The sequence below is a fragment of the Pustulibacterium marinum genome (assembly GCF_900116665.1).
In the GTDB taxonomy this organism is placed as follows: Bacteria; Bacteroidota; Bacteroidia; order Flavobacteriales; family Flavobacteriaceae; genus Pustulibacterium; species Pustulibacterium marinum.
Window position 1 is genome coordinate 1 of the sequence record NZ_FPBK01000001.1, and the last position, 57,671, is coordinate 57,671.

Consider the following 57,671-nt stretch of genomic DNA (forward strand, 5'->3'; position numbering starts at 1 on the left):
CAACCTACAGTCCAACAAAGATTGCCAGAACAATTAAAAGTATCACTGCCCGTGAAATTTTCTCTCAAGCTCCAGGTGTAAAAAGAGCATTATGGGGTGGAGCTTTTTGGGGAAGTGGCTTTTATATTAATACTGTGGGACGGCATAGCAATGAGCAAGTAATAGCTGCATATGTGAAAAACCAAGGTTCTGAAAAGGATTATCAAGTTTTGCATAGAAATAATGACATACAATTAAATCTATTCTAAACTAATGCCTCGGGGCTTGCCCCGAGGATTATTTACTTATAATAATGATTTTAATTTAGGATTCATTCTTTTGATTAATGCCAATTTCCAACCCAACTTCCATCGTTTTAATTCCTTTTCGCGCTTCATAGCGTGTTTTAAATTCCGAAAGGTTTCAAAATATATGAGATGTTTAAACTTACGTTTTGAAGCCAAATCTAAAGCTTTACAATCATCGGTTATTCCTGTTAAGAACTTAGTCCTTAAATCATCCGAAACTATATAAACATAACACATCTTCATTTATAAACAATATCTTTATTAAATATATAAAATTATTGTTTAAATTTTAATGAATTGAAATTATTTTAACTTACTACCTTTTGCAGCCCAAAAAGGATGCGTTTCAATTGTAAGTCTACCAGCCTTTACCATTGGGTCTGCATTTGCTAAACTATCGGCTTCTTCAAAGGTTGCCGTATGGTAAATGGCAATTCCGGAAATAGGACTTTCATCTTCAAACGGACCGGCAATAGAAATTTTCCCTGCTAAGTGTAAGGCTTCTAAATGTGCTAAATGGGCAGTTTGTAATTTTGCCAAGGTTACAGAATCTTGGTCGCGGTTGGGACCTTTCATCAGATGAACCATAAAATATTTTTGCATCACATAGGTAGTATCGCCTTCTTGATATGAAAATGTTTCCGGCTGAACACTTTCTACACTTCCATTGATATCTAAAGTAGATTCCTTTATTTCTTCCTTTCCCGGTTCTGAACAACTTACCAAAAATAACACACTAAATATCCAAACTAGCTGTTTCATGTTACCACTTTTTATAAGGATGACTACTTAATCTAGAATTATAATATTTGACATTTCCCGTTACTTCTGCTCCCAACCAATCTGGTTTTGGGAATTCTTGAGATGCATGTGCTAACTCTACTTCTGCAACGGTCAATCCTTCATTATCACCAAAAAATTCATCTACCTCAAAAACAACATCTTCTATAGGAATTTCATATCTAAATTTATCAATCACTCCTGGCAAACATAACTTTAATAATGCTTCGGCTTCATTGGCGGGAATTTCCTTTTCCCATTCAAAACGAGACGTTCCCTCGGAATTTGATTTCCCTTTTACGGTAATAAAACCTTGTTCTCCCTTTAACCGAATGCGTACAGTACGTTCTGCATCGGTTGATAAAAACCCCTGTACAATTCTGGTTTTTGAAGATGCGACATCTTTGTATGCTTCTGAAATCACCAGAAACTTACGCTCTATTTCTTCCATACTAATTGAATTCAATGTATAAATTACTTCTTTTTTCGAAGGTTGTCAATAGTGGCTAATGTTTTTCCTTTATCGATACCAAAAAGAAAGTGCTTTGGACTTCCTACAATTTGAGAAGAGTAAATTCCTGAATGTCCACTAAACATATACGCTACAACGCAAGCAATACCAAAATACACGGCTCCTTTGGCCCCGAACAATTCAATAGCCATTAAAGTACATGCGATGGGAGTATTGGTTGCTGCCGCAAATACAGCTACAAACCCCATACCCGCTAATAACTCCGTAGGCAATGGTAAAAACCAAACCAAGGCATTTCCCAATGTAGCTCCAATATAAAACAACGGAGTTACCTCGCCACCTTTATAACCAGCACCCAAGGTGAACGATGTAAAGAGTAATTTCAAAGCAAAATCATACCAATTTAAAGGCATATTAAAAGCATCTACAATAGTTGGAACTCCCAATCCTATGTATTTTGTTGTTCCAATAGCGTATACAGCTAATGCAATGACAACACCTCCAATTACAGGGCGTAGTGGTGGATACTTCACTTTTGTTTTAAAAAGTGTTGTAAAAAAATGGGTGGCTTTTGAAAAGAACATGCCACCGAGTCCAAATAATATTCCGGCAATAATTGCATACAGAAAAGTAAGCGGTGTAATATCTGGTACCAAATCTACTCCATAATGTGTGTGGTGAATTGGCCAAAGTTTACAAACATAATCGGCTACCACAGCACCAAGTACACTTGCCAATAATGCATCATAGCGCATTCTTCCAAGAACCATTACTTCTAGAGCGAAAACAGCACCTGCCAACGGTGTTCCAAAAACCGAAGCAAAACCAGCACTTACCCCAATAATGATAATTATTTTTCTATCATCTTTATTCAGTTTGAACCATTTTGTAAACTGGTCTGCAATAGCTCCACCCATTTGTACAGCACTCCCTTCTCTACCTGCCGAACCTCCAAATAAATGTGTCATTACCGTACCAAAAAGTACCAAAGGCGCCATTCTAAATGGAATAATATGTTCGGGAGAATGAAATTCTTCTAACAGCTGATTGTTTCCCTTAACAACGCTACTGCCATAATAGTGATATACCAGACCAACAATAAAACCACCAATCGGTAATAGTGCTATAATCCATTTGTGGGCTTCACGATAGTCTGTAGCCCAATGCAAACTATATAATAATGCGGCCGATGCAGAACCGGCTAAAGCTCCAATCAACAAACAAATGACTAGCCATTTGCATAAATAAATAAAAGAAGGAATTTGTGGAATGGAATTGAATTTCTTGTCTTCTGATGTCATAATTTAAACTATATACGTTACCTGTGGCAATATTGCCAAAAAGTAGACGTCATCAGCATTTTAGCGGTTCAAGGCAGACATCATTGCCATACAGATATAGCAAAAGTACACAAAAAAATTAATCGGAACCTAATTTTTGTAGTGTATCACTTTCTACAATCGTTTTGGAAAAATTGTTATTGGCCAACCATATCATTGATTTTGCAATACGCTCTGGATGAATAGATTTATATTTCTCTAGCGGCCCAACCATTACCAAGTCTAAAACCTTAAAAAACTGCTTTGCAATATATTCTCCTAGTCGAAACTCTTCTCGATTTCCACTGATTAATGCTGGACGCACAATATGAATTTTTGGAATTGAAAATTCCTGAACCTTTGCTTCCATTTCCCCTTTCAAACGGTTATAAAACACGTTACTCTTTGTATTAGCGCCCATTGCCGAAATTACTATAAAAGCCTTCGCATTACATTTCGCTGCCAATTCAGCCGCAGATACCGGTATTCCATAATCTACTTTCTGGTATACTTCTTTATTTGGAGTTTTCTTTTGGGTAGTACCTATGCAACAAAACACGTCATCGCCTTTAAACAATTGCTTATACTTTTCCAGTTCAGTAACATCAATGATATGTTCCACCAGTTTAGGATGTGTTATTCCTTTAGTCCTTCGGGAAAACAGGATGATCTTTTCATACCTTCCATCAGAAAGTAATTCGCTCAATACATATCCGCCAGTTAAACCGGTTACTCCTAGAATGATTGCTGTTTTTTTCATACGGTTACCTCTTCAAAATACTGATTTTGCACAACAATTTACATTAAATTTGTGGTATGGCGAGTGTAGATGAGATTCCTTTACGAAAAATAATTCATGTGGATATGGATGCCTTTTATGCATCTGTAGAACAAATGGATCATCCTGAATTGAAAGGAAAACCATTAGCCGTTGGTGGAAGCGAAAAACGAGGTGTTGTCTCTGCTGCGAGTTATGAAGCCAGAAAATTTGGAGTGCGAAGTGCCATGAGTGGGTTTGCTGCCAAACGCAATTGTCCAGATCTTATTTTTGTAAAACCACGATTTGAACGTTACAGAGAGATCTCTCAACAAATCAGAAAAATATTTTTTGATTATACCGATTTGGTGGAACCGCTTTCTCTAGACGAAGCTTATCTAGACGTTACTGTAAACAAAAAAGGTAATCCTTCTGCTAGTTTATTGGCCAAAGAGATCAGACAGCGAATTTTAGACGAAGTTGGCTTAACGGCTTCCGCAGGAATCTCTATCAATAAATTCATAGCCAAAGTTGCCAGCGATTATAACAAACCCAACGGACAAAAAACTGTAAATCCGCAAGATGTTTTAGAGTTTTTGGAGAATTTAGACATCAAAAAATTCTACGGAATAGGAAAAGTTACTGCCGAAAAAATGTATCAACACGGCATTTTTACCGGAAAAGAATTAAGAGAACGCTCATTAGAATACTTACAGCAGCATTTTGGAAAAAGTGGTACTCATTACTATAATATTGTTCGAGGTATCCATTTAAGCGAAGTAAAACCACATAGAACTCCAAAATCGGTTGGAGCGGAGCGTACGTTTAGCGAAAATCTTACTTCTGAGGTGTTTATGCTAGAACGATTAGAAAATATAGCTTCGGAACTAGACAAGCGGCTTAAAAAGCATAAAATAGCGGGAAAAACCATTACCCTGAAAATAAAATATAGCGACTTTGTACAACAAACACGTAGCAAAACCATTTCCTATTTTATTTCTGATAAAGATTTGATTTTGGAAACAGCCAAGGAATTGCTGTATCAAGAAAAACTAGAAAATTCCGTGCGTCTGTTGGGCATTTCACTTTCGAATTTAAATACTGAAAAGAAGGCTAAGCCCGTGGAAGAAAAATCGATTTCAGTTCAGCTTAAGTTTGATTTTTAAGCAAAAAAAACCGCCAAGAAAACTTAGCGGTTTTAAGTATTTATATTGAAAATTTCTTATCCGAAATTACAAGTTTCAATTTCTTTGATACGAATAGTATTTACCATTCCTTTATCTTTGATAGGCATTGCAGCTAAACTGATCAACATATCTCCTGGCTCCAAGAATCCTTTTTCACAAGCAATTCTGTTTACGTCTTCAATGGTTTCATCGGTAGTTACATATCTATCATAATAGAATGCTTCTACACCCCAAAGTAAACTTAACTGAGTTAAAATATGCTTGTTGCTAGTAAATACTAAAATGAAAGATTTTGGTCTCCAGGCAGAAATCTGGAAAGCAGTATAACCACTATTTGTTAAGGTAGAAATAGCCTTTGCATTGATTTCGTTTGCCATAACTGCAGCATGGTAACAAACAGATTTTGTGATATATCTTTTTGTTCTAATGAAAGGTGGTTCTTGAGGAACTTTGATAAGCGAAGAGTTTTCAACACTCTTAATAATGCTTGTCATTTTTTCAATTACCTGAACAGGATACTGCCCTACTGAAGTTTCTCCAGAAAGCATTACCGCATCTGCACCGTCCATTACAGAGTTTGCAACGTCATTTACTTCTGCTCTTGTAGGCGTTAAGCTATCAATCATACTTTCCATCATCTGTGTAGCGATGATTACAGGAATTCTAGCTTTTTTAGCTCTTAACACCAATTTCTTTTGAATTAATGGAACTTCGTGTGCAGGAACTTCTACTCCTAGATCTCCACGAGCTACCATTAAACCATCACAGTAAGAAACAATTTTATCAATGTTTGCTACACCTTCTGGCTTTTCAATTTTTGCAATAATTGGAATTTTTTCTTCAGAATGCTCTTTAATAAGATTTTGAAGATCTACAATATCTTGCTCATGACGTACAAAAGAAAGTGCTATCCAGTCTACTTTTTGTTGAATGGCAAAAATTGCATCTTTGATATCTTTCTCTGTTAACGCAGGTAGAGAAAGATTTGTATTTGGAAGGTTAACTCCTTTTTTAGATTTCAACGGTCCACCTTGAATAACTTTTGTAGTTACTTCTTTTTCTTTATCGGTTCCGGTAACTTCAAAAATAAGTTTACCATCATCTAAAAGAATACGTTCTCCAGGTTTTACGTCTCTTGGAAACTCTTTGTAGTTCATGTAAACTTTTTCTGCGTTTCCAACGAATGGCTCACCTGTAACAAAAGTAATTTCGTCACCATCATTTGCCATTACGCCATCTTCCATTACACCAACACGTAGTTTAGGACCTTGTAAGTCACCTAAAATACCTGCAGCGTAACCAAATTCTTCATTGATTTCACGAATTATATTGATTCGTTCTTCAACATCTTTATAATCTGCATGAGAGAAGTTAATTCTAAAAACATTAGTCCCTGCCTCTATCATTTTTTTAATAGTCTCCTTTGTACTCGTTGCAGGGCCTAAGGTTGCAACTATCTTGGTTTTTTTAACTTTTAACATTTTCAGAAAATTAGGTTTGTCTTCGATTTAAGTTGATTTGCTGCTACTTTATAAGTAGTTATTATGTTTGGGATTTGCTGTATTTTACTCGTAATATCAGAAATATTTAAGTACATCTCTTCAGTATCTATTTTTAAGAAGTAATCTACCTTTTTCATTTCTGGAATTAAGTAACCTTTTACAGGTTGTTCTTCTGCCTCAAAAAGTGAAAAGACGGCTTTTCTTCTTTTCTTTTGAATATAGGTAGTATTTGCTACCAAATTCCACATGACATCTTCTTGTTCATTAAGCCATTCAAAATTTTCAAATACCTTTTGAGCAGCTATCTCAATTGTTTCTGCTTTAGACAGTCTAATGTTTAAGGCTTTGTTTAACCAATAGGCCAACCTGTAGTCTTCTAAATGACTGTGGAGCGCTATTAATGTGAACTCAGTTTCCTCAAAATCATCTAATAACCTGTGTATTGCCATTTTTGTCTAAAACGGTTGTAAAGATATGATTTCTTTAAAAAACAATATAATAATAGTTCAATTCTTTAATGAAACATACGATCGAAAACGAGATAGTTAACAATTTAATAATCTTTATTAGCTATCAACGAGTCTATTTCCCTTCAATTTTATGTTGTAGTGCAAAAAATGCTCTTTTGGCCGCAGCCTCTTCTGCTTTCTTTTTTGAAGTGGCTCTTGCTTTGGCAATTACCCGATTGTCAATACTTAGTTTCACACCAAAATGCTTTAGGGTATCATTACCGGTATCTTCATAGGTATGAAAATTGAAGGTCTTTTTTTCCTTTTGACACCACTCTATCAACAAGCTCTTGTAGCTGATTATTTTACCTTCTAGTCGTTCAATATCAACATGCGGCTCTATAATTCTTTTATTGATAAAGTACTCACAGTATTTATAACCTCTGTCAAGATATATGGCACCTACCAAAGCTTCAAAAAGATTACCATGAATGTTATCTCCAAAACTATCTTTGGGTATACTACTTTCCAAATAATCTATCAATTGTAATTCTTTACCAAGTTCATTTAAATGCTCTCGACTCACTACTTTTGAACGCATTTTGGTAAGGTAGCCTTCATCTCCAGAAGGTACTTCCTCGTACAGAAATTTTGAGATTACCGCACCCAACATAGAATCTCCAAGAAATTCCAAACGCTCATAATTAACGGGATTTCCTGCATCATCTTTAAGATTTGTAGACCTATGGGTAAAGGCTTTTCTGTAGACCTGAAGATTTTTCGGTTTGAATCTTAATATTCTGTGCAAATAAATAAAAAAATTCCCGTCATCATCAGAGCGGGAATTCCATATTTTGCGAATAAGATTCATATACTATTCTTCAATTTTTTTGAATAACACACAAGCATTATGACCACCAAAACCAAACGTGTTACTCATAGCTATTCTAACATCGCGATTTTGTGCTTTGTTAAGTGTTAAGTTCAATTTGGAATCAATTTTCTCATCTCTTGTTTGGTTGTTGATCGTTGGAGGAATAATCCCTTCAACAAGCGGAAGAATAGATGCGATAGCTTCTATAGCTCCTGCGGCACCTAACAAGTGACCTGTCATAGATTTTGTAGAATTGATGTTCAGCTTATAAGCATGTTCACCAAAAACATCTACAATTGCTTTAGATTCTGCGACATCACCAAGAGGTGTTGACGTTCCGTGCATGTTAATAGCATCTACTTCATCAATACTAACACCAGAATCTCTAAGGCAGTTTATCATCACATTTTTAGCACCTAATCCTTCAGGATGTGGAGCTGTCATGTGGTGAGCATCTGCAGAAAGTCCACCTCCTGCAAGTTCTGCATATATTTTTGCACCTCGCGCTTTTGCATGTTCATATTCTTCAAGAATTAAAGCACCAGCTCCTTCACCCAATACAAAACCATCACGGTCTGCATCGAAAGGTCTTGAAGCTGTTTCTGGGCTGTCATTTCTTGTTGATAATGCATGCATAGCGTTGAAACCTCCTATTCCTGCTCCAGTAACGGCAGCTTCAGATCCACCCGAAACTATTACGTCTGCATATCCTAACCTTATATAATTCAAAGCGTCAATCATTGCATTGGCCGATGAAGCACATGCAGACACTGTTGTAAAGTTAGGTCCTCTGAAACCATACTTAATAGAAATAAGTCCGGGAGCAATATCCGCAATCATTTTTGGAATAAAGAACGGATTGAATTTTGGAGTTCCATCTCCATTTGCAAAATTGGTAACTTCTTGTTGGAAAGTTTCTAGACCGCCAATACCGGCACCCCAAATAACTCCAACTCTGTCTTTATCTAAAGATTCAATATCCAGTTTAGAATCTACCAAAGCTTCATCTGAAGCAACCATGGCATATTGTGAAAATTTATCTAAACGTCTTGCCTCTTTTCTATCTATAAAATCGTTTACATTGAAGTTTTTCACCTCACAGGCAAACTGTGTTTTGAATTTTGAGGCGTCAAAATGTGTTATTGGTGCAGCACCACTAACGCCTTTTTTTAACCCTTCCCAATAATCTTGAAGATTATTCCCGATTGGGGTCAAAGCTCCTAAACCTGTAACAACAACTCGCCTTTGTTTCATGTGAACAATTTTATTAACAATTTAAAAACCATCAAACATGAGTAGAATGTCCAACTAAATTAAGCTGAACATTCTAAACATGAGTACTTTTTCTATAAATCTTTCTTACTTTGCTGATTCAATATATTGAATTGCTTGACCTACTGTTGCAATGTTTTCTGCTTGGTCATCTGGAATTTGGATATCAAATTCTTTTTCGAATTCCATAATTAATTCCACAGTGTCTAATGAGTCTGCTCCTAAGTCGTTTGTGAAACTAGCTTCTGCTACAACTTCGTTTTCATCAACACCTAATTTGTCTACGATGATCGCCTTTACTCTTGATGCAATGTCTGACATAATTTTTAGTTTTAAAATTTAATTTGTTGGCAAAAATAAAAAACTTTACTTGAAAACAACATTTTAGTTAAAAAATGTGTTCACTAATTTAATGAAATTTACTGCAAGTAATCTCTATTTCACTTCTAATTGTAGATTATTATTAGTTTTTTTGCGATTTAATAACTCATTTTCCTTGCACTATGAAAAATGTGATCATTTTCGCTTCGGGCTCTGGTTCTAACGCAGAGAACATTATTCATTATTTTAATGACAATAATGATGTTACCGTAAATTTAATTTTAAGCAACAACCCAAAAGCATATGTGCTTGAGCGTGCAAAAAATCATAAAATAAGTGCTATTACTTTTAACAGAACCGCTTTTTATGATAGTAATTTTATTTTAGATATTGTAAAAACTGCCAAACCAGATTTAATAGTACTTGCAGGATTTTTATGGAAATTCCCGGAAAATATTATCAATGCTTTTCCAAATAAAATCATCAATATTCATCCTGCTTTACTACCTAAATATGGAGGAAAAGGCATGTACGGAGCGCATGTTCATGAAGCTGTAGTTGCCAATAAAGAAACTGAAAGCGGTATCACCATTCATTATGTAAATGAGCATTATGATGACGGCGTTACTATTTTTCAGGCTTCTTGTGAAGTGCTAGCAACAGACACAGCCGACGATGTAGCTAAAAAAGTACATGAATTAGAATACGAGCATTTTCCTAAAATCATAGACCAACTTTTAAGTGAATAAAGCAGACGTACATATTTATACAGATGGATCTTCACGAGGAAATCCAGGACCTGGCGGTTATGGTATTGTCATGGAATGGGTAGGAAAACCATACAAAAAAGAATTTTCACAAGGATTTAAAAAAACTACTAATAATAGAATGGAATTATTAGCAGTGATTGTGGCTTTGCAAAAATTAAAGATTGAAGGTACCTCTGTTATTGTTTTCACCGATTCTAAATACGTAGTAGATTCCGTAGAAAAAAAATGGGTTTTTGGTTGGGAAAAGAAAAATTTTAAGGACAAAAAAAATCCAGACCTATGGATGAAATTTTTGCCAGAATACCGAAAACACCAAGTAAAATTTCAATGGATCAAAGGGCACAATAACCACCCGCAAAACGAACGTTGTGATTTTTTAGCTGTTGAAGCCTCCAAACAACCTCGGCTTTTAATCGATGAAGGGTTTGAAAACACCTAAGAAAAACAGTTTACTACCTTATTATATAGTTAATTCTTGATATCTAAAAAGTAACCTTATATTTGCAAAAAATTAAAGCCTTATGAGCAAATTATTAATTGTAGGTACTGTTGCCTTCGACGCTATTGAAACTCCATTTGGAAAAACTGATAAAATTTTAGGAGGTGCTGCCACTTATATTGGATTAGCCGCTTCTCAATTCGGAATTGATTCAGCCATAGTTTCTGTAGTAGGAGAAGATTTTCCGGATACCGACTTACAATTATTAAAAGATAATAACATCAATATTGAAGGAATTGAAGTTGTAGAAGGTGGAAAAACTTTCTTTTGGAAAGGAAAATACCATAACGACTTAAATTCTCGTGACACTTTGGTTACCGAGCTTAATGTTTTAGCAGATTTCAATCCGGTTGTTCCAGAGAACTACAAAGATGCCGATGTTGTAATGTTAGGAAATCTACATCCTTCCGTCCAATTAAGCGTTATTGAGCAAATGACCAAAAAACCAAAATTGGTAGTATTAGATACTATGAACTTTTGGATGGATAATACTTGGGATGAATTAATGAAGGTGATTGAAAAAGTAGATGTTATTACCATTAACGATGAAGAAGCTCGTCAACTTTCCGGCGAATATTCATTGGTAAAAGCTGCCCATAAAATTCATGAAATGGGACCAAAATATGTAGTGATCAAAAAAGGAGAACACGGAGCTCTTTTGTTTAACGGAGAGAATATTTTCTTTGCACCAGCATTACCTTTAGAGGAAGTTTTTGATCCTACTGGAGCTGGCGATACATTTGCAGGAGGCTTTTCTGGTTATTTAGCCAAGACAGAAGATATTTCTTTTGCAAACATGAAAAACGCAATTATTTACGGTTCCAACCTAGCATCGTTCTGCGTTGAAAAATTTGGAACAGAACGGATGGCAGGCCTCGCAAAAGACGATGTACAACAACGACTGATGCAGTTTAGAGAGCTAACACAATTTGAAATAGAATTACCATAACAAAATATGCCCTGAAATTTTTCGGGGTTTTTTATTGAAATATTGATTTTTTGCGTTAGGGATTGCAGTGAAAAGCCCACAGCGAATGTAATGAGCGAGGACTTGTAACGAAAAGCCCGACGGCGCAGCCGAAACGCCCTAAAACCCACAACAACACACAACTATGAGTGACGCTATTAAACATGAATGCGGAATTGCCCTGGTAAGGCTTTTGAAACCATTGGAATACTATAAAGAAAAATATGGAACTTCTTTTTACGGTATCCAAAAGATGTATTTGATGATGGAGAAACAGCACAACCGTGGACAAGACGGAGCCGGGTTGGCTAGCATTAAAATGGATATGCAACCAGGCGAGCGCTACATGAGTCGTGTACGTTCTAACCAGCAACAACCCATTCAAGATATTTTTAGTCAGATCAACACTAGAATTAACGATATTTTAAAGGAAAGACCAGAACTTCAAGATGACGTAGAAGCACAGAAAAAAGACTTACCATATTTGGGAGAACTTTATTTAGGGCATTTACGTTACGGAACTTTTGGAAAAAACAGTATTGAAAGTGTTCACCCATTCCTAAGACAAAACAATTGGATGCATCGTAACTTAATTGTTGCCGGTAACTTTAACATGACCAATGTAAATGAGTTATTTGACAATTTGGTTCGATTAGGGCAGCATCCAAAAGAAAAAGCCGATACCATTACAGTTATGGAAAGAATTGGGCATTTCTTAGATGATGAAGTGGCCAAACTTTATAAAAAATTAAAAAGAGAAGGGTATAGCAAAAGAGAAGCTTCTCCTCTTATCGCAGAACAATTAAACATCTCCAAAATTTTAAAAAGAGCAGCCAAAAACTGGGATGGTGGTTATGCCATGGCAGGATTAATTGGTCATGGAGATGCTTTCGTTTTAAGAGATCCTGCAGGTATTCGTCCGGCATATTATTACAAAGATGATGAAGTTGTAGTTGTAGCTTCTGAGCGTCCAGTAATTCAAACTGTTTTCAACGTAGATTTTGAAAAAGTAAAAGAACTTAGCCCTGGGCACGCCATCATTGTTAAAAAAGATGGAACCACAAAAGAGAAAGAAATTTTAAAACCGCTAGAAAGAAAAGCATGTTCATTTGAGCGTATTTATTTCTCTAGAGGATCTGATAAAGAGATTTATCACGAACGTAAAAAATTAGGTAGGTTATTATTTCCACAGATTTTACAAGAAATCGATGAGGATTTGAGTAATACGGTATTTTCATACATTCCTAATACAGCTGAAACTTCTTTCTTCGGAATGGTTAAAGAGGCTCAACGTCACTTAAACGATTTGAAAAAAGAGCAAATTCTAGCCTTAGGAGATAACATTACTCCAGAGTCCTTGAATGATATTCTTCAGTTACGACCACGTATTGAAAAAATTGCCATCAAAGATGCCAAGCTAAGAACTTTCATTGCAGACGATAACAGTAGAGATGATTTAGTAGCCCACGTGTATGACATCACTTATGGTTCGGTAAAAAAATCAGACAATTTAGTTATCATTGACGATAGTATCGTTCGAGGAACTACTTTGAAGAAAAGTATTTTACGTATTCTGGATAGATTACACCCTAAAAAGATTGTTGTAGTTTCTTCGGCACCACAAATTCGTTACCCGGATTGCTACGGTATCGATATGGCACGTTTAGAAGACCTAGTTGCTTTCCGCGCAGCGTTAGAACTTCATAAAGATGCAGGAACGTATGCAGTTGTTGAAGATATTTACCAAAGATGTTTATCTCAGGTAGATTATACAGATGTGGATGTTGTGAATGTTGTAAAAGATCTTTACGAACCATTTACAGACGAACAAATTTCTGCTAAGATTGCAGATCTTTTAGCTCCTGAAGATTTAAACGCCGAGCTAAGTATTATTTATCAAACAGTAGATAAACTCCATGATGCATGTCCTAAAAATTTAGGAGATTGGTATTTTACAGGAGATTATCCTACTCCTGGAGGTAATCGCGTGGTTAACAGAGCTTTTATCAATTTCTTTGAAGGAAATAAAGAACGAGCTTATTAAGCAAACGTTATAAAAATGCACTTCAACTGAATAATAGGTAGTTCATCTAATAAATTATACTCAACCCTAAGGAGTCACTACATTAGCGAAGCCATAACAAACATAAGTAGGTTAAGTTAATGGTAAGATTTGGGGCAAAAAAAGGCGAAATTTCATTTCGTCTTTTTTTATTTAATATATTATGGTTTTCAAAATATCAACACGTCAAAATAAGCACGCTATTTTTGGATATTTCTAAAAAACACATTACCTTAGAAATACTAAAACCTCTCGTAGATAACGATATGTTTTGTAAACTTGGGTAAAATAAAAAGGCTAGTTTTCACTAGCCTTTTTATATTCCATATGATTACAGAAATTATTTTCCTGCTTCGTACAATTCAGAAACTTTTTCCCAATTAATTACATTGAAGAATGCTTCAATGTATTTAGGACGTAAGTTTTGATAGTTTAAGTAATATGCGTGCTCCCAAACATCTAATCCTAAGATTGGAGTTCCACCACAACCAATTCCTGGCATTAATGGATTATCTTGGTTCGCTGTAGAACAAACGTCTACTTTTCCACCTTCATGAACGCAAAGCCAAGCCCATCCTGAACCAAACTGAGTAGCAGCTGCTGCAGAAAACTTTTCTTTGAAAGCTTCAAAAGATCCAAATGCTTCATTAATAGCATCGGCTAAAGCTCCTGTTGGCTCTCCACCACCGTTTGGAGACATTACTGTCCAAAACAAATTGTGGTTGTAAAAACCTCCTCCGTTATTTCTAACAGCTCCTTTAGACATATCTAAAGAAGTTAAAATCTCTTCTATAGATTTTCCTTCAAGATCTGTACCTTCAATAGCTCCGTTTAATTTTGTAGTGTAACCAGCATGGTGTTTCGTATGGTGAATTTCCATAGTTCTGGCATCAATATTTGGTTCTAATGCATCATATGCATAAGGTAATTTTGGCAATTCAAATGACATGATATTTTTGATTTTTTAGGTTAATATTTTTTCTATATCAAATTTAACAATTATGATTGAGAGTTCTACTAATATATTGTTAAGACGGATAAAGATTTCTTATTTTGCAATAAACTTTTTGAATTGAAAGAAGCTACATTTAAAATCTACAACGCCTCTGCCGGCTCTGGGAAAACCTTCACGTTAGTAAAAGAATATCTAAAAATATTACTTTCAGGAAACTATGCTGATGGTTTTAAGCAGATACTAGCTATTACCTTTACCAACAAAGCTGTTGGAGAAATGAAAGAACGCATTGTAGAAAATCTTTCTGATTTTGCCAACAATCCATTAGTTGCAGAAGAAAACGATATGTTTAAAAGTTTGATGGCCGATTTAAACATAGACGCTGTCACTTTACAAACTAGATCTCGAAAAGTACTTAAAAAGATATTACACAATTACGCTTTTTTCGATGTTTCTACCATTGATAAATTCAATCACAGACTCATTCGCACCTTTGCGCTCGATCTTAAATTACCTCAGAATTTTGAAGTAGCTCTGGAAACCGATTTACTACTAAAAGAAGCCGTAGACAATTTAATTGCCAATGCAGGAAACGATAAAAAACTTACCAAAGTTCTTATCGATTTTGTGCTAGAGAAAGTTGATGACGATAAAAGCTGGGATATTTCTAACGATATTTTTGAAGCAAGCAAGAAAATCATTAATGAAAATCACTACAAACCGCTTTCTAAATTAAAGCATAAAACCGTTGATGACTTCTTAGTGCTGAAAAAGTCTATTAAATCTAAAATAGATCTATCAGAAAAACTTATCAAATCGGAAGCTCAAAAAGTTTTAGATACCATTCAAAACGAAGGATTAGAGTTTACTGATTTTTCCAGAAAGACATTACCAAATCATTTTGAGAAACATCTTTCCGGTAGTCATTACGGAAATCCATACAAAAATAAACTAGAAGAAAATATTGCTAATGGTTCAGGAATTTATCCCGCTAAATTAGCCGAAGACAAAAAAGCAAGTATAGACAGTTTACTTCCAGCAATTGAAGAAGCTTTTCAGATTATCAAAAAGAATTATTTCCATCTATCTTTTCTGAAAAACATCTATAAAAATTTAGTTCCACTTACGGTAATCAATAGTGTTCAGAAAGAATTACAACACATAAAAGATGATGAAAATTTAGTGTTGATTTCAGAGTTTAACGCTACCATTTCAGAAACTATTAAAGATCAACCTGCACCTTTTATTTATGAGCGTTTAGGCGAAAAATACCGATTTTATTTTATTGATGAGTTTCAAGATACTTCTGAAATGCAATGGAATAATTTGGTTCCGTTGATAGATAGTGCTCTGGCTGGCGAAAGTTTAAGCGAGCAAAAAGGTTCTTTATTTTTGGTTGGCGATGCAAAGCAAGCCATTTACCGCTGGAGAGGTGGAAATCCAGAACAGTTTATCAATCTGTTTACCAAAACCAATAATCCTTTTCAAATTTCAGCTGAAAACAATAACCTCGGGACCAATTACCGAAGCTATGATGCCATCATCAACTTTAATAATGCATTTTTCAATTTTGCAAAATCATACTTAACAAGTGAAACGCATCAAGAACTTTATGAATTAAGTTTTCAAGAAAGCAATCGTAAAAAAGGTGGCTATGTGGGGATTGAATTTATTGAAAGCAACGATGAGCAACACGATAATGAAATCTATGTAGAACGTACGCTGAACACCATTCAGCAAACTATTGAAAAAGGATATACTTATAAAGACATTGCCGTTTTAACTCGAAAGAATAGCCAAGGTGTAATGGTTGCCAATGCACTGGCAGAAGCCAATATTCCCATTGTTTCTTCGGAAACTTTGTTATTAAAAAATAGCGGAAAAATTCAGTTTCTGAATAACCTGGTTCGTTACAGTATCTATCCGGAAAGCCAAGAAATTAAAGCTAAACTATTACTTTATTTGGCGTTTCAACAAAAGCAAGAAACCACGCATACTTTTATAAAAAACAGAATAGAACTTACAAGCGAAACTGCTTTTCAAGATTATTCATTTTCGTTATATGCATTTCTTCAAAAACCATTTTATGATGCCATTCAGTACGCTATTCAACAATTTGAATTGGCCGATGAATCGGATGCCTACCTTCAATATTACCTGGATATTTTATTGGAGTTCAATGAAAAATATAAAGAAGGTGCTACCGCTTTTATAAATTACTGGGATGAAAAAGGAGACCGACTAAGTTTAGTGGCTCCTGACGGAATGGATGCCGTAAGCTTGTACACTGTACATAAATCAAAAGGATTAGAATTTCCGGTAGTTATTTATCCATTTGTCCAAGACGAAATTATTGAATCTAGATCACAAACATGGGTACATGTAGATGCCGAAGAATTTTCTGGTTTTGATAATCTATTTATCAATGCAAATAAGGATTTTGCCGAAATATCTGAAGAAGCAAATACGCTTAAAGAAATAATAGACACGCGAAGTGCTTTGGATAATATGAATGTACTGTATGTTGCTTTAACACGAGCTGTAAAACAATTGCATATCATCAGTCATTCCAAAGCAAAAGAAAATAGTTATGCCAAATTACTTCAAGATTTTGTAGCAAAAGAAAAAGGTGAAGTACAAAACTATAATCCTATTTGGGGTGAAAATAGCTATCTGGCAGAAAAAACCAAAGAAGCTTCTATTATCAATGACACCATACCTTTTAGAGGTGGCAATGCCAAAAAAACATTAAATATTGTGACCAAAAATGGAATGCTTTGGGATACAAAACAGCAAAATGCCATAGAAAAAGGAAACATTATTCACCAACTATTAGCAAATATCAAGACTGAAAAGGATATAGAATTTTCTATTGAAAAAGCACTAGTTGAGGGCGTTATTGCCGAAAACGAAACAAATGACATAAAAACGACTTTACAAACGCTTATTCATCATCCAGACTTATCATCTTATTTTACAGATGAAACCTACTCTATTTTTAATGAAAGAGAAATAGTAACCAATACCGGTGCTTTATTAAGACCAGACAGGTTAATGCTTGGAAATAATGAAGCCATAATTATTGATTACAAAACCGGAAGTATGAGTTCTAGGTACCAAACGCAATTGGATTCTTATGAAAATGCTCTTAAAAATATGGGCTTTATAAATATCAAAAAAATACTGGTTTTCATCTATCCAGAAATTAGCGTGAAATATTTCTGATTAGAAATCAAATAATTATACAGCTATTTATTCGTGATTGTTTGAATAATTCGCAGGATATTCATAATAAAATTACGTTATCGAAATCTTAATGTTTTCACAATGTAGACCTTTTCGGGTTAATAAAAACGTGGAATTGATATCTTTGTTCCTGAAAATGTATTGCTATAACAGCAAATGTGACGGTAACATTTTTTAACTAAATCAAAAAAAAATTGAATATGAAACATTTAAACAAATTAGTACTGGCATGCTTCGTATGTTTTGGACTAACCAATCTTAATGCACAGGATGAAAACAATCCGTGGGCTATTAGTATCGGAGCTAATGCAGTAGATTTCTATCCTACAAATGCAAACACTATGGTAGGAAATTGGTTTTCAGAATACTTTAATGTAGAAGACCACTGGAATATTCTTCCATCTGTTTCAACGCTTTCTGTTTCTCGCTACGTAGGTGCAGGATTTGCAGTTGGTGTTAGAGGATCTATCAATAAAATTGACTCCTATGGAGATATGAGTGTTGACGATCTTAACTATTACAGTGCAGATGCAGAAGTAAAATACAGCTTAGGTCAAGCTATGAATACAAATTGGTTTGAGCCATACGTAAACGTAGGTGGTGGTTATACTTGGATCACTTCTGAAGCTGGTCTAAAAAATTATGACGGTAGTTCAGATGATATCGGAAATCCAACCTTAAATGGAGGTTTGGGTATCAACTTCTGGTTATCAGATAATATTGGTATCAATGTGCAATCTACATACAAGCACCAATTTGGAGACGATGCATTACCACATTTCCAACACGTAGCAGGATTCACCTTTAAGTTTGGTGGAAAAGATACCGATGGTGATGGTATTTATGACAAAAATGATGCTTGTCCAGAAGTTGCAGGTTTACCAGAATTCAACGGTTGTCCAGATTCTGATGGAGATGGTATTCAAGATTCTGAAGATGCTTGTCCAAACGAAGCTGGTTTAGCAGAATTTATGGGATGTCCTGATTCTGACGGTGACGGTGTTGCAGATAAAGATGACAAATGTCCAAAAACAGCAGGATTAAAAACATTACAAGGATGTCCTGATGCTGATGGTGACGGTGTTGCAGACAAAGATGATAAGTGTCCAAACCAAGCAGGTCCTGTAGCTAATGGTGGATGTCCATGGCCAGATACTGATGGTGACGGTGTTCTTGATAAAGATGATCAATGTCCAGAAGTAAAAGGTACAAAAGCTAACAAAGGTTGTCCTGAAGTAACTGAAAAAGTTCAGAAACAATTGAATGACTATGCAAAAACTATCTTATTTGACTCAGGTAAATCTTCAATCAAAGCACAATCTGAAGAAGTATTGCAAAACATTGTTGATATCTTAGAAGAGTATCCAAGTGCTAAGTTTACAGTTGAAGGTCACACAGACAGCGTAGGTAGTGATTCTTTAAATCAAAAACTTTCTGAATCTAGAGCATTATCTGTAAAAGACTATTTAACAAGTCATGGTATAGATGGTTTCAGATTATCAGCTAAAGGTTACGGTGAATCAAAACCAATTGACACCAACAAAACAAGAGCTGGTAGAGCAAACAACAGACGTGTAGAAATTAACTTGGTAAAATAATTAAGTTAGTAAACATTATAAAGAAAACGCCTCGGTTTCCGGGGCGTTTTTTATTTTTATAAAATGAAAAGTTTTCTAAAAGATGTAGTTGCTCAAGTACTACAAAATCATGACAAAATAGATGATATCAAATTCATTCTGCCTAGTAAACGGGCGGGAGTTTTTTTGAAAGATGAATTCATCAAACAATACCAAAAAACGGGTTTCGCTCCGCAATTTACCAGTATCGAAACCTTTATAGAGTCTATTTCTGGATTGCAATACGCTAATAACATTCAATTATTGTTTGAACTTTACACCGTGTATCTTTCCATCCAAAAGGAAAAACCGGAAGACTTTTATTCCTTTTCTAAATGGGGACAAATTTTACTCCAGGATTTTAATGAGATCGACAGGTATTTAGTAGAGCCGAAAACCATTTTCCCTTATTTAGCGTCTATTCAGGAGATTCATCACTGGTCACTTTCCGAAGAAAAAACGGAGTTGCAGAAGAAATATATTGAGTTCTGGAATGGGTTGGGCGACTATTATTTTGCCTATAACGAAGCGCTTCAACAAAAAGGAATTGGCTATCAGGGAATGGTTTACAAAGAAGCCATTGAAAATCTGGAGCATTACTTACATCAGAATGAAAACACCATTCATATTTTTGTAGGTTTTAATGCACTGAACAAGGCTGAAGAAAAAATCATTCAAGAATTATTAGCTACCGATAAAGCTGAAATTTATTGGGATATCGACAAGCATTTTTTAGAAGACAAAGAACACGATGCGGGCCTGTTCATTAGAAAACATTTAAACAGTTGGAAACATTTTGAAACCAATGCACCCAACTGGATTTTTGACGAGTTCACTACCGAAAAAAACATTCAACTCATTGGCATTCCTAAAAACGTTGGGCAAGCCAAATATGTGAGTAAACTACTCAACGATATTCAGCAAGCAAACGGTTTGCAACATACTGCTGTGGTTTTGGGTAACGAAGCGTTGCTTCCACCTGTATTGAATGAAATTCCAGATAGCATTCCGGAAGTGAATATTACCATGGGATTACCACTTTCGGAAACTCCTATAGCGTCTTTATTTTCGCTTTATTTTCATTTGTACATTCACGAAAAAGAGCAATGGTATTACCGCGATGTTTTGAATTTGCTTACACATTCGGTAGCGCAACAATTGTTGGGAAGCACCGCTAATGCTATCATCACCGACATTCAAACCACAAACAAAATACAAATTAGCTTTGGGCAACTCATTAAAAATAATGAAAACCAGCCCAAAGCACTTTCGCATTTCTTTCTAGATCCAAAAACGGTCAGTCCAAAAGTTTTGCTGCAACATTGTTTTGATTTGATCTATGATTTGAAACAAAAACTAGAAACCGACAAAGACGCGAATCGATTGTCGTTGGAGTATTTATACCGGTTTTACGAGCTTTTCAATCAGTTGCAACAGTATGTAGATAATTACACTTACATTGCTGATGTAAAAACACTTTTCAGTATTTATAAGGAATTAATCAGCTCTGAAACCCTCGATTTTCAAGGTGAACCTTTAGATGGTTTACAGATTATGGGAATGCTGGAAAGTAGAAATTTAGATTTTGAAACCGTGATTCTTACTTCAGTAAACGAAGGCATCCTACCGTCAGGGAAAAGCAATAATTCTTTCATTCCGTTCGATATCAAGAACATGTTGGAAATGCCAACTTACAAGGAAAAAGATGCCGTTTATACCTATCACTTTTACCGTTTGTTGCAACGTGCTAAAAATGTGTATTTGCTGTACAATACCGAAATGAGCGATGCACTGAAAGGTGGTGAAAAAAGTAGATTCATCATGCAATTAGAAGCTGAAAGATTGCCAAATCATAAGCTTACAGAAATTATTGCTTCGCCTAAAATTGATCCGAAAACAGAGGAAATTGAAATTCAAAAAGACGCTGCACTTTTAGAACGTTTGTATCAAGTAGCAGAAAGAGGTTTTTCACCTTCAAGCTTAACCAATTATGTTCGGAATCCTTTAGATTTTTATCAGCAATCGGTTTTAGGGATTCGTCAACAAGATGAAGTAGAAGAAACTATTGCAGCCAATACGTTGGGGACGATTGTTCACAACACGCTAGAGAATTTATACAAGCCTTTTGAAAACGAATTGCTTTCCGAAGCCATTATTGAAACCTTTCAGAAAACCTTCGAAACAGAACTTAAAAAACAATTTGCAGAAGTTTATAAAGGTGCCGATTATTCCAAAGGAAAAAACTTATTAATCTATCACGTAGCACAAGCCTATGTAAAACGATTTTTAGAAACTGAAAAGGAATTGGTTCAACAACACGAAGTGAAAATTGTGACCATAGAAGGCGATTACAAAACTGAAATCAACATTCCAGGAATTGACAAAAAGATCATTCTAAAAGGAAAAGTAGACCGTGTAGACGAAATTGACGGGCAACTACGTATTGTTGATTACAAAAGTGGAAAGGTAGAAAACAAACATGTTGAAATTGTGGAATGGAACGAAATCATAGATTCGTACGATTTTAGCAAAGCTTTTCAGGTATTGGCGTATGCGTATATGTATTACAATCAGGTTTCGAAATTTGAAACAGCAGAAGCCGGAATTATTTCCTTTAAAAACCTTCAAGCAGGCTTTTTACAATTCTGCACCAAAGACAAAAGAGCGGCGTATGCCAAAAAAGATTTTGCCATAACACCCGAAACTTTACAAGAGTTTGAACAGCAATTACATCAATTAATTCTGGAAATTTTAAATCCGGAAATCCCCTTCACAGAAAAAGAAGTATAAGCAATGACGAAAGAAGAATTTATCCTAGATGGAAAACATCATAGACCTATTTTAGCCGATATTACGCTAACGGAAGATAACTCCAAAAAGCCTATTATATTATTTGCACACGGCTACAAAGGTTTTAAAGATTGGGGCGCTTGGCATTTGGTGGCTTCAACCTTTGCAAAAGCCGGAATTGCCTTTTTAAAATTCAATTTTTCGCACAACGGAGGAACCGTGGAACAACCGATTGATTTCCCTGATTTAGATGCCTTCGGAAAAAATAATTACGTTAAAGAATTAGATGATATTCAAACGATTATTGATTTTGTCTCCTCAGCAGATTTTAAGTTCGCGTCGGAAATAGATCCAGAACAAATAGCAATTATGGGACATTCGCGTGGTGGCGGAATCATCACCATCAGCGCAGCAGAAGACTCCAGAATTAAACAACTGATTTCCTGGGCCGGAGTAAGCGATTTTGAAAGCAGATTCCCAACCGGATTTAAAAAATTGGTTTGGCGTATGCGTGGTGTCGGTTATGTTGTCAACAGCAGAACCAAACAAAAAATGCCGCACTATTATGAGTTTTATAAAAACTTTATGGCAAATAGAGAACGCTTGAATATTAAAAGAGCTACGCAAAAACTGAAGATTCCACACTTGTTAGTTCACGGAACAACTGACCCAACCGTACCACTTTGGGAAGCAGAAAACATGCAAAAATGGAATCCGAATGCGGAATTACTTAAAGTACCCAACGGCGATCATAATTTTGGTGCAAAACACCCTTGGGAAAGCAACACCATGCCCGAAGATTTAACAAACGTGACTGAACGAACCATTCAGTTTATCAAGAAGAACTTCTAAAAAAATAGCCGAAAGCTACTTTTTTAATTTCTTGTAGTTTTCGGCCACCAATTCTAATTCTTCATACCAAGCTTCGCCATATTTGCGAATCAAAGCATCTTTCACAAATTTATAAATGGGCACTTGCAACTCTTTTCCTAGCGAACAAGCATCATCACAAATATGCCATTTATGGTAATTTACCGCTGAAAAAGTAGAATATTCTTTAGCTCTAATTGGATACAGCTCGCAAGAAACCGGCTTTTTCCAATCGATTTCTCCGGCACGGTAAGCACCTTCAATTCCGCAAAGCGCCGTTCCTTTATCATCAAAAGTAACATACGCACAGTCGGCTCCATCAATTAACGGAGTTTCCCACTCACCATCAAAACCCTTCACATACACACCTTGAGCTTCAATAGCCTCAATGCCTTCTTTACGTAAAAACGGCTTCACTTTTGGATAAATTTTTTCTAATATTTCTAGTTCATCATCTTCAACCGGCGCACCTGCTTCGCCATCAACACAACAAGCACCTTTACAAGCACTCAAATTACACGCAAAATCATTCTCAATGATTTCCTCTGAAACTATGGTTTTTCCTATCTGAAACATCTTGCAAAGATATTAAAATTCAAAAACTTATCTATTTTATTAAGATAATCATAAATATCACTTACATAACCACTTATGTAAATGAATTTTATACATTTGCCGGCTAAATTTTTTTGGTTATGAATATAGATTTCAAACAAATTGCATCAGCAACTATGATTCTATTTGCTGTGATAGATGTTATTGGAAATGTGCCTATAATTGTAGACTTAAGAAGAAAAGTTGGGCATGTTGAAAGCGAAAAGGCTTCTATTGTTGCCGGTATTATTATGATCTCCTTTCTTTTTTTGGGAGATGAAATTTTAAAATTGATTGGTATTGATGTCAATTCATTTGCTGTGGCAGGTTCGTTTATTTTATTTTTCCTAGCTATAGAAATGATTTTGGGCATTACACTTTATAAAGACGATGCGCCGGAAACGGCCTCTATTGTTCCCATTGCGTTTCCACTTATTGCAGGAGCAGGAACCATGACTACTTTATTATCATTACGTGCAGAATTTGCCGTAGAAAACATTATCATAGCCATTGTCATCAACCTGATTTTTGTTTACATAATGTTAAAGTTATCTGGAAAGATTGAAAAACTCCTTGGAAAATCTGGTTTGGGTGTTATTCGTAAAATATTTGGTGTAATTTTGTTAGCTATAGCTGTGAAACTATTCGCTTCGAATGTTACAGGCTTGTTTTAAATTAATTACCTCATGAAAATTTTTACTGCTACTATTATTGTTCTTGCCATTTGTATGATAGGATTCAATGTGATAAAAATAGATCTTGAAGCTCCATTTCAAGGCGATAGTTCTATTGCTCTTGTTGGAATTTTTGCTTCGCTTTGCGCTATTGTTTTAATGTTGATATTACAAACATCTCGCAAGATTGCAGAAAAAATGAAAGAATAATTATGGTTTTTGATGTATTGATTATTGGTGGCGGCGCTGCCGGAATGCAATGTGCGCTGGTACTTGGTTCTGCGAGTAATAAGTCTTTTGCAAAAGATAAAAACGTAGGTATCGTCATGCATCAAAAAGCATCTCACTTACAAACAGCACTATTCAATAATGTTTTGGGATTAAACCCAGGAAAATTAGGCTCTGAAATTCTTCAGGAAGGAAAAGAACAACTGCAAAATTTGTATCCTTCGGTAACTCAAATTGATACTGAAAAGGTTTTTGAAGTTTCTGGAAATTCCGGAGATTTTACAGTTACTACCAATAAAAACAGCTACAAAGCAAAGTTAGTTGTAGTTGCTTTGGGCTATACAAACCTTTTTGACATTGAAGGGCTGAATGAATATGTGATTCCTCATAAACGGAGCATGCCGGAAAAACAACGTGTACAACTTTCTAATAAAGATCATATTGTTGCAGAAGGTATTTATGTTGCCGGAACATTAGCTGGTTGGAGCAGTCAATTTGCCATTGCAGCAGGAAGCGGGGCTCAAGTGGCTACTGATATTTTAACGCTTTGGAATGGCGGTAATTTTACCAAAGTACACGATAAAGTTGAGATAGTTTAATAATTTCTTATTCTGACTTTGCTTCGTGTAACGTAATTACCTTTTGAAGCATTGTATCCTTCTGTTTTAAGATCTTTTGATACGTATTATCACCATATAATTGTTGAGCCATCCCAGCCTTTAAATAACGCTTGGTATCTTCTTTATATAACGAAACACTAAAACCAATACCTCTGTCATACAAATATTGTTGAAAACCGTCAACAAGATCATCTGTGATTTCAAATGTTGAGACAAACTCTTTTTCTGAAATATTCTTCAATTCATTTCGGTGGTCATCTAAATAATCAAAAACATACGCCGAAACAAGTTCTGACTTTAATACCATATTAATGTGTTGCTCCTCCTGCGTGGATTGTAATGGCACAAATTCATCTGGAATAATACCGCCGCCGCCATATACAATTTTACCTTTCGCTGTTTTAAACTTTAGCGAATCGGCTACTTTGATACTGTCTGCGGATTGTAACTCTCCATTTTCATATCGCTTATAGAAATCATCAAAATAATCATCTACCCCATTGGCATACGAGCGCTGAATAGAACGTCCTGTTGGCGTATAATAGCGAGCTACAGTTAAACGAACGGCAGAACCATCTGGCATTGGCATTTCGCGCTGTACCAAACCTTTTCCAAATGAACGACGCCCAACAATGGTTCCCACATCGTTATCTTGCAACGCTCCCGCTACAATTTCACTAGCCGAAGCTGATTTTTCGTTGATCAGCACATAGACATCGCTGTCTTCAAAATCTCCTTTTGCAGTGGCGTAGGTTTTATTTTCTTCGCCTTTTTTATTTCTTGTGAAGACTATTAGCTTTCCTTTGGTTAAAAATTCATCTGCAATTTGTTCAGCAATTTCCATATACCCACCAGGATTATCACGCAAATCTAGGGCAATGGCTTTTGCTCCATTATGCTTTAAAAGTGTAACCGCTGTTCTAAATTCTTTATAGGTGCTTTCTGCAAAACGATTCACTTTTACATAGCCAATATCATCATCTAACATGAAAAATGCATCCACACTTTTGATAGGAACGGCAGCTCTTTTCAAGTTGATATTCAAATTCTCATGGGTACTTTTTCTATAAACCGTCAAGGCAATTTCCGAACCAGAAACTCCTTTAAGTTTGTCTATCACATATGTATTGGAAAGGTGTTTTCCGAAGAGTGTGTCTTTATCGGCAGTTAAAATTCGGTCACCGGCTTGTATTCCTGCATCAATAGCTGGCCCTCCTTCAATGGTTCTAATTACGGTTAACGAATCTTTCAACATTCTAAAACTAATACCTACTCCCACAAATTCACCTTTCATATTTTCGGCTACTTTCTCGGTTTGCGAATTAGGAATGTACACAGAATGAGGATCTAATTTGGAAAGAATATTGTTGACTGTAACATCTACAATACTATCGGTATTCACGTCATCTACATATTCATAATCTATGTAGTCTATGAGTCTGTTTAATTTGTCTTTATTGGAATTGGACGTAAAAAAACGTTCTGGCGTATCACTAAAACGCATTTTACCACCAATAAAAATACCGGCAGCTAGGGCAATAGCTATCAACAAAGGCAAAAAATAATATAACTTACTTTTTCTGGTAGCTCTTTCTGTTTTATCTAGTGATTCGTCCTTGTATTCTTCCATGTATCAAGACTTGGTTTTACTCTTCGCAATTAGGAATATGAACTAATTCAACGCCTGCTTTTTCTAAAAATTTTAATCCGGAATCATCTTTATACGCGTTGATATAAACCACACGTTTAATACCAGATTGATGCACTAATTTACTACATTCTTTACAGGGCGAAAGCGTAATGTAAAGTGTTGCACCTTCACAACTTTGTGTTGAAGAAGCTACTTTTAAAATAGCATTGGCCTCTGCGTGCAGCACATACCATTTGGTAAAATTATTTTCGTCTTCGCAACAATTTTCAAAACCAGTTGGGGTTCCGTTATAACCATCGGAAATAATCATTCGTCCTTTGACGATGATAGCTCCTACTTTTTTTCTATTACAATGAGAAAGTTTTCCCCACTCAGTTGCCATTCGCAAATACGCTTTATCGTAGCGCGATTGTTTTTCATCAACCATGAATTGTTTGTTTATTGGATAATCAAAAAAGATGCCTTTTTAAGCACCTGTAAACGAAGATACTTGCTTTTGTGCGCTATTACAACCTACTTGGCTTTTTTTTAACCAAAGGGATAGGTATCTGCAAGCATTGGAATTACAATTCCGATAATGATAGATGAAAGAACCAAAATCCAATCACGACGTTTTAAACGGAAAATATTTTGAAGTACTACACCCAAGAAAAGAACTATGAATACCACAATTACTTGTGCAATTTCAACACCCAAAGCAAATTCAAGTGATTTCCATAATTTGCCATCTTGTTCTGCTACAATTTGTTTGAAATAATTGGAAAAACCTAGTCCATGAATCAATCCGAAACCTAAACTGGTAAGAAATACCAGGTTTATTTTCTTCTCTTCATTTGATTTTCCTGCAGTAAAAACATTATAAAATGCCGTGATAAAAATGGTAACGGGAATTAAAAACTCTACATATGATGCCTCTACATTTACCATTCCATACACTGCAAAAAGTAAAGACGCCGTGTGACCAATAGTAAAAATAGTTACAAGCCAAAGCACACGACTCCAATCTCTAAAGAGATAAGGAACTACCAAAGCTGCAAAAAATAAAATATGATCGTAAGCATTAATGTCAAGAACATGACCAAGGCCAAGTTGGGTGTAAAACCAGAATTGATCCATAAGTTTGTGTTTGTTGGTTATAGGGTTGCTTCAAATTTACAACTTATTGCTTTTTTCAAAAAGAAAGAGGTCCTTTTTTAAAGACCTCTTTCTTTTTGAATTTGTTCATAAGCTTCCTGAACTTTTCTAAACTTCTCTTCTGCATCTTTTTTGATGAGTTCACTATCCGTTTGAATTTTATCAGGATGGTATTTTTTAACCAGTGATCTGTAAGCTTTCTTTATTTCGGTATCCGTAGCACTTTTTTCAATTCCTAAAACTTTATAGGCATCAAACGATGGCTGCCTACTGCTATAGCTTGAAGATCTGGAACTTCTATAAAACATGGCTTTGATGCTTTCAAAATCGGTTCTGTAAATTTTTAAATATCCGGCAATTTCTTCAATTTTCTCAGCTTCTGCAGGACTCACGCTTCCATCGGCCTGAGCAATTCCAAAAAGAAAATGTACTATTTGAACACGCCCTGCATACGAAGTTTTATGCAACATGTAATAGCAAATTCTATGTGCAGAAATCTCCCTGTTCTTCACTACTTCGTTGAACGTTCTAAAGGTTGCATTGGCATACTCTTTACCGTATTGTTGCACAAAATAACTTCGTACAAAGTCGAGCTCGGTTTGGTTTACATAACCATCTGCCTTGATCACCAAAGACGACAAAGAGAGTAAATTCAGTTCAAAATCAGACGGAGAAACATTGACTCTACCTGAGTTGGAATTAGATGAATTGTTGAATATAGAAAATCCGTTGAGTAATTTCGAAATTATATAAAACAACCCTAGTAAAAGGAGTAGTTTAAACATGCAATTATTAGTTTTTGAATAGGACTATAGCTACTTAATAGATTTCATATCTAAATAAACGGTAAAGAAAACAAATAGTATGCAGTTATGAAAATTTACAACTCATGAGGTGTAATGAAATTTGTATCTTTACGACCAAATTTAACGAATCTAAAAAATACGCAATATGTATCCACCAGAATTAGTAAAACCCATGAGAGAAGACCTTACTGCAGTAGGGTTTGAAGAACTACATACACCAGAAGCTGTTGAAGCAGCATTAGCAAAAGAAGGTACTACGCTTGTAGTAGTAAACTCTGTTTGTGGTTGTGCAGCAGCCAACGCAAGACCAGGAGCAAAAATGAGTTTGGAAAATGCTAAAAAACCAGACCACATTGTGACTGTTTTTGCAGGAGTTGATAAAGATGCAACAGATGTAGCAAGATCTCACATGGTTCCTTTTCCTCCATCATCGCCAAGTATGGCTTTGTTTAGAAACGGAGAATTAGTACATATGTTAGAGCGTCACCATATTGAAGGTAGACCAGCAGATATGATTGCTGATAACCTTAAAGATGCTTATGACGAATTTTGCTAAAAAATAGCAATCAGCATATTTTAAAAAGTCCTGTAGTTGTTGCAGGACTTTTTTGTTACTCCACTTTTTGAACTTTCTGATAAAAAAAAGCATCAAACGCCACAGAATCTTTTTATTTTTGGCGACAATAACATCTATTTTTCGAAAAAATGAAGAAACTATTGGCGTATCCGCTTACCGTAATATACTTGTTATGCTTTGGGTTATTACTCGTAATTTTTCATCCTATTCAATGGATTTGTTTTAATGTTTTTGGATATTCAGCTCACAAAAAATCAGTAGACATCCTCAATTTTTTTCTTTCGAAATGTCTACTTTTTCTAGCAACAACCGTTTCTTTTAAGAAAGAATATGATCTTCCAGAAGATGCGCCATTGATCATTGTTTCCAATCACCAAAGTATGTATGACATTCCACCAATTATTTGGTTTTTTAGAAAACATCATGCAAAATTCATCAGTAAAAAAGAGTTGGGAAAAGGAATTCCCAGTGTTTCGTATAATTTAACGCACGGCGGCTCTTGTTTGATAGACCGAAAAGATTCACGCCAATCCATTCCTGCCATTATGAATTTTGGAGCTTATATTGAGAAAAATAAATACGCAGCTGTTATTTTCCCTGAAGGAACTCGAAGTAGAAACGGAGAACCAAAAGCTTTTCAAAAAACAGGATTAAAATTACTTTTCAAAAAAGTACCCAATGGTTATGTAGTGCCATTAACCATTAATAACTCTTGGAAAACTTTGGAGTACGGCAAGTTTCCTATGGGAATTTTTAACCGAATTACTTTTACTTCCGGAAAGCCTTTAGCCGTTGCAGATTACGATACTGACACGCTGATTGATTTAACAGAAGAAGCTGTAAAAAGTAAGATCAAATAAACCCAAAAACTGTTCTCTTGAAAAATTCTGATATTATTGAACAAACCATTCAATTTGTAAAAGAAACTTTAGCAAATGCTGAAGGCGGACACGATTGGTTTCACATTCAACGCGTTTTTAAAAATTCACTTTTAATTGCGAAAGACGAAAACCCGAATGACTACGACTCTCTAGTGGTTGGTTTAGGCGCTTTGTTGCATGATATTGCAGATAGTAAATTTCATGATGGTGACGAAACTGTTGGCCCGGCAATAGCTCGCGAATTTTTAAACTCTTTAGCAGTTTCTGAAAGTGTTATTGATCATGTTGTAAACATTATTGAAAACATTTCTTTTAAAGGTGGCAATACAGAACGAAAATTCAGTTCCCTAGAATTAGATATTGTGCAAGACGCAGACCGACTCGATGCTATTGGAGCCATTGGTATTGCGCGTACGTTTAACTATGGCGGTTTTAAAAACAGAGCCATTTACGACCCTGAAATTCAACCTGATTTGCACATGGATAAAGAGACTTACAAAAAGTCTACAGCGCCAACCATCAATCATTTTTACGAAAAATTATTGCTACTAAAAGACCGCATGAACACTACATCCGGCAAAAAAATTGCTGAACAACGCCATGAATTTATGGAGCAATTTTTGGCACAATTCTATGACGAATGGAATGGCGTAAAATAGCTTTATCGGTTATACGGATATTCGTTTACCCAATGAAAACCACGATTCATTAAGAGAAAATCTGACTCATCTGTGCGAGTAGTTTTTAATTTGATACTATCTTTAATATCTTGTTTGTTTCTGTAAAATCCTTCAAAAGCATAATGTGTACTGTCTAACTTTTCATAGTTTAAGATCGCTCGGGGAATTGAATCTTTATATTTTAACAAAGTAATTTCATGAGCATTCGTATCTACTTCGGTTGTATAATGTTCTAAATCCAAATAACTTTTAGAATTCATATGAAAGATTTTTGCCCCATTTCCTTTTTCTAGCACCAAATATCGCCAGCGAACAGAATCTAATACAGACGGAGCCAAAGTGTCATTATTCATCACAAAATCATTCATTTCATAAATACCGTACATAGCCGGTTTTGGAGAAGCATCACCATAATTTTTTTGTCTTTCTAAATTATCTGAAATCATACTAGTAAAGACCAAAATAATGAGGATTCCTTTTAAAACCTGAATAGAAATATTGGCCCATTTCTTTTTGAATGGATGTTGATTTGGTAAAGACTCTGAAGGCTTATTCAAGATAAAAACGTTTATCAGTCTTTTGCTGTCTAACAACACAAAAAACAAGCCTAACACCATTAAATTAAATGAAAATATCTTTACGGGAATATCATATGACATGTTCATTAAAAAAACATTTAACATGACGCCAAACGCCATGATTCCCCCAAGAGTCCTTGTTTTTCTATACAGTAAAAAACAACCCGCCAAAACTTCGCATACGCCAGAAAAAATAGTGTATGTATCAGAAGCTCCCATAAAAGTCCAGGCTAATCCCATAGGCGATTTATTGCCAAGCGGTAACAACAGCATGCTAAGCATTGGATGGCTAAACTGTAGTTTGATTACTTTAACCAAACCATACACCAATAAATAATAGCATAAATAGTATCGTAAAAACGTAGCCTGCCAATAAAGAAGCGTATTATAACTTCTTCGTTTTCTGTCTAAAATTATCCAGAAAATTGCAATTCCTAGAGCAAGAATAAGTGCGATGATAAAATGATACATATCAAAAAGAGTATCTCCACTCCCGCTAACATGTTCTGCTACTTCTTCATTGTAAAAATACAGTCCTGCCCAAGCAATAAGTTTAGGCCACACCATACTAGTAACCAATGGCAAAAAGTAAATTATTGTGTAAACGAAAAAGAATTGAAAAACGAATTTTTGGAGCAAACTCCACCTACCAGAGATGCTCGTGTGATTGGTAAACATATTTTCTATTTTTTGATTGATGAATTGGAAAAATATGTAATTTCAGAATACAAATTCTTACAAAATACTTTTTTTAAGAGAATTTTATGATGCAGTCATTGCCATTCAATTAAATTTTAAGCTATCGGCAACATAGCAACAAACAATCTATTTGTACTTTTAAAAGAAAAAATGAAAAAATTTATATACAGCTTCTTATGCATTTCTGCTCTTATATCTTGTGATACTAATGTTCAAAAAACTGCGGAGCAAGCAGTGGACATGATGGATGGTCAAAAACCTACAGAAACTTTGTGTTTCCTAACTACTGGTAAAGCTATAAAAGCAGAAGATAGAACTTTGAGAGATTCAACGATTTTAAAAATCAATGTGTTTGAAAAACAAAAGGTTTCCGGGAAATTTAATTGGATACCCGCTGAAAAGGATCAAAGAAAAGGTCTATTTGAAGGTGCAAAATCTGGAAACACCATCAAAGGTGCTTACACTTATACGCAAGAAGGAGTTCCAAAAACGGCCACTATTCTTATAAAATTAAGCGGAGATAAAGCTACCGTTACTACCAACAAAGACAAGCAAGATGCTATGACGCTAGAAGTGAAAAAAGTGAATGATTGCCTTTAAAAATTAGGCGTAACATGAACTAAGTTGTGGACAATACCATACACTACTAATCCGGCTACGTTTTTTGAACTTGTTTTTTTCAACAGGCTTTTTCTGTGACCTTCTACCGTTCTAGCGCTAATGAACAATCTTTCGGCTATTTCTTGATTGGTATATTGTTCACAGATAAGCTCTAAAATTTCCAGTTCTCGTCTGGACAAATCATTATCAAAAAGATTATCTGATTCCTGTACATTTTTTGGTTTTATCTCTTCATCAAGAACTTTATGAACCCATTCATCGTAGCAAAATCCTACTTTGTGAACTTCCTTAATGGTTTCCACAACTTTTTTAGGAGAGGTATTCTTGAGTAAATAAGAAGAGGCCCCAACGGCAATCATATTATTGATAAAAGTTTTACCTCCATAACTGCTTAAAGCAATGATATGAATATCCGGATAATCTTCCTGAATTATTTTGGTGCATTCTACACCGTTCATTTCCGGCATCTTAATATCCATTAAAATGATATTCGGTTTTTCTTGAGTGTCTTCAAGTATTTCTAAAAGATCTACTCCGTTTTCAGCATCAAAAAGTACATCAAACTCAGGTACTCTGTTCAGAATAAATAAAATTCCTGCTCTAAAGAGTGCTTCATCGTCTGCTATGGCAATTTTTATTTTCTCTTGTTCCATAATTAAAGAGTAATTGTTGCTTTAAAACCATTTCCTACACTACTATTGTACGCTACATTTCCATTTAATAAATCTAATCTTGTATCTATATTTCGCAATCCAAGTCCTTTTTTAAGTGTTTCATTTTGGGTGTCAAAACCTTTACCATTATCTACATATCGTAACGTAAGGTTTTGTTCATTTGTTGTGATTGACAAAGAAATTTCGGTGGCTTTCCCGTGCTTCAAAGAGTTGTTAAGTAGCTCTTGCACAACACGAAACAAATGCAATTCTTGCTGAGAAGTTAAGAAATTTTCTTGATATTGATTTGAAAATCTTACCGAAACTTTTTTGCTATTGTCATATTCTTCGCAGATTTCATCTACTGCTGCTCCCAAACCAAACTTATCCAAAATTGGAGGTAAGAGGTTATGAGCTATTTTTCGTGATGTTTCTAAAGTGCCATTGGTGATTTGCAAAACCTGTTGTAGCATTTGGTGTTGCTCTTCCTTCGTTAAATTTTCTTCCAGTAAATATTGGGCATTTAGCGATACAACATTTAGTTTGGAACTAATATCATCATGCAAATCTTGGGCAATACGTTTTCGTTCTTCCTCTTGAGTTTCAATCCCAGAATGGATCATTTCCTTTTGATGATCTAGCGTTAACTGCTGCTTTTCTACTTCTTTCTGAATTATTTTTCGTCTGGATATAAAAAAGAACAAAACCAACGAAAGCGACATAAGCAATAGCATCATGACCGAGGATACAATAATCCACAGAAAATCAGTATCAGAATTGTTGGTTTGCAGCGAAATAAAGAATGAAATCATTAAAGAAAGCTAAAAATCTAACTCAAAGATACAAAGTTTTTAAAGCGACTCTTGAACTGGTTTTCTAAAATGTTTGTACCATTCTATGATCATTATAACCAAAAAAATAATGTACAAGACGTTATTAACACTCCATAAGGTTACAAAAGTTGACCTACCATGATACTCTATAAGATACTCTCCTACAGCAAACAGTAATGTACTACTTACCAAATACACCAGTAAACTAGGTGCAAAATAGAGATATTTTGTAGTATTAGACTCTATTCTTTTATAAAGAAAAACCACCAAATAAATAATCACCAAGCCATTACACAGTAAAGGTTCTAGCGTATTAAATTGCCAGAACATAGATGGATAAATTATAAACCGAATTACTAAAAATATGGGAATCAGAATGCATGCAATACTCATCAGTTTCTTGATTTTTTCTCCTTTGAATTGAGATTGAAAAAACAATGATAATACTACAAAAACAGAAATAAGATACGGATGTATCAAAAAAAGATTTCCTCCTAATTGATCAAAAACTGTAGATACAATCTCTGTTAATCCTACAACTAGTAGGTATCCAAAAATATATACATCTCCCTTTTTAATTAGATTTTTTCTATAGCTTTTTGTATATAAAAAACATACCAAAATAATAAGAATCCTTGGTATAATAGTGAGAATATTACTGAACGTAAATTCCAAAATACGGTGGATTTAGTAAGGTGGATTTGGTTTAGAAAAATCGAAAACTCCAGAGTCTATATCATCTTTCCCACTAATTGTACCCTCCAAAGATTTTTTCACAATATCACTTCCATCTTTGTTTACCCCTACTAACATTAAAGAGGCTATATATGGATATTCAGAAGTTTGCACGTCACTTTTGTTTACTTCTCTACCTAAATAAGCTCTTACATTGGTTAGTCCTTTCTCCTTTTCCCCGGCATACATACTTATAAAGTCATCACCAGGAATCAAAAAGGACTCTAAGTGTTTCTCTTCAAGAAAATTAGGATACTTTTGAAAAAACTCATGATCTTTTCCGCCATTTTCAAAATAGTCTCTTAATACATTTTTGAGGCTCTCCATAAGCTCATTATAGCTATCTATACGGTCTTTCGCTTCTGAAATTTCAATTTGGTTGTTATCGGTCATTTTTAGTTGTTATTTATTAGGATATAAAATTAGGCTATTTACTTTTAATTTTAAAACAAACGGAGTTGATCATTTTTGAAATTTTCATGTAAACTCGTATTCAATTTTGGAAAAGTTGTATCTGTAAAAAACTTACGCCTTGCCAATTGCATTTGCGCATGAATTTGCAAGGCAAACACACCTTCGCCTTTCATACGTACGCCAAACCGACTTTCATTGAGCGTTCCGCCATGGCAGGCTTTTATTTGATTGAGCACTTTTGAAGCTTTGTCCGGCATGGCTTTTTCTATCCAATCGGTAAACAATTCACCTACAGCACCGTTTAACCGAACCACGGTATGACCAATAGAAAGCGCTCCGGCATCGGCTACTGCTTTGGCCATGGGCAAAATTTCATGACTGTTGATTCCGGGAATAATGGGCGCCAACATTACATTCACTGGAATTCCGTTTTTGGAAAGCGTTTCAATCGTTTCTAATCTTTTTTTGATGGTTGCCGTTCTGGGTTCTAGCAATCTTCTTGTTTTCTCTGACAATGAGGTTACCGAAATACTCACGCCCACCAAATTATCTTTGGCCAATTCTTTTAAAATATCCAAATCTCTGGTGATCAATGCATTTTTGGTAATAATACCCACCGGATGTTTGTATTTTAGAAACACTTCCAAACATTTTCTGGTAAGTTGAAATTCTTTTTCGGCAGGTTGGTAACAATCTGTATTGCCCGAAAGTACAATCGTTGTTGCTTTCCAATTTTTACTTTTCAATTTTGATTGAAGTAATTCCGGAGCATTTTTCTTGACTAAAATCGTTCGTTCAAAATCAAGTCCGGCACTGTAACCCCAATATTCATGAGAGTTTCTGGCGTAGCAATACACACAACCATGCTCACAACCTTGATACGGATTTAGAGAGAATTCCATCCCTACATCTGGACTCGTCACTTTGTTAACAATAGTTTTGGGAAAAACTTCTAAAAAACGAGTTTTGTTGGTATCAGCTTCTTCGCCTTCTTTATGGCAATACTCCAGAAATTCATCAAGCATTTCGTGTTCACCTTCTAAAAACCGATTGTGAACATTTTTCTGCGCGCCTCTTCCTTTTTTCAAATCATCCTTCATCCTATCCAACTACCCCAAACAAGTTTATTTCCCCGGAAAATCTGCTTTGCGTTTTTCTAAAAAGGCCGTAGTTCCTTCTTTAAAATCTTCAGTCCCGAAGCAATAGCCAAAACCTTCAATTTCAGTTTCAAAACCATTCACGCCATCGGTATAACCGGCATTCACAACTTCAATCGCTTTTGAAATAGCTACAGGGGAATTCTTAGCAATTTTAGCAGCTAAAGTTTTACAGAAAGGTAACAATTCTTCTTGGGTTACCACATGATTCACCAAGCCCCACATCAAAGCTTGTTCTGTGCCCACCATTCCGGCAGTCATGATCATTTCCAAAGCACGCCCTTTGCCTACCAATTGCGGTAAACGTTGCGTTCCTCCATAACCCGGAATTACACCTAACGAAACTTCTGGTAAGCCCATGCGCGCATTGTCACTTGCTACTCTAATATGGCACGCCATGGCCAATTCTAGTCCGCCACCTAAGGCAAAACCATTGACTGCAGCAATGACAGGAGTTGCTAAGTTGGCCACAAAATCAAACAATAATTGATGTCCTTTTGCTGCTAATTCGGCACCTTCAGTTTCTGAGAAATTTGAAAATTCGGCAATATCGGCGCCTGCCACAAATGCTTTTTCTCCGCTTCCGGTAATTACAATTACTTGCACAGCAGCGTCAGCATCAAGACTTTCAAAGGCTTCGTGCACTTCTTGAATGGTTTCTTTGTTCAACGCATTCAGTTTTGAAGGTCTGTTGATGGTAATAAAACCAATTTGATTTTCCGTAGTGGTAATAATATTATTAAAGCTCATAACTAACTATTTTTCTTTAGGAAACGTAACAGTAAACACGGTTCCTACATTGTGTTTCGATGTAAAAGTAATAGACCCTTTATAGGTTTCTACAATATTTTTCACCATACCTAAACCTAGTCCCATTCCGCTGGTTTTGGTGGTAAACTTTGGTTCAAAAATCTTATCTTTATTCTCTTCGGCAATCCCAACTCCATTGTCGGCTACCTGAATTTTAATGTTGTCATTTTCTGAAAAAACCGACACCATGATACGCGCTTCTTTTTCTTCGGGAATGGCCTGCAACGCATTTTTCACCAAGTTAGTAATAATTCTAACCAATTGTGTCCTGTCTAACCGCGCAATTAATTCTTCTTGTTGGGGTTTGAAAATAATGCTGTCTTCTTTGAAAATATCTAACGCCAGTTTGATGACATTCACCACATTCAAGGTTTCGTTTTGCTGCGCTGGCATATTAGCAAAGTTTGAAAATGCCGAAGCAATACTGCTCATGGTATCAATTTGCTGAATCAATCCTTCTGAAAATTCTTTGATTTTTTCAGCAGCATTTGGATCGTCTGCTTTGAAACGTCTTTGGAAACTTTGCACCGTTAATCGCATTGGCGTTAACGGATTTTTAATTTCGTGCGCCACCTGTTTTGCCATTTCTCTCCAAGCCTGTTCTCGTTCACTTTTGGCCAATTTCACGGCACTTTCTTCCAGCTTATCAATCATTCCGTTGTACGCTTCAATCAAATGTCTGATTTCGTCACTTGGTTCTTCAATATATATTTTCTGATTTTCTTTTGTCAGTTGTGTTTCGTAGAGTTTATCTGAAATGGTTTTCAACGATTGTGTAATGTATGCTGACACAAAATAGGCCAACATCACCGCAATAACAATCATCAAAACATACACCATTACCAAACGATATAAAAACTCCTCTAGCTCACTATTTGTCAACGAATCGTCCTCGAAATACGGAATATTCAAAATACCAATAGGCTTGAAACGTGCATCGGTAATGTAAACATATAAAGACTGATAACTGTTTCCCGCCGCATGCTGATACATTACATAACGCTTATCGGGACTGTTATATAAATTGTTCAGCACTTCGGAATTTAAATAAGAAGAATACGGATCGTAATCTAATTGTGGACGCGAACTTTTAATGAGTTCGCCACCCAAATCGTAGATATTGAAATTTACATTCTGAATATCGGCAATCTCATAAATAGCGTCTTTGAAAATATATTGAAGATTCTCGGTAGTCACTTCATAGGTAGTTCCTTTCAACACATAATCGATGCTGAGCATAATTTGCTCTTCTTTATTTTCTAACCGAGCATTGTGGTAATCTTTTGCCTGTTCTTTGTATTGAAAAATGGTCACCAACGCAATCAACAAACATGCGATGATTACAAGAGTAATCATAGAAATGAAAATTCGGGACCGTAAAGATATTTTTTTGAACACAGGCTGATGTTTTCGAAGCTAAAGATAACAATTATTGCGCCAAACCCGCGTAAGTGATGGAGGCATTTGTTGAAGCTCTTTTGGGATTGTTTTAATGAAAAACAAACGTAAAAAGCGACTGCCGAGAGCATGACCCTTTTGCTAAAAAAGGGATACGCCCTAATAATTATGCTTCGGGATTTTTGTTTCGAATGCGTTTGTATAATTTGATTCCCAACATTAATAAAATACCTAAAACGATGATTCCAATTACACCGAAAATCCAGTTGAAGGCACTTTTGAGAATCACTAAAAAGATAACTGCAAACAAAATAAGCGTAGCACCTTCATTCCAAATGCGCATAAAGTTAGAAGTATATTTTACTTCATTTCGCTGCAATTGCTTAAACATTTGGTGTGTTTTTAAATGATAAATAATCAACAACACTACAAAAGTTAGTTTTACGTGCATCCATGGTTGTTGCAGCCAAACTGGTTGTAAAACAAGTAGAATTACAGCAAAAAGCGTTGCTAAAATGGCCGATGGCCAAGTAATAATAAACCACAAACGCTTGGTCATTAACTGCAATTGTTTGCTTAGAATACTTTTATCGGGTTCTGGTTTGTCGTTGGCTTCAATGTGGTAAATAAACAATCTTGGAATGTAGAACAAGCCTGCAAACCAGGTAATCACAAAGATTAAGTGTAACGATTTTATGTAGTTGTAATATTCCATTACGTATGTGGTAATAGTTTCTTTTGAATTTCTCTGTATAAAAAGTATGCAGTAACAATGGTAGACAAGGTATCAGCAATTGGAAACGCAGCCCAAACGCCCATTTTTCCGTAGAGATTTGGTAAAATCAATATCAATGGAAAAAAGAAAAATCCTTGTCTGGTTAAGGTTAATAACAATGCTGGAATAGCTTTTCCTACAGCTTGAAAATACGCTGCACCTATCAACTGAATAGCCACGATTGGTGTTGCCGCAAATACGATTTTTAAAGCAGTTGGCGTTTCGGTCATGATAAAATTATTGATCTCTACTTCTTGTGCGGTAAGGTGATTGCTGGTATCAATAAACAAGTGAACAAAGGCTTCAGGAAACAAGTAAATTATAGCAAAAACCACAATACCCAAGGTTACTGCAGCAATAATAGATTTTTTAATCACTTCGATCACCCGATCATATTTTTCGGCTCCATAATTATAGCCTGCAATTGGTAAAAAACCTTGTGTAACACCCAACACCGGAAACAACACAAACATGAGCAACCTCCCTACAATGGCATACACCGACACCAATGCTTCGCCTCCTAAATTGAATAAAATATTATTCAGAAAAAGATAAATAAAACTCACTACCGCTTGTCTAGAAAGGGTTACAAATCCTAGTGAAGCAATTTCTTTGACAATGTGCCATTTGAATTTTAAATGGTGAAAACTTATTTTTAATTCAGATTTTTTACTGATGAAAAACCACACATAAAATAGAAAACTCAAAAAGGTAGAAAGTGTAGTTGCCCAAGCTGCACCTGCCATTCCCCAATCTAACACATAGATAAAAACAGCATCTAACACCAAGTTACTCAACGCAGGTAAAATCATACCCACCATGGCAAATGTTGGTTTCCCTTCGGCACGTACTACATTGCTTCCCATCATGGCAAGTCCTTGAAACGGAACTCCGAACAATACAATTTGATAGTAGATTTTTGCCGGATCAAAAATACTTCCTTTTCCGCCAAAACTTTGCACTATTGTATCTGAAAACGATAATCCGACCGTAGCCAACACCACCGTTAACAAGACCGTTAACGAAATCTGATTTCCAAAAGTATCCAAAGCCTTTTCTTCTCTGTTAGAACCCAACGCTCTGGAAATCATAGAAGCGCCACCAATACCAATGGCCATGCCCAATGCGGCAATAAAAAATGAAGCCGGTAAAACAATATTGATGGCTCCAATAGCCAAAGAACCAATCCAATTTCCTACAAAAACACTATCAATCAATATATTAAGAGACATTACCAAAATACCAATCGAAGCCGGTAATGCTTGCTTTACCAACAGTTTTCCTATGGAATCGGTTCCTAATTCTGCCGAACTTACTTTTGCCATTTATGCTTCTTGTGGAGTTAGCGCCCATTGGTCTACCCAACGTGCCAATACTTTGATCCAATCCTCGCGATCATTTAAACAAGGAATGGTGTAAAACTCATTTCCTCCAGCTTCTTTAAATTCTTCGGCACCTTCCATACCTATTTCCTCCAAAGTTTCTAAACAATCCGAAACAAAAGCAGGCGTTACTACGGCTAAATTCTTAATGCCTTTGTGAGCTAAACTTTCAATAGTAGCATCGGTATACGGTTGTAACCAAGGATCTCTTCCTAATCTGGATTGGAATGAAGTACTGTACGTTCCTTCTTTCAAACCAAGAAATTCAACCACTTGTCTGGTGGTTTCGTAACATTGATGACGGTAACAAAATTGGTGCGCCGGAGATGGTGTTTTACAACATTGCCCGTCTATTTGACAATGCGATTTGGTGATATCTGATTTTTTAATGTGACGTTCCGGAACGCCGTGGTACGAGAATAATAAATAATCCCACTTTTTACCTTTCAATTCATCGGCAATGGAAGTTGACAAAACGCGTACATAATCCGGGTGATTGTAAAATGCCGGAAGCTCGGTAAAACTCATTTGTGGGAATTTCTTCAAACGTATTTTTTCGGCCAACACCAAAATAGTTTCGGTAGTTGCCATGGCAAATTGCGGATACAAAGGCACCAATAAAACTTCGGTTACGCCTTTGTTTGCTAACTCTTGCAAACCACTTTCTATAGACGGATTTCCGTAACGCATGGCCAACGCCACCGGAACAGAAACTTGCTCTTGAACCTTTTCTTGTAATCTTTCAGAAAGTACAATTAGTGGCGAACCTTCGTCCCACCAAATCTTTTTATAAGCAGCTGCAGATTTTTTTGGTCTGGTATTTAAAATGATACCTTTTACCAGAAAAGCGCGGAGTAAATAAGGAACATCAATCACCCTTTCATCCATCAAAAATTCATCTAAATACTTTTTTACATCCTTTGGATCAGTACTATCGGGAGACCCCAAATTCACAAACAATACGCCTTTCATTCCTGTATTTTTTTTCAAAATTAGTATTTAATTCTATATTTACGTACCTAACTTCTTTACAATGCGTTCTAAAATTTTCCTAATATTCTTAAGTTTCACTTCAATCATATTCAGTCAAACACCCCAAACACACAATAGTCTTCTTTGGGAAATTTCAGGAAACGGACTTCAAAAACCTTCCTATTTATATGGTACTATGCACGTAAGCAACAAAATTGCATTTCGCCTAGACGATGTTTTTTACAAAGCTCTGGACAAAGCAGATTTTGTAGCGCTAGAAAGTGATCCAAATTTATGGTTAGATTATTATATAGAAAATGAAAATACGATAGATTTTAGCAATATATACCAAAAGGGTTTTTATAATGAAACATTTGCTATTACGCAACCCAAGCAACAAGCGGTTTACGGAATGCTGGGTTTCAACGGTCAAATGCTGAACAATGTTCTTTACAGAACCAATGTTTTTTCACAAAACTTTCAAGAGGAAACCTATTTGGATATGTTTATTTATCAAGCAGGAAAAAAGTTTGATAAAGGATTTGTTCCACTAGAGGATATTGATGAATCTAACTACATGGTCCAACGTTCACAAAAAGATATGATGCGCAAAGAACCCGCGAGTTGGCTAGTAAAAAAATTGGAAAACGACACGTATTATAATCTTTTGGAGAATGCATATCGTGAGCGAAACATTGCTTTTATTGACTCGCTAAACACCGGTTTTTTCTCTGAAAATCACTTGAAATATATGCTCTACGAGCGTAACAAGATCATGGCGAATGGTATTGAAGTTTCTGCAAAGAAAGGAAGTACGTTTGCAGGAATTGGAGCTGCGCATTTGGGAGGTGAACATGGCGTTTTACAACTTTTAAAAGACAAAGGGTTTACGGTAAAACCTTTAGCGTCTAACAAAACCGATGTCTCAAAAACTATAAAACAGAAGTTTGAAGATACTTTCAATGTAAAAGATTTGGTACGTGATACTATTGGAGATGGTCTACTTTCGGTAAAACTTCCTAATAAATTGTACCACTTTGGAACCTTCCAAGGAATGAGTTTGTACGCTTCACCCGATTTAACCAACGGTGCCTTTTTCTCCATAGCGCGCATGAGTACATTTCCATATTTAAAAGGAGGCGAAAAATTTAGTTTGGAAACGCTGGAAGATATGTTTTTTGAATCGATTCCAGGAACTATCATTTCAAAAGAAGAAATTGAAAACAATGGTTTTAAAGGAATTGACATCACCAACAAACTGAAAAACGGCGACTATCAACGCTATCATATTTATAAAACACCTTTAGAAATCATTATACTGAAATTGGGCGGAAAAAAAGATTTTACCAAACAGTATAGTGACGCTATTTTTAAGTCTATTCAGTTTAGAAATACTAAGGAAAATTGGGAAACTGTAAGCAATACCGAAAAAAGTTTTGCAGTAAAAATGCCTGCTGATTATTCCTTTTACAATCCTGAAAAATCTGGTAGAAAATTGATTCAAGGGTTTGACAACGTGACAGGCTCATTTTATCTTTTCGAAAGAAATACACTGAATGATTTTGAATACATTGAAGAAGATAATTTTGAACTGAAACACATTCAAGATCGCTTTTATGAAAGTTTAGAAATTACACCAACCTACGAAGATGTAGTTTCCGGGAAAGTTCCTTATTTGATTTCTTCTGCAGAAATTGATTCAACCACACATGAAAAAATATTCCTGAAAACTGCTCTCCACAAAGGAAATTACTTTTTAATGGCGGCTTTCAAAACAGATAGAGAGCAAGCTCTTACCTATTTTAATACGCTAGAAATCAATAATCCTACCTACAAAAAACCATTTGAGCAAGTAGTAGATACATCACTTTATTTTTCTACGTTCTCCAATGTTGCTATGCCTCCTTTTAGTGGGAATTCTCAAGATCTAAGTTTGAGTTACAGTACGCCAAAAGATGATAAAAAATCATATTTACCTTTTATAAAGTCAACATCGTATACCAATGCAAATGATGAAAAAATAGCGGTAAAACTTACCAAATTACACGATTTAACTATGTATCAAAATATTGATTCTTTGTGGAGCAACGTCTACCCAAAAAATCAATTTAAGAGTTTCATTGTTCATAAAGCAACCAAAGGAAACGATGTGTTTGGAAACCAAACCTACACCATTTCGCTGGCAGATACTTTAAGCAACCGAACTATTGATATTAAAAGTATTCTCAAAAACGGGGCTATTTATGAACTTAGAACAATTGGTGATACGCTTTCAACCCAAACCAAGTTTGTAGCCGATTTTTATAATCACTTTCAACCAAAAGATACCGTCATAGGTGTAGATCCGCTACAAGATAAAACAGCATTATTTTTTGAAAAACTAAGAGCAAATGACAGTATTGTAATTACAGGTTTGGATGTGATTGATTTTGCCGAAAAAGACTTTGATTCCCTTCGAAATTTTATTGATCATTTTGAATTTCCGGAGGACAAAAAATACTTCCGAAGTGCATTTATCAAAGAAGTTGCGAAAATGAAAAACAAGCGTGTAGAACCTTATCTAAGGTATTTATACAACAATTCTTATGAAGACTCTTCTATTCAGGAGTTGTTATTGAATTCTTTGGCTACCAATGAAAATGAAAAAGCCGTTCATGATATTATAGATTGGATGGAAAAAGATTTTCCGGTTGGTGTAAACAGTTTCAGGTTTTTCTATGCTTTTGAAGATAAACCGAAATTAAGCAGCGCATTTTTTCCAGATTTGCTCAACTATACTTCTATTGAAGAGTATAAACATCCTATTTATAGTATGCTTGCAGAATTGGTTATCAATGATGACATAAAGCCAAAAATTTACCGCCGATACGTAAACCAATTATTGAACGAAGCAAAAATTGAACTCAAAAAACAGTTGAGTAGCGATACAAGTGCCAATTACGATGAAGAAGCACCGTATGGTCATAGAGTAAATAACAATTATTATCGTGGTTGGTTAAAAGAGTATGTGACGCTGCTTTATCCTTTCAAAAATCAGAAAAAAGTAGGTGAATTTTTCAACAAACTTTCGCTGGTAAAAGATGCTACTTTCAACATCAATTACTTGGTAATTCAACAAAAATTTGGAGCACATATTACTTCAGAAATGTTCCTGCCGTATGCTGAAGACTTGGATAGTAGAAGTTATTTGACAACTCATTTGAAAAATAATGATGTCATCAATCTGTTGCCAGAAGACTATGCTAATTTAGATTCTATTGCAGAAGCAGAATTGTATCGTTATAGAGATTTTAAACCAGGCGTTACTGAACATGAATTGGTTAGAAAAGAAGAAGTAACCAACAAAAAAGGAACTTTTACCGTTTATATTTTCAAATTCAATAGCAAGAATTATAACAACGAAGATGACTGGGAACTTAAAGCCATTGTGGTTCCACCATTAGAATCCAAAAAAAGTGTACCACTGTATCAAAACTCTATGAACTATAACAATTTTGAATCTATGGATAAGCAAGTAAAACAGCTCCTAGAGGAAATACAGTATGAGGGCCGAGAGCGTGTGGCTATAGACCGTTCTTATTATGGTGAAATGTATGGCGAATACGGATATTAACTACCGTAGTGCCATTACATATTGTTTTGGCGTAGTTCCATATTTCTTTTTGAAAGCGGCAATAAAATGGCTCGGCGTGCTATAACCCACTCGTGTGCTTATTTCATTTACGTTGTTTTCGCCATGTTCTAGCATTTTTCTGGCAAATTCCATTTTATAATCAAACAGAAAACTAAAAACTGAATCTCCATACAATTGCTTAAAACCTACTTTGAGCTTTTTAAGATTTAGTCCAACTTCATTTGCCAAATCTTGCAGTGTAGGAGGTTCTACCATACGACTGATCACAATATCTTTGGCTCTTCTAATTTTCAAAATATTTTCTTCATCTATCAGAAAAGGACAATGTTCCACATCGGCATCTTCTTTATTAAAATACAAACTCAGCAATTCGTACGCTTTTCCTTTTGCATATAAATGTTGAATGTATTTATTAAGATTTGTATTTAATAATTGATGTAAAACCACAGCCATAGCGGGCGTTAGTTCTGTATCGGTATAGTATTTTTTGTCTTTATTTTCATTGCTCAGAAAATCTACATAACCTGCTTCGGCCGAGAATAACGAATGGAATTTTTGAATAGATATCAAGATAGAAACTAACCATGATTTTGGTTGAATCTCCAAGTCAATGGGTAAATCTCTTTTTGGGTTGTAGAGCAGCAACGCCTTCTCTTCTTTGACTTCCAATTGATAGCGCCCATCATTAAAATTGAAAAACGAAGAGCCTTTTAAACTAAAATGAAATTGAATGAAAGAACTATCAATAGCCTTCTTGGCTATTACCTTTTCATCGGTTTCATTTTGGCATCGCAAAACGCTAAAACCTTTTTCTATTGTAATTTCATTGAAAGAACCTTGAGCGTTATTTTTGTCTTCTGAATTCATGGAATATCAATTTTCATTTATTTAGAATCATTCTAAAATAATTCGCTATAAACCGTTGCTATTACAACAAATGTAATACTTTCAGCACAGTTAACGCTGTGAATATGTCTAAATCTCTTTGAGCGATAAAAAAAGTACTCCGAGCGTTATTTTTTTCTAATTAACCAACTTACTTTTGTTCCCGATTTCCTTTTGAGCAAATGGAACGATATAATATTTCAAAGTACAAAAATTTTTACGCTGTAGGTCTCAGTTACAAAAAAGCAGACGCAAAAACGCGCGGACTGTTTAGTTTAACTGATACCGGAAAGTCAAGCTTACTATTACAAGCCAAAAATGAAGGCTTGGATGGCTTGGTGGTTACTTCTACCTGTAACAGAACAGAGTTGTACGGTTTTGCTCAACATCCATTTCAAATTATCAAACTACTTTGTGAACACTCTCGCGGAACCGTGGAAGAGTTTGAAAAAGTTGCTTATGTATACAAAAACGACGAAGCCATAAACCACTTGTTTAAAGTAGGAACCGGTTTGGATAGTCAGATTTTGGGTGATTTTGAAATCATCAGCCAATTGAAACAGAGTTTTGTAAGCGCAAAAGACACCGGTTTGGTAAATCCGTTTTTAGAACGATTGATCAATTCTGTAATTCAGGCAAGCAAGAAAATTAAGAATGAAACCGAAATTTCTAGCGGCGCCACTTCCGTTGCGTTTGCTTCGGTACAATATATTTTGAGTCACGTTCCCAATGTTTCCGAAAAAAATATTCTTCTTTTCGGAACCGGAAAAATTGGTAGAAATACATGTGAAAATCTAGTTAAGCATACCAAAAACAATCAAATTACCTTAATCAACAGAACCAAAGACAAGGCAGAAAAAATTGCCGGTAAGTTTGATTTGGTAGTAAAAGAATATGCCGATTTACCTTCGGAAATTAGGAAAGCAGATATTCTTATTGTGGCTACTGGTGCTCAAAAACCAACTGTTTCTAAAGAACTTATTTTCCCAAACAAAGAGTTGACAATTTTAGATCTTTCCATTCCTAAAAATGTAGATGACAACGTAGCAGAACTAGAAAATGTTACCGTAGTACACCTGGATTTGCTTTCTAAAATGACCGATGAAACGCTGGAAAATAGAAAACAATACATTCCGCAGGCCGAAGCCATTATCGAAGAAATTAAAAAAGATTTTTCTAGTTGGCTGGAAACCCGCAAATTTGCACCAACCATTAAAGCGCTTAATCATAAATTAAGATCGATAAAAGACGCTGAGATTGATTATCAACGTAAAAAGTTTGTTGACTTTAATGAGCAACAAGCGGAAGTATTGAGTAACAGACTTATTCAAAAAATAACTACTCATTTTGCCAATCACTTAAAAGATGGCAGTGCTTCCGACGATAGTATCGAGTTGATACAGAAAGTATTTCAGTTGGAAAAAGATTTCTAATGAGTAAAGTAATTCGCATAGGTACCCGCGACAGTGAGTTGGCGCTGTGGCAAGCAAATACCGTAAAAGCACAAATAGAAAGTTTAGGTTACCAAACAGAACTTGTACCTGTAAAATCTACAGGAGACCTTATTCTGGATAAACCTTTATATGAACTTGGTATTACAGGAATTTTTACCAAAACCTTGGATATTGCCATGATTACCGGGCAAGTAGACATTGCTGTGCATAGTATGAAAGACGTGCCCACTCTGCTACCAAAAGGCATTGTAAAAGCTGCGGTTTTAAAAAGAGCTCCGTCTGAAGATATTCTGGTTCATAAAGGAACTACCGATTTTTATAATACTGAAGGAACTATTGCTACCGGAAGTTTACGTAGAAAAGCGCAATGGCTACACAAATATCCTACCCACAAAGTAGAAGATCTTCGCGGGAACGTGAATACAAGACTTCAAAAACTACAAGATAACAATTGGAACGGAGCTATTTTTGCCAAAGCAGGTTTAGAACGCATCAATCTTACCCCAGAAAATCACGAAGTGCTAGATTGGATGATTCCAGCACCGGCACAAGGCGCAATGCTTGTGGTTGCCATGGAAAATGATTCTGAAACTCGAGAAGTTTTGGCAAAACTAAACCATGAAGACACCGATATTTGTACACAAGTAGAGCGTGATTTTCTAAGAACACTAGAAGGTGGTTGTACCGCGCCCATAGGAGCTATTGCTACTATTAAAAACGATACTATTCACTTTACCGGAGCATTGTTCAGTTTAGATGGAAAACAAAAATTACTAGTTGAAAATTCTGTCCCTAAAGATTCCTTTAGTAACTTTGGTTATGAATGTGCTACTAATATTCTTGAAAATGAAGGAGGAGCTGCACTGATGAAAGAAATTAGAAAAGCACTGAACCCAAAAACTACTAATGAGTAAGAAGACATTACAAAATATATATAGATTCATAGATGTTTTCATCTTGTTCTTTCTCATATTCGATTTCGGATTTAACATAAACGAAGGCTATCGTCCCTATAAACTTGTAGGCTTTTTTGTTTTAAGTGGGTTGTTGCTAACTTTTAATATTGTAAAATTCTTTCAGTATAAAGATAAAAGCTCTAGAAGATCCGTTGCTGTAAACATGATCATTGTTGCGGTTACACTACTCGCAGCATTTATCTATGTGTTGTACAATCAGCAATTCTCCAACTTTTCGCTGACGCTTCGTACCAAAGTTATTTTTGAAGTGGGACTGTTCTTTTACCTACTCATAAGGCTATCATTTTTAATTAAATACATCTATAAAATATATTTTAATCCGGCTATTCTCTTTGTGGGTAGTTTTGGAATTTTTTCTCTTATTGGTGCATTTTTTCTCATGTTACCAAAAGTGACAACACACGGAATCAACTTTACCGATGCTTTATTTACTTCTACCAGCGCCATTTGTGTAACCGGTTTGGCGGTGCTAGATACTGCAAACGATTTCACACAAGTTGGGCAAACCGTTATTTTAGTACTTATTCAAATTGGTGGTTTAGGAATCTTAACTTTTACATCATTTTTTGCTTTTTTCTTTAAAGAGAGTACTTCTTTTAGAGAAGGAATGTATGTAAAGGATTTTACCGCATCTGAGAATTTACAAGACGTTTTTAAGGTAGCGATGAGCATTGTAATCTTTACCTTATCTTTTGAACTTATAGGAGCTATTTGTATTTATTACAGTGTTTTAGATATTCCAGAGGTAGAAGATAAAGTCTTCTTCTCTGTTTTCCATGCTGTTTCAGCCTATTGTAATGCAGGGTTTTCAACCTCATCATCTAGTTTCTATGCTGAAACTTTTAGATTCAACTATCCATTACAATGGATTATCATGGCGTTGATTGTTTTTGGAGGTTTAGGATACAATATTGTATCTAACACGTTTATTTATTTTAAAGCAGCCTTCAAAAATTATTTTATCAAGCGTACCAATTATATGCCAGTTAGGGTATTTACATTGAATTCAAAAATCATATTTGTAACTACATCGCTTCTATTGGTTGGTGGTTTTGTTTTCTTCTTTTTTGCAGAAGCAAAATATTCTTTAGCAGAGCATACCACAGCATTTGGTAAAATTACCACTGCCATGTTCTCTTCTGTAACGCCAAGAACTGCAGGCTTCAATACCGTAGATTATACGCAAGTTGCTACACCATCACTATTATTTGTAATACTTTTAATGTGGATCGGAGCTTCACCCGCTTCTACCGGTGGAGGTATCAAAACCAGTACTTTTGCAATTGCTACTCTTAATATTATTGCCACTGCAAAAGGAAAAAAACGAATAGAGATTAATACTCGTGAAATTTCTAGTAGCACAGTTAACAAAGCTTTTGCTATTATTTGTATATCTTTAATAGTCATAGGAGTAGCTATTTTGCTACTATTGTTTTTTGAACCAGAAAAAGATTTATTGGCTATTGCTTTTGAATGTTTTTCGGCTTATAGTACCGTTGGGTTGAGTTTAAATGTAACATCAACATTGAGCCAGCCTAGTAAATATGTAATTATTGCTGTGATGTTTATTGGTAGAATTGGTATGCTCAACTTATTGATTGGTATGTTGAAGCAGGTAAAACAAAAATTCTATAAATATCCGCAAGAAAATATCTTAATAAACTAAACTCAGAATGAAGATCATCATATTTGGACTTGGAAATTTTGGAATGTCGTTGGCATTAAGTCTAACCGAAACTGGTAACGAAGTTATTGGTGTAGATAAAGACTTAACAAAGGTTGATTTGGTAAAAGACAAAATAGCCCATTCCGTTTGTATGGATTCCACAAATGAGTTAGGATACCAGGCACTTCCTGTAAAACAGGCAGATATGATTGTGGTGGCTATTGGAGAGAATGAAGGTGCGGCAATCATCACTACAGCCATTATCAAAAAACTATCAAACGCCAAAGTTATTAGTAGGTCTTTATCGCCTATTCACGATACGGTTTTACAAGCTATGGGAATTGTTTCCATTGTGCATCCAGAGCAGGAAGCAGCAGAAAAACTTACGAATAAGATCAATCTGAAAAATATTGTAGATAACTTTAAGATCGATGCTAAATATTCTATTTCAGAAATTAAAACACCTCCAGCATTTGTTGGTAAATCAATCATTGATCTTGATATTCGTGCCAAGTATAAACTAAATATCATTACAATTCTTCGCAAGAAAGAGAAAACAAATCTTATCGGGAATACAACTAGTATTATGGAAGTTATTGGGATTCCCGCTGCAGATACGATTATTGAAAAGAACGATATTCTTGTTGTTTTTGGAACTAATGATAACATTTCAAAAATCTGTGAAAATCACGATTAATGAAAGCAAGGATTCTATCAACTAAAAAACTCACCCTTTCACAACAGGAACTTTTATTGAATAAAGGATTTTCACTGGTGCAAGCTGATTTCATAAAGATAGATTTCATGAAAATTAATGCTGATAAGTTTTACCCAAACATCATAATTACCAGTAAAAATGGTGTTTTGAGTCTGGAAAAACAACAGCTTTTAAACAGATTAGAAAATAAAACAGTTTACTGCGTAGGTTCTAAAACGGAACGTCTTTTGGCAGATAAAGGTATTGAAGTAGCTCAACATTTTCAGAATGCTAAAACTTTAGCTGATTTTATCGTTTCAGAAAAAAATACGGAAGCATTCACTTACATCTGCGGAAACATTCGTAGAAAAGAATTACCCAATATTTTAAAAGAGAATCATATAGTTTTAGATGAAAAAATAGCTTATAAAACGTTGTTTTCACCATTAAAAACAAATAGCGATTTTGATGGTGTTTTATTTTTTAGCCCCTCATTGGTGGAAAGTTATTTTTTCAATAATCAACTAAGCGGTGCAGCTTTTTGCATTGGAGAAACCACAGCTAAATCGGCCGCTCAGTACACTCAAAATATCATAACCGCATCACAACCTACCATAGAAAATGTAATTGTGAAAGTGGTAAAATACTTCGAGACAACATCTTGAAGTAATTTTTTAGAAACAAAAATTGTAGAAACTCAAAATATGAAACCATCATAGGAATCATATTCAATAAAGAATGAAAAATGATTAAGAACGACCTGTTTTTAAAGGCTTTAAACAACGAAAAAGTAGAACGTCCACCAGTTTGGATGATGCGTCAGGCCGGAAGATACCTTCCTGAGTTCATGGCTTTGAAAGAGAAATATGATTTTTTCACCAGATGCAGAACTCCTGAATTGGCTGCTGAAATCACCGTACAACCTATAGACATTGTACAACCCGATGCTGCTATTCTATTTTCCGATATTTTGGTTATTCCACAGGCAATGAATATAGAGGTCGAAATGAAACCAAACGTAGGTCCTTGGTTACCAAATCCTATTCGTTCTGCTAAAGATGTTGAGCAAGTTGTGGTACCAGACATTCATGAAGAACTAGGTTATGTAATGGATGCCATTAAACTAACCAAAGAAATGCTGAACAACCGCGTTCCTTTAATTGGTTTTGCAGGCTCTCCATGGACTATTCTTTGTTACGCAGTTCAAGGGCAAGGTTCTAAGAATTTTGATATAGCAAAAGGTTTCTGCTTTTCTCAACCAGAAGCTGCCCATGCTTTATTGCAAAAAATTACAGATACCACTATCGCTTATTTGAAAGAAAAAGTAAAAGCTGGGGTGAATGCTGTACAAGTTTTTGATAGTTGGGGCGGAATGCTTTCTCCACAAGATTATCAAGAATTCTCATGGCAATATATCAATCAAATTGTAGAAGCATTAGCTCCGGAAACCAAAGTAATCGTTTTTGGAAAAGGTTGTTGGTTCGCTATGAACGAAATGTCTAAAAGTAAAGCATCTGCCTTAGGAGTAGATTGGACATGTTCCGCTAGAAATGCACGTTATTTAACTGGAGGGAATATCACTTTACAAGGAAATTTTGATCCTTCAAGATTGTTATCTCCAATCCCAACCATTAAAAAAATGGTTCATGAGATGATTGATGAATTTGGAAAAGATAACTACGTAGTAAATCTAGGTCATGGAATTTTACCAAATATTCCTGTAGATCATGCAAAAGCATTTGTAGATGCTGTAAAAGAATATCAAGTTCACTAAATATAATCGCTATGAAATTGCAAAAAACTAAATACTTTCTTCTTTTTCTTCTCATCTTCCTTTGTTTTGGAAAATCATTTTCTCAGACTTATGTAAAAGGAAATGCAACAACGGCCTTACTTTTAATGCCTAGCTTTGGTATTGAAACTAAAATAGCTAATAAAGTAACTTTTCAATTTGATTTAACAGGTTCCATGTGGGAATCTTTTAATCATGGTCCGCAAAAATTCCTCTTTGCCACTCCAGAGGTTAGATACTATACCAAAGAAATCGGGTCTGGTTTTTTTGCAGGAATTAACGGTGGAGCTGCTATTTTTGAAATGCAAAAATATAACTACTGGAATACTGATAAATATCAAAAAGGCCATGCATTTATGGTAGGAGCAACCGTTGGATATAGTTGGAGATTAAATGAAAAATGGGGACTAGAAGCCTTTTTAGGTGGTGGATTTCTTCAAAGCTATTATAAGGGATATCTTTTAAGTACTGGTTATGAGTATACCAAAGATAAACCGGGCAACGAAAATAGAAAATGGGATATGAGTGGTGATTGGCTGCCTTACAAAGGTGGTTTAATGATTACCTATAAATTATAAAAAATGCTTACCAAAGGTTTTAAAGACGAAGATCAACAGAAACTTTCAGAGTTTTTTTATGATATGCTTCAGTTAGATTTTGTTCCAAAAAATTGGAGAAATCAACAAAAAATATCCGTAAATGTTTTACTAAAAGAACATACTGGTTTAAGTATCGATACTATAATTGCTACTTCAGAATCTGATTTGTTAACGCATTTACATCAACAACAATTATCGTTTGAGAATTACGAATTACTCGGAGATTTATTATTAAAAATCATTCCGGTAGAAACTGAAAACCAAACAAATTTAGCCAATAAAGCGTTGGCTATTTTCGAGTATGCTCAGATAGAAAGCAAAATGTTTTCATTCGGACTTATTCAAAAAATTACTCAAGCAAAATCATTTCTCAAAAGCTAAGACAAGCGTCTTTAAACTTTCAATAAAATGAAAGATCAATTTTACAACTACATACAAGAATTACAAGATACTATCACTAGCAAATTAGAAGCTATAGATGGCAAAGCAACCTTTCAACAAGACCTTTGGGACCGCCCTGAAGGTGGCGGTGGTAGAACGCGCGTTATAGAAAACGGTAATGTTTTTGAAAAAGGCGGTGTCAATATTTCGGCAGTTCACGGAAAGTTACCCGATACCATGCAGAAACTATTTGGAGTAAAAGAAGCTGATTTTTTTGCTTGCGGATTGAGTTTGGTGATTCACCCTAAAAACCCGTTTGTACCTACAGTTCATGCCAATTGGCGTTATTTTGAAATGTATGATAACGACGGAAAAATCATTAACCAATGGTTTGGTGGCGGACAAGATTTAACGCCTTATTACCTTTTTGAAGAAGACGCTAAGCATTTTCATCAAGTATGTAAAACGGCTTGTGACAAACATAACCCTGAATTTTACCCGAATTTTAAGCAACGTTGCGACGATTATTTTTGGAATACACATAGAAATGAAGCCCGTGGATTAGGCGGTTTGTTTTTTGATTATTGCAAACCATCTAACGATATGAGCATGCAAAATTGGTATGATTTTGTAACCGAAGTAGGTAATAGTTTTCTAGAAGCCTATACGCCTATTGTTGAAAAACGAAAAGATATTGCTTACACACCAGCCCACAGAAATTGGCAAGAAATTCGACGTGGTCGCTATGTAGAATTCAATTTGGTTCACGATAAAGGCACTTTATTCGGGTTGAAAACCAACGGCCGTATCGAAAGTATTTTAATGAGTTTACCGCCGCATGTACAATGGGTGTATAACCATCATCCGGAAGCAGGAAGCGAAGAAGAAAAACTAATCAACGTTTTACAAAAACCAATAGATTGGGTATAATGAATTGCTATTGTGGAAATACCAAACCTTATAACGAATGCTGTGAAGTGTTTCACCAAAACGGTGGTAAAACCGAAACTGCAGAACAACTCATGCGTTCTCGCTACAGTGCTTTTGTAGTAGCCAACGGCGATTATTTAATGCTAAGTCACCATAGTTCTACAAGACCTGTAAAAGAGAAAAAAGCCATTGTTGCCTGGGCAAAATCGGTAAATTGGATAAAGCTAGAAGTTTTAGCAACTTCCAAAGGAAAACCAACTGATGAAAAAGGAACAGTAACCTTTAATGCCTACTTTTTTGAAAACGGAAAAGTAGACGTCATTCATGAAAAATCGGCTTTTGTAAAAGAAAACGGAGATTGGAAGTACTTAGGATTGGCGAAATAATTAGTAGCTTTTAGCTATCAGCATACAGCTTTCAGCAACATATGAAAGACTATAAGAAATATAAAGTTTGGGAAAAGGCACATCAATTAACATTAGATGTCTATCAAGCTATGCATGCTTTTCCAAAAGAAGAGCTTTTCAATTTAGCCAGCCAAATGAAGAGAGCTGCTGCTTCAATACCCATGAACATTGCAGAAGGTTGCGGAAGAAGTTCTGATAAAGACTTTGCCCGATTTCTTCATATCGCATTAGGTTCTGCAAACGAATTAGAATATCAAATTATACTTAGCATAGATCTCAATTTTATCGACAAAGAAACAGGACAACATTTATTGTTTAAAGTTGAAGAAATAAAGAAAATGCTAACTTCATTCATACAAAAATTAACAAAAGCTAACAGCTAATAGCTGAAGGCTAAAAGCTTAAAATATGCATCCTTTAAGAAGAAATAGAAGACTAAGAACCAACGAGTCTATTAGAAGTTTGGTAAGAGAAACAAGTTTAAGTCCGCAAGACTTTATGTTTCCAATGTTTGTTGCAGAAGGAAAAGGAGTAAAAACTGCAATTCCTTCCATGCCGGGAATGTTCCGCAGGTCTATTGACGGAACCGTTCAAGAGGTAAAAGAATTATGGGATTTGGGCATTAAAGCCGTAAACATTTACGTGAAAGTAAGCGACAATTTAAAAGACAATACCGGAAAAGAAGCTTGGAACAAAGACGGTTTAATGCAACAAACCATCAAAGCCATTAAAGATGCTGTTCCGGGAATGATTGTCATGCCAGATGTTGCTTTAGACCCCTATTCTATTTACGGTCATGATGGAATTATAGAAAACGGACAAATCATCAACGATGCTACAGTTGATGCGCTAACGCGAATGAGTATTAGTCATGCAGAAGCTGGAGCAGATTTTGTAGCTCCAAGTGATATGATGGACGGAAGAATTTTAGCCATCCGTGAAGGTTTGGAGTCTAACGGATTTCATAACGTAGGAATTATGAGTTACAGTGCTAAATATGCTTCGGCATTTTACGGTCCGTTTCGTGATGCCTTAGATTCTGCTCCAAAAGATGCAACCGTGGAAGTTCCGAAAGACAAGAAAACCTATCAAATGGATTATGCCAACCGCATAGAAGCCATTAAAGAAGCCATAGACGATGTAGAAGAAGGTGCAGATATTGTGATGGTAAAACCAGGAATGGCGTACTTAGACATTGTACGCGAAGTAAAAGATGCCGTAGATGTTCCTGTAGCCGTGTATCAAGTTTCGGGCGAATATGCCATGGTAAAAGCTGCTGCCGAAAAAGGTTGGCTAGACCATGACCAGATTATGATGGAACAACTCATGTGCATTAAACGTGCTGGTGCAAGCATTATTTCGACGTATTTTGCGAAAGAAGCTGCTATCATTTTAAACAGATAAATTCAATATACCAAAACGTCAATCTTCAATAGGTTGGCGTTTTTTCTTCAAACCCCAAACCCATGAAAAACCTTATCACTACTTGTATTTTAGTACTTTCAGTATTCACAATTCAAGCGCAAAATACTCCTATTTCTGCATGGCAAGAAAAATGGGAAAACTCTAAAAACTATCTTTTAGAAATTGCTGAAAGTATGCCGCAAGAACACTACAATTACAAACCTACCGAACGAGAAATGACCTTTGCGGAACAATTGGTGCACATTGCCAACAATATCAATTGGTTGAGCAATACGTATTTTGAAGGTGAAAAAATAGATAAATTTGAAGGTATTACCGATAAAGAAGAAATCATCGCTATTTTAAAAAATGCTTTTGAAAACGGAAAAACAGCCGTAGCAAACACCAAAGAATTAGATTTAAAAACAACCGTTGATTTCTTTGCCGGACCTAAAACCAAACTTCAAATACTGAATTTACTACAAGATCACGTAACGCACCACAGAGCACAAACCATAGTATATCTTAACCTAAAGGGTATAGAACCACCAAGATATTCTGGTTGGTAGAAAATTTAACTTTTTTTTAGAAGTTGATGAAATTTGTTACGCTAATATTGCATTGTGAAAATTACTAAAAAACATATTTTCAACCTCCTTGCATTATTTCTTTGCTTCTTATCAGTTAGTGCAAAAACTAACTCCCTAGAAATACCATCAAAGCATTCTGCAACCAAAACCACAGAAGTAGCACAATCTACTAAAGATGAACTTGTGCTGTTTGATTTGGTGGAGGAAATTACCATTTCACATTTTTCACAAGACAATTCAGAAGATTACACCAATTTGCAGACACTATATTTTCAAAATGTTTCTGCTTATCAACCTTTTAAATATCTTCAAAAACACTATTCTTCGGCAGCATACCGCTACCACAATAATAAAGAACAACTTTTATTACTCATTTTTCCGTTCCATT

Annotated in this window: 61 protein-coding genes and 1 riboswitch (1 of these 62 running past the window's edge); of the genes, 33 read left to right on the top strand and 28 right to left on the bottom strand. The window is 35.3% G+C overall.

The features are described from left to right. Positions 1 to 248: transposase (locus tag BM383_RS00005; protein ID WP_177229041.1), on the top strand; the 248-nt coding region annotated here is incomplete at its 5' end. 36 nt (positions 249 to 284) lie between these two features. Here BM383_RS00005 and BM383_RS00010 read toward each other — a convergent pair. From BM383_RS00010 to BM383_RS00030, 5 genes are all read right to left on the bottom strand, one after another. Further along, entirely contained in the window at positions 285 to 530 is a 246-nt protein-coding gene (locus BM383_RS00010; RefSeq protein ID WP_093021157.1) for a GIY-YIG nuclease family protein, read from the bottom strand. A 60-nt stretch (positions 531 to 590) separates the two neighbouring features. Continuing rightward, on the bottom strand, positions 591 to 1,049 hold the full coding sequence (locus BM383_RS00015) for a YciI family protein (protein ID WP_093021160.1): 459 nt from the start codon (positions 1,047 to 1,049) through the stop codon (positions 591 to 593). Position 1,050: 1 nt separating this feature from the next. Continuing rightward, the gene (locus tag BM383_RS00020; RefSeq protein WP_093021163.1) at positions 1,051 to 1,518 is read right to left on the bottom strand and encodes a CYTH domain-containing protein; all 468 of its coding nucleotides are present in this window, start codon (positions 1,516 to 1,518) and stop codon (positions 1,051 to 1,053) included. A gap of 23 nt (positions 1,519 to 1,541) precedes the next feature. Next, positions 1,542 to 2,840 (bottom strand): voltage-gated chloride channel family protein, encoded by a 1,299-nt coding sequence (locus BM383_RS00025; protein ID WP_093021166.1) that lies wholly within the window; start codon positions 2,838 to 2,840, stop codon positions 1,542 to 1,544. Between the two features lie 36 nt (positions 2,841 to 2,876). Next, positions 2,877 to 2,937: riboswitch (Fluoride riboswitch) on the bottom strand. 21 nt (positions 2,938 to 2,958) lie between these two features. Further along, the gene (locus BM383_RS00030) at positions 2,959 to 3,618 is read right to left on the bottom strand and encodes an NAD(P)H-binding protein (protein WP_093021168.1); all 660 of its coding nucleotides are present in this window, start codon (positions 3,616 to 3,618) and stop codon (positions 2,959 to 2,961) included. 56 nt (positions 3,619 to 3,674) lie between these two features. Between BM383_RS00030 and dinB the strand changes: the two genes are divergently transcribed. Further along, positions 3,675 to 4,781 (top strand): DNA polymerase IV, encoded by a 1,107-nt coding sequence (dinB, locus tag BM383_RS00035; protein WP_093021171.1) that lies wholly within the window; start codon positions 3,675 to 3,677, stop codon positions 4,779 to 4,781. 56 nt (positions 4,782 to 4,837) lie between these two features. Here the strand turns inward: dinB and pyk are convergent, their stop codons facing one another. The 5 genes from pyk to BM383_RS00060 all read right to left on the bottom strand — a co-directional run bounded on the left by pyk (position 4,838) and on the right by BM383_RS00060 (position 9,220). After that, the gene (gene pyk, locus BM383_RS00040) at positions 4,838 to 6,283 is read right to left on the bottom strand and encodes a pyruvate kinase (protein WP_093021173.1); all 1,446 of its coding nucleotides are present in this window, start codon (positions 6,281 to 6,283) and stop codon (positions 4,838 to 4,840) included. A gap of 2 nt (positions 6,284 to 6,285) precedes the next feature. After that, complete coding sequence (locus BM383_RS00045) at positions 6,286 to 6,753, bottom strand: IPExxxVDY family protein (protein WP_093021176.1); 468 nt, start codon at positions 6,751 to 6,753, stop codon at positions 6,286 to 6,288. A gap of 133 nt (positions 6,754 to 6,886) precedes the next feature. Next, entirely contained in the window at positions 6,887 to 7,624 is a 738-nt protein-coding gene (gene rnc / locus BM383_RS00050) for a ribonuclease III (RefSeq protein WP_093021179.1), read from the bottom strand. 3 nt (positions 7,625 to 7,627) lie between these two features. Further along, entirely contained in the window at positions 7,628 to 8,881 is a 1,254-nt protein-coding gene (gene fabF, locus BM383_RS00055; RefSeq protein WP_093021182.1) for a beta-ketoacyl-ACP synthase II, read from the bottom strand. Positions 8,882 to 8,986: 105 nt separating this feature from the next. Continuing rightward, the gene (locus tag BM383_RS00060; RefSeq protein WP_008236559.1) at positions 8,987 to 9,220 is read right to left on the bottom strand and encodes an acyl carrier protein; all 234 of its coding nucleotides are present in this window, start codon (positions 9,218 to 9,220) and stop codon (positions 8,987 to 8,989) included. 182 nt (positions 9,221 to 9,402) lie between these two features. On the opposite strand from BM383_RS00060, the gene purN reads away from it, so the two are divergent. From purN to BM383_RS00080, 4 genes are all read left to right on the top strand, one after another. Beyond that, the gene (gene purN, locus BM383_RS00065) at positions 9,403 to 9,969 is read left to right on the top strand and encodes a phosphoribosylglycinamide formyltransferase (protein ID WP_093021185.1); all 567 of its coding nucleotides are present in this window, start codon (positions 9,403 to 9,405) and stop codon (positions 9,967 to 9,969) included. Next, positions 9,962 to 10,429 (top strand): ribonuclease HI, encoded by a 468-nt coding sequence (gene rnhA / locus BM383_RS00070; protein ID WP_093021188.1) that lies wholly within the window; start codon positions 9,962 to 9,964, stop codon positions 10,427 to 10,429. The genes purN and rnhA overlap by 8 nt, the downstream gene beginning before the upstream one ends. Before the next feature lie 82 nt (positions 10,430 to 10,511). Continuing rightward, positions 10,512 to 11,438 (top strand): PfkB family carbohydrate kinase, encoded by a 927-nt coding sequence (locus BM383_RS00075; RefSeq protein ID WP_093021191.1) that lies wholly within the window; start codon positions 10,512 to 10,514, stop codon positions 11,436 to 11,438. Between the two features lie 163 nt (positions 11,439 to 11,601). Continuing rightward, entirely contained in the window at positions 11,602 to 13,500 is a 1,899-nt protein-coding gene (locus BM383_RS00080) for an amidophosphoribosyltransferase (protein WP_093021194.1), read from the top strand. Between the two features lie 358 nt (positions 13,501 to 13,858). Here BM383_RS00080 and BM383_RS00090 read toward each other — a convergent pair whose 3' ends face one another. Continuing rightward, on the bottom strand, positions 13,859 to 14,467 hold the full coding sequence (locus BM383_RS00090) for a superoxide dismutase (protein WP_093021200.1): 609 nt from the start codon (positions 14,465 to 14,467) through the stop codon (positions 13,859 to 13,861). Between the two features lie 123 nt (positions 14,468 to 14,590). Between BM383_RS00090 and BM383_RS00095 the strand changes: the two genes are divergently transcribed. The 4 genes from BM383_RS00095 to BM383_RS00110 all read left to right on the top strand — a co-directional run bounded on the left by BM383_RS00095 (position 14,591) and on the right by BM383_RS00110 (position 22,977). Beyond that, a complete protein-coding gene (locus tag BM383_RS00095; RefSeq protein ID WP_093021203.1) occupies positions 14,591 to 17,698 on the top strand; it encodes a UvrD-helicase domain-containing protein in 3,108 nt (1,035 codons plus the stop codon). Between the two features lie 221 nt (positions 17,699 to 17,919). Beyond that, positions 17,920 to 19,317, top strand: coding sequence for an OmpA family protein (locus tag BM383_RS00100; protein ID WP_093021206.1), 1,398 nt, complete (start codon positions 17,920 to 17,922; stop codon positions 19,315 to 19,317). Between the two features lie 63 nt (positions 19,318 to 19,380). After that, the gene (locus BM383_RS00105) at positions 19,381 to 22,125 is read left to right on the top strand and encodes a PD-(D/E)XK nuclease family protein (protein WP_093021209.1); all 2,745 of its coding nucleotides are present in this window, start codon (positions 19,381 to 19,383) and stop codon (positions 22,123 to 22,125) included. A 3-nt stretch (positions 22,126 to 22,128) separates the two neighbouring features. Beyond that, complete coding sequence (locus BM383_RS00110) at positions 22,129 to 22,977, top strand: alpha/beta hydrolase family protein (RefSeq protein WP_093021212.1); 849 nt, start codon at positions 22,129 to 22,131, stop codon at positions 22,975 to 22,977. A 15-nt stretch (positions 22,978 to 22,992) separates the two neighbouring features. Here BM383_RS00110 and BM383_RS00115 read toward each other — a convergent pair whose 3' ends face one another. Beyond that, positions 22,993 to 23,571 carry a DUF3109 family protein gene (locus BM383_RS00115; RefSeq protein WP_093021215.1) on the bottom strand — a complete coding sequence of 193 codons (579 nt, stop codon included), beginning with the start codon at positions 23,569 to 23,571 and terminating at the stop codon, positions 22,993 to 22,995. A 119-nt stretch (positions 23,572 to 23,690) separates the two neighbouring features. Here BM383_RS00115 and BM383_RS00120 point away from each other — a divergent pair, with 119 nt between their 5' ends. From BM383_RS00120 to BM383_RS00130, 3 genes are read left to right on the top strand one after another with little or no spacing between them, the layout of a single operon-like run. After that, the gene (locus BM383_RS00120; protein WP_093021218.1) at positions 23,691 to 24,263 is read left to right on the top strand and encodes a MarC family protein; all 573 of its coding nucleotides are present in this window, start codon (positions 23,691 to 23,693) and stop codon (positions 24,261 to 24,263) included. A 12-nt stretch (positions 24,264 to 24,275) separates the two neighbouring features. Then, positions 24,276 to 24,473, top strand: coding sequence for a hypothetical protein (locus tag BM383_RS00125; protein WP_093021221.1), 198 nt, complete (start codon positions 24,276 to 24,278; stop codon positions 24,471 to 24,473). A gap of 2 nt (positions 24,474 to 24,475) precedes the next feature. Then, positions 24,476 to 25,090 (top strand): FAD-dependent oxidoreductase, encoded by a 615-nt coding sequence (locus BM383_RS00130; RefSeq protein WP_093021223.1) that lies wholly within the window; start codon positions 24,476 to 24,478, stop codon positions 25,088 to 25,090. A gap of 7 nt (positions 25,091 to 25,097) precedes the next feature. Here the strand turns inward: BM383_RS00130 and BM383_RS00135 are convergent, their stop codons facing one another. The 4 genes from BM383_RS00135 to BM383_RS00150 all read right to left on the bottom strand — a co-directional run bounded on the left by BM383_RS00135 (position 25,098) and on the right by BM383_RS00150 (position 28,681). Beyond that, positions 25,098 to 26,741: a S41 family peptidase gene (locus BM383_RS00135; RefSeq protein ID WP_093021226.1), complete on the bottom strand. Its 1,644-nt coding sequence runs from the start codon at positions 26,739 to 26,741 to the stop codon at positions 25,098 to 25,100. A 16-nt stretch (positions 26,742 to 26,757) separates the two neighbouring features. Continuing rightward, on the bottom strand, positions 26,758 to 27,189 hold the full coding sequence (locus BM383_RS00140; RefSeq protein WP_093021229.1) for a deoxycytidylate deaminase: 432 nt from the start codon (positions 27,187 to 27,189) through the stop codon (positions 26,758 to 26,760). Between the two features lie 101 nt (positions 27,190 to 27,290). Next, positions 27,291 to 27,878, bottom strand: a complete 588-nt coding sequence (locus tag BM383_RS00145) for a HupE/UreJ family protein (RefSeq protein WP_093021232.1) — start codon at positions 27,876 to 27,878, stop codon at positions 27,291 to 27,293. Positions 27,879 to 27,955: 77 nt separating this feature from the next. Beyond that, positions 27,956 to 28,681, bottom strand: coding sequence for a TerB family tellurite resistance protein (locus BM383_RS00150; RefSeq protein ID WP_093021235.1), 726 nt, complete (start codon positions 28,679 to 28,681; stop codon positions 27,956 to 27,958). Between the two features lie 166 nt (positions 28,682 to 28,847). Between BM383_RS00150 and BM383_RS00155 the strand changes: the two genes are divergently transcribed. From BM383_RS00155 to BM383_RS00165, 3 genes are all read left to right on the top strand, one after another. Next, positions 28,848 to 29,258, top strand: a complete 411-nt coding sequence (locus BM383_RS00155; RefSeq protein WP_093021238.1) for a BrxA/BrxB family bacilliredoxin — start codon at positions 28,848 to 28,850, stop codon at positions 29,256 to 29,258. Positions 29,259 to 29,407: 149 nt separating this feature from the next. Beyond that, positions 29,408 to 30,139 (top strand): lysophospholipid acyltransferase family protein, encoded by a 732-nt coding sequence (locus tag BM383_RS00160; RefSeq protein ID WP_093021242.1) that lies wholly within the window; start codon positions 29,408 to 29,410, stop codon positions 30,137 to 30,139. Positions 30,140 to 30,156: 17 nt separating this feature from the next. Continuing rightward, positions 30,157 to 30,819: an HD domain-containing protein gene (locus BM383_RS00165; protein WP_093021245.1), complete on the top strand. Its 663-nt coding sequence runs from the start codon at positions 30,157 to 30,159 to the stop codon at positions 30,817 to 30,819. A gap of 2 nt (positions 30,820 to 30,821) precedes the next feature. Here BM383_RS00165 and BM383_RS00170 read toward each other — a convergent pair whose 3' ends face one another. Next, positions 30,822 to 31,985, bottom strand: a complete 1,164-nt coding sequence (locus BM383_RS00170; protein ID WP_093021248.1) for a hypothetical protein — start codon at positions 31,983 to 31,985, stop codon at positions 30,822 to 30,824. Between the two features lie 48 nt (positions 31,986 to 32,033). Between BM383_RS00170 and BM383_RS18755 the strand changes: the two genes are divergently transcribed. After that, positions 32,034 to 32,186, top strand: a complete 153-nt coding sequence (locus BM383_RS18755) for a hypothetical protein (protein WP_177229042.1) — start codon at positions 32,034 to 32,036, stop codon at positions 32,184 to 32,186. 81 nt (positions 32,187 to 32,267) lie between these two features. Beyond that, positions 32,268 to 32,717, top strand: a complete 450-nt coding sequence (locus BM383_RS00175; protein WP_093021251.1) for a hypothetical protein — start codon at positions 32,268 to 32,270, stop codon at positions 32,715 to 32,717. Here the strand turns inward: BM383_RS00175 and BM383_RS00180 are convergent. The 10 genes from BM383_RS00180 to hemH form a co-directional block, all read right to left on the bottom strand. Then, complete coding sequence (locus BM383_RS00180) at positions 32,714 to 33,391, bottom strand: response regulator transcription factor (RefSeq protein ID WP_093021254.1); 678 nt, start codon at positions 33,389 to 33,391, stop codon at positions 32,714 to 32,716. The genes BM383_RS00175 and BM383_RS00180 overlap by 4 nt on opposite strands. Positions 33,392 to 33,393: 2 nt before the next feature. Continuing rightward, a complete protein-coding gene (locus BM383_RS00185; protein WP_093021257.1) occupies positions 33,394 to 34,203 on the bottom strand; it encodes a sensor histidine kinase in 810 nt (269 codons plus the stop codon). Between the two features lie 39 nt (positions 34,204 to 34,242). After that, the gene (locus BM383_RS18710) at positions 34,243 to 34,554 is read right to left on the bottom strand and encodes a hypothetical protein (RefSeq protein ID WP_143106320.1); all 312 of its coding nucleotides are present in this window, start codon (positions 34,552 to 34,554) and stop codon (positions 34,243 to 34,245) included. A 357-nt stretch (positions 34,555 to 34,911) separates the two neighbouring features. Beyond that, complete coding sequence (locus tag BM383_RS00195; protein ID WP_093021262.1) at positions 34,912 to 35,352, bottom strand: hypothetical protein; 441 nt, start codon at positions 35,350 to 35,352, stop codon at positions 34,912 to 34,914. Positions 35,353 to 35,402: 50 nt separating this feature from the next. Continuing rightward, the gene (locus BM383_RS00200; RefSeq protein WP_093021265.1) at positions 35,403 to 36,473 is read right to left on the bottom strand and encodes a PA0069 family radical SAM protein; all 1,071 of its coding nucleotides are present in this window, start codon (positions 36,471 to 36,473) and stop codon (positions 35,403 to 35,405) included. Positions 36,474 to 36,497: 24 nt separating this feature from the next. Next, entirely contained in the window at positions 36,498 to 37,280 is a 783-nt protein-coding gene (locus BM383_RS00205; RefSeq protein ID WP_093021268.1) for an enoyl-CoA hydratase/isomerase family protein, read from the bottom strand. A gap of 6 nt (positions 37,281 to 37,286) precedes the next feature. After that, positions 37,287 to 38,696, bottom strand: coding sequence for a sensor histidine kinase (locus BM383_RS00210; RefSeq protein ID WP_093021271.1), 1,410 nt, complete (start codon positions 38,694 to 38,696; stop codon positions 37,287 to 37,289). Between the two features lie 208 nt (positions 38,697 to 38,904). Then, the gene (locus BM383_RS00215; protein ID WP_093021274.1) at positions 38,905 to 39,453 is read right to left on the bottom strand and encodes a CopD family protein; all 549 of its coding nucleotides are present in this window, start codon (positions 39,451 to 39,453) and stop codon (positions 38,905 to 38,907) included. Then, a complete protein-coding gene (locus BM383_RS00220; RefSeq protein ID WP_093021277.1) occupies positions 39,453 to 40,838 on the bottom strand; it encodes an MATE family efflux transporter in 1,386 nt (461 codons plus the stop codon). The genes BM383_RS00215 and BM383_RS00220 overlap by 1 nt, the downstream gene beginning before the upstream one ends. Continuing rightward, entirely contained in the window at positions 40,839 to 41,867 is a 1,029-nt protein-coding gene (gene hemH / locus BM383_RS00225; RefSeq protein ID WP_093021279.1) for a ferrochelatase, read from the bottom strand. It abuts the gene before it with no gap. Between the two features lie 61 nt (positions 41,868 to 41,928). On the opposite strand from hemH, the gene BM383_RS00230 reads away from it, so the two are divergent. Continuing rightward, positions 41,929 to 45,480: a TraB/GumN family protein gene (locus BM383_RS00230; protein WP_093021282.1), complete on the top strand. Its 3,552-nt coding sequence runs from the start codon at positions 41,929 to 41,931 to the stop codon at positions 45,478 to 45,480. Here BM383_RS00230 and BM383_RS00235 read toward each other — a convergent pair whose 3' ends face one another. Continuing rightward, on the bottom strand, positions 45,481 to 46,368 hold the full coding sequence (locus tag BM383_RS00235; RefSeq protein WP_093021286.1) for an AraC family transcriptional regulator: 888 nt from the start codon (positions 46,366 to 46,368) through the stop codon (positions 45,481 to 45,483). It abuts the gene before it with no gap. Positions 46,369 to 46,568: 200 nt separating this feature from the next. Between BM383_RS00235 and hemA the strand changes: the two genes are divergently transcribed. The 14 genes from hemA to BM383_RS00305 form a co-directional block, all read left to right on the top strand. Further along, positions 46,569 to 47,819: a glutamyl-tRNA reductase gene (gene hemA / locus BM383_RS00240; RefSeq protein WP_093021289.1), complete on the top strand. Its 1,251-nt coding sequence runs from the start codon at positions 46,569 to 46,571 to the stop codon at positions 47,817 to 47,819. Beyond that, positions 47,819 to 48,754 carry a hydroxymethylbilane synthase gene (hemC, locus tag BM383_RS00245; RefSeq protein WP_093021292.1) on the top strand — a complete coding sequence of 312 codons (936 nt, stop codon included), beginning with the start codon at positions 47,819 to 47,821 and terminating at the stop codon, positions 48,752 to 48,754. The genes hemA and hemC overlap by 1 nt, the downstream gene beginning before the upstream one ends. Beyond that, positions 48,747 to 50,483 carry a TrkH family potassium uptake protein gene (locus BM383_RS00250; protein WP_093021295.1) on the top strand — a complete coding sequence of 579 codons (1,737 nt, stop codon included), beginning with the start codon at positions 48,747 to 48,749 and terminating at the stop codon, positions 50,481 to 50,483. Before hemC ends, BM383_RS00250 begins: the two co-directional genes overlap by 8 nt. Positions 50,484 to 50,490: 7 nt before the next feature. After that, on the top strand, positions 50,491 to 51,180 hold the full coding sequence (locus BM383_RS00255) for a potassium channel family protein (RefSeq protein ID WP_093021298.1): 690 nt from the start codon (positions 50,491 to 50,493) through the stop codon (positions 51,178 to 51,180). Further along, the gene (locus BM383_RS00260) at positions 51,180 to 51,845 is read left to right on the top strand and encodes a uroporphyrinogen-III synthase (RefSeq protein WP_093021301.1); all 666 of its coding nucleotides are present in this window, start codon (positions 51,180 to 51,182) and stop codon (positions 51,843 to 51,845) included. Before BM383_RS00255 ends, BM383_RS00260 begins: the two co-directional genes overlap by 1 nt. 80 nt (positions 51,846 to 51,925) lie before the next feature. Next, positions 51,926 to 52,954, top strand: a complete 1,029-nt coding sequence (hemE, locus tag BM383_RS00265) for a uroporphyrinogen decarboxylase (RefSeq protein ID WP_093021304.1) — start codon at positions 51,926 to 51,928, stop codon at positions 52,952 to 52,954. Positions 52,955 to 52,965: 11 nt separating this feature from the next. After that, the gene (locus BM383_RS00270) at positions 52,966 to 53,550 is read left to right on the top strand and encodes a DUF3575 domain-containing protein (RefSeq protein WP_093021308.1); all 585 of its coding nucleotides are present in this window, start codon (positions 52,966 to 52,968) and stop codon (positions 53,548 to 53,550) included. Between the two features lie 3 nt (positions 53,551 to 53,553). Continuing rightward, positions 53,554 to 53,952 carry a hypothetical protein gene (locus BM383_RS00275; protein WP_093021311.1) on the top strand — a complete coding sequence of 133 codons (399 nt, stop codon included), beginning with the start codon at positions 53,554 to 53,556 and terminating at the stop codon, positions 53,950 to 53,952. A gap of 27 nt (positions 53,953 to 53,979) precedes the next feature. Continuing rightward, the gene (gene hemF, locus BM383_RS00280) at positions 53,980 to 54,882 is read left to right on the top strand and encodes an oxygen-dependent coproporphyrinogen oxidase (protein ID WP_093021314.1); all 903 of its coding nucleotides are present in this window, start codon (positions 53,980 to 53,982) and stop codon (positions 54,880 to 54,882) included. Next, positions 54,882 to 55,268 (top strand): YchJ family protein, encoded by a 387-nt coding sequence (locus BM383_RS00285; protein ID WP_093021317.1) that lies wholly within the window; start codon positions 54,882 to 54,884, stop codon positions 55,266 to 55,268. Before hemF ends, BM383_RS00285 begins: the two co-directional genes overlap by 1 nt. A gap of 41 nt (positions 55,269 to 55,309) precedes the next feature. Next, complete coding sequence (locus tag BM383_RS00290) at positions 55,310 to 55,672, top strand: four helix bundle protein (RefSeq protein WP_093021320.1); 363 nt, start codon at positions 55,310 to 55,312, stop codon at positions 55,670 to 55,672. Between the two features lie 25 nt (positions 55,673 to 55,697). Further along, a complete protein-coding gene (gene hemB / locus BM383_RS00295; protein WP_093021323.1) occupies positions 55,698 to 56,693 on the top strand; it encodes a porphobilinogen synthase in 996 nt (331 codons plus the stop codon). Between the two features lie 62 nt (positions 56,694 to 56,755). Beyond that, entirely contained in the window at positions 56,756 to 57,262 is a 507-nt protein-coding gene (locus tag BM383_RS00300; RefSeq protein ID WP_093021326.1) for a DinB family protein, read from the top strand. Between the two features lie 54 nt (positions 57,263 to 57,316). Continuing rightward, positions 57,317 to 57,671: the 5' portion of a hypothetical protein gene (locus tag BM383_RS00305; protein ID WP_093021329.1), read on the top strand. 11 nt of this gene lie beyond the right edge of the window; 355 of the gene's 366 nt are visible here — the first part of the coding sequence; its start codon is at positions 57,317 to 57,319; its stop codon lies off the right edge, out of view.

What these genes read in the sequence shown, in the direction of transcription:
- BM383_RS00010 (WP_093021157.1), bottom strand. Translation starts at nt 530, where the DNA reads ATGAAGATGTGTTATGTTTATATAGTTTCGGATGATTTAAGGACTAAG.
- BM383_RS00015 (WP_093021160.1), bottom strand. Translation starts at nt 1,049, where the DNA reads ATGAAACAGCTAGTTTGGATATTTAGTGTGTTATTTTTGGTAAGTTGT.
- BM383_RS00020 (WP_093021163.1), bottom strand. Translation starts at nt 1,518, where the DNA reads ATGGAAGAAATAGAGCGTAAGTTTCTGGTGATTTCAGAAGCATACAAA.
- BM383_RS00025 (WP_093021166.1), bottom strand. Translation starts at nt 2,840, where the DNA reads ATGACATCAGAAGACAAGAAATTCAATTCCATTCCACAAATTCCTTCT.
- BM383_RS00030 (WP_093021168.1), bottom strand. Translation starts at nt 3,618, where the DNA reads ATGAAAAAAACAGCAATCATTCTAGGAGTAACCGGTTTAACTGGCGGA.
- dinB (WP_093021171.1), top strand. Translation starts at nt 3,675, where the DNA reads ATGGCGAGTGTAGATGAGATTCCTTTACGAAAAATAATTCATGTGGAT.
- pyk (WP_093021173.1), bottom strand. Translation starts at nt 6,283, where the DNA reads ATGTTAAAAGTTAAAAAAACCAAGATAGTTGCAACCTTAGGCCCTGCA.
- BM383_RS00045 (WP_093021176.1), bottom strand. Translation starts at nt 6,753, where the DNA reads ATGGCAATACACAGGTTATTAGATGATTTTGAGGAAACTGAGTTCACA.
- rnc (WP_093021179.1), bottom strand. Translation starts at nt 7,624, where the DNA reads ATGAATCTTATTCGCAAAATATGGAATTCCCGCTCTGATGATGACGGG.
- fabF (WP_093021182.1), bottom strand. Translation starts at nt 8,881, where the DNA reads ATGAAACAAAGGCGAGTTGTTGTTACAGGTTTAGGAGCTTTGACCCCA.
- BM383_RS00060 (WP_008236559.1), bottom strand. Translation starts at nt 9,220, where the DNA reads ATGTCAGACATTGCATCAAGAGTAAAGGCGATCATCGTAGACAAATTA.
- purN (WP_093021185.1), top strand. Translation starts at nt 9,403, where the DNA reads ATGAAAAATGTGATCATTTTCGCTTCGGGCTCTGGTTCTAACGCAGAG.
- BM383_RS00075 (WP_093021191.1), top strand. Translation starts at nt 10,512, where the DNA reads ATGAGCAAATTATTAATTGTAGGTACTGTTGCCTTCGACGCTATTGAA.
- BM383_RS00080 (WP_093021194.1), top strand. Translation starts at nt 11,602, where the DNA reads ATGAGTGACGCTATTAAACATGAATGCGGAATTGCCCTGGTAAGGCTT.
- BM383_RS00090 (WP_093021200.1), bottom strand. Translation starts at nt 14,467, where the DNA reads ATGTCATTTGAATTGCCAAAATTACCTTATGCATATGATGCATTAGAA.
- BM383_RS00100 (WP_093021206.1), top strand. Translation starts at nt 17,920, where the DNA reads ATGAAACATTTAAACAAATTAGTACTGGCATGCTTCGTATGTTTTGGA.
- BM383_RS00105 (WP_093021209.1), top strand. Translation starts at nt 19,381, where the DNA reads ATGAAAAGTTTTCTAAAAGATGTAGTTGCTCAAGTACTACAAAATCAT.
- BM383_RS00110 (WP_093021212.1), top strand. Translation starts at nt 22,129, where the DNA reads ATGACGAAAGAAGAATTTATCCTAGATGGAAAACATCATAGACCTATT.
- BM383_RS00115 (WP_093021215.1), bottom strand. Translation starts at nt 23,571, where the DNA reads ATGTTTCAGATAGGAAAAACCATAGTTTCAGAGGAAATCATTGAGAAT.
- BM383_RS00120 (WP_093021218.1), top strand. Translation starts at nt 23,691, where the DNA reads ATGAATATAGATTTCAAACAAATTGCATCAGCAACTATGATTCTATTT.
- BM383_RS00125 (WP_093021221.1), top strand. Translation starts at nt 24,276, where the DNA reads ATGAAAATTTTTACTGCTACTATTATTGTTCTTGCCATTTGTATGATA.
- BM383_RS00130 (WP_093021223.1), top strand. Translation starts at nt 24,476, where the DNA reads ATGGTTTTTGATGTATTGATTATTGGTGGCGGCGCTGCCGGAATGCAA.
- BM383_RS00135 (WP_093021226.1), bottom strand. Translation starts at nt 26,741, where the DNA reads ATGGAAGAATACAAGGACGAATCACTAGATAAAACAGAAAGAGCTACC.
- BM383_RS00140 (WP_093021229.1), bottom strand. Translation starts at nt 27,189, where the DNA reads ATGGTTGATGAAAAACAATCGCGCTACGATAAAGCGTATTTGCGAATG.
- BM383_RS00145 (WP_093021232.1), bottom strand. Translation starts at nt 27,878, where the DNA reads ATGGATCAATTCTGGTTTTACACCCAACTTGGCCTTGGTCATGTTCTT.
- BM383_RS00150 (WP_093021235.1), bottom strand. Translation starts at nt 28,681, where the DNA reads ATGTTTAAACTACTCCTTTTACTAGGGTTGTTTTATATAATTTCGAAA.
- BM383_RS00155 (WP_093021238.1), top strand. Translation starts at nt 28,848, where the DNA reads ATGTATCCACCAGAATTAGTAAAACCCATGAGAGAAGACCTTACTGCA.
- BM383_RS00160 (WP_093021242.1), top strand. Translation starts at nt 29,408, where the DNA reads ATGAAGAAACTATTGGCGTATCCGCTTACCGTAATATACTTGTTATGC.
- BM383_RS00170 (WP_093021248.1), bottom strand. Translation starts at nt 31,985, where the DNA reads ATGGTGTGGCCTAAACTTATTGCTTGGGCAGGACTGTATTTTTACAAT.
- BM383_RS00175 (WP_093021251.1), top strand. Translation starts at nt 32,268, where the DNA reads ATGAAAAAATTTATATACAGCTTCTTATGCATTTCTGCTCTTATATCT.
- BM383_RS00180 (WP_093021254.1), bottom strand. Translation starts at nt 33,391, where the DNA reads ATGGAACAAGAGAAAATAAAAATTGCCATAGCAGACGATGAAGCACTC.
- BM383_RS00185 (WP_093021257.1), bottom strand. Translation starts at nt 34,203, where the DNA reads ATGATTTCATTCTTTATTTCGCTGCAAACCAACAATTCTGATACTGAT.
- BM383_RS18710 (WP_143106320.1), bottom strand. Translation starts at nt 34,554, where the DNA reads ATGTTCTGGCAATTTAATACGCTAGAACCTTTACTGTGTAATGGCTTG.
- BM383_RS00195 (WP_093021262.1), bottom strand. Translation starts at nt 35,352, where the DNA reads ATGACCGATAACAACCAAATTGAAATTTCAGAAGCGAAAGACCGTATA.
- BM383_RS00200 (WP_093021265.1), bottom strand. Translation starts at nt 36,473, where the DNA reads ATGAAGGATGATTTGAAAAAAGGAAGAGGCGCGCAGAAAAATGTTCAC.
- BM383_RS00205 (WP_093021268.1), bottom strand. Translation starts at nt 37,280, where the DNA reads ATGAGCTTTAATAATATTATTACCACTACGGAAAATCAAATTGGTTTT.
- BM383_RS00210 (WP_093021271.1), bottom strand. Translation starts at nt 38,696, where the DNA reads ATGATTACTCTTGTAATCATCGCATGTTTGTTGATTGCGTTGGTGACC.
- BM383_RS00215 (WP_093021274.1), bottom strand. Translation starts at nt 39,453, where the DNA reads ATGGAATATTACAACTACATAAAATCGTTACACTTAATCTTTGTGATT.
- BM383_RS00220 (WP_093021277.1), bottom strand. Translation starts at nt 40,838, where the DNA reads ATGGCAAAAGTAAGTTCGGCAGAATTAGGAACCGATTCCATAGGAAAA.
- hemH (WP_093021279.1), bottom strand. Translation starts at nt 41,867, where the DNA reads ATGAAAGGCGTATTGTTTGTGAATTTGGGGTCTCCCGATAGTACTGAT.
- BM383_RS00230 (WP_093021282.1), top strand. Translation starts at nt 41,929, where the DNA reads ATGCGTTCTAAAATTTTCCTAATATTCTTAAGTTTCACTTCAATCATA.
- BM383_RS00235 (WP_093021286.1), bottom strand. Translation starts at nt 46,368, where the DNA reads ATGAATTCAGAAGACAAAAATAACGCTCAAGGTTCTTTCAATGAAATT.
- hemA (WP_093021289.1), top strand. Translation starts at nt 46,569, where the DNA reads ATGGAACGATATAATATTTCAAAGTACAAAAATTTTTACGCTGTAGGT.
- hemC (WP_093021292.1), top strand. Translation starts at nt 47,819, where the DNA reads ATGAGTAAAGTAATTCGCATAGGTACCCGCGACAGTGAGTTGGCGCTG.
- BM383_RS00250 (WP_093021295.1), top strand. Translation starts at nt 48,747, where the DNA reads ATGAGTAAGAAGACATTACAAAATATATATAGATTCATAGATGTTTTC.
- BM383_RS00255 (WP_093021298.1), top strand. Translation starts at nt 50,491, where the DNA reads ATGAAGATCATCATATTTGGACTTGGAAATTTTGGAATGTCGTTGGCA.
- BM383_RS00260 (WP_093021301.1), top strand. Translation starts at nt 51,180, where the DNA reads ATGAAAGCAAGGATTCTATCAACTAAAAAACTCACCCTTTCACAACAG.
- hemE (WP_093021304.1), top strand. Translation starts at nt 51,926, where the DNA reads ATGATTAAGAACGACCTGTTTTTAAAGGCTTTAAACAACGAAAAAGTA.
- BM383_RS00270 (WP_093021308.1), top strand. Translation starts at nt 52,966, where the DNA reads ATGAAATTGCAAAAAACTAAATACTTTCTTCTTTTTCTTCTCATCTTC.
- BM383_RS00275 (WP_093021311.1), top strand. Translation starts at nt 53,554, where the DNA reads ATGCTTACCAAAGGTTTTAAAGACGAAGATCAACAGAAACTTTCAGAG.
- hemF (WP_093021314.1), top strand. Translation starts at nt 53,980, where the DNA reads ATGAAAGATCAATTTTACAACTACATACAAGAATTACAAGATACTATC.
- BM383_RS00285 (WP_093021317.1), top strand. Translation starts at nt 54,882, where the DNA reads ATGAATTGCTATTGTGGAAATACCAAACCTTATAACGAATGCTGTGAA.
- BM383_RS00290 (WP_093021320.1), top strand. Translation starts at nt 55,310, where the DNA reads ATGAAAGACTATAAGAAATATAAAGTTTGGGAAAAGGCACATCAATTA.
- hemB (WP_093021323.1), top strand. Translation starts at nt 55,698, where the DNA reads ATGCATCCTTTAAGAAGAAATAGAAGACTAAGAACCAACGAGTCTATT.
- BM383_RS00300 (WP_093021326.1), top strand. Translation starts at nt 56,756, where the DNA reads ATGAAAAACCTTATCACTACTTGTATTTTAGTACTTTCAGTATTCACA.